The organism is Brevibacillus sp. FW301-21C12A (assembly GCF_058788915.1).
Genome location: NZ_JBYTBG010000005.1, coordinates 115,344 through 173,014, shown reverse-complemented (window position 1 = coordinate 173,014; position 57,671 = coordinate 115,344). Strand labels below are relative to the sequence as shown.

The 57,671-nt window shown below is 53.4% G+C and carries 59 protein-coding genes (1 of these 59 only partly in view); 1 reads left to right on the top strand and 58 read right to left on the bottom strand.

Going from position 1 to position 57,671, the window contains the following annotated elements; all coding sequences use genetic code 11:
• The 53 genes from AC3WQH_RS05720 to AC3WQH_RS05460 all read right to left on the bottom strand — a co-directional run.
• A protein-coding gene (locus AC3WQH_RS05720; protein WP_492331938.1) for an S-layer homology domain-containing protein crosses the window boundary here: on the bottom strand, positions 1–3,654 show its 5' portion. Its footprint begins 561 nt before the window's first position; the window shows 3,654 of its 4,215 coding nt (coding positions 1–3,654); its start codon is at positions 3,652–3,654; the stop codon falls past the left edge of the window.
• Positions 3,655–3,839: 185 nt separating this feature from the next.
• Positions 3,840–4,940, bottom strand: a complete 1,101-nt coding sequence (locus AC3WQH_RS05715; protein WP_290426050.1) for a glycosyltransferase family 4 protein — start codon at positions 4,938–4,940, stop codon at positions 3,840–3,842.
• Positions 4,941–4,967: 27 nt separating this feature from the next.
• On the bottom strand, positions 4,968–5,705 hold the full coding sequence (locus AC3WQH_RS05710) for a WecB/TagA/CpsF family glycosyltransferase (protein WP_174768820.1): 738 nt from the start codon (positions 5,703–5,705) through the stop codon (positions 4,968–4,970).
• 70 nt (positions 5,706–5,775) lie between these two features.
• Positions 5,776–6,234: a 3-hydroxyacyl-ACP dehydratase FabZ gene (gene fabZ / locus AC3WQH_RS05705; protein WP_005831818.1), complete on the bottom strand. Its 459-nt coding sequence runs from the start codon at positions 6,232–6,234 to the stop codon at positions 5,776–5,778.
• A 164-nt stretch (positions 6,235–6,398) separates the two neighbouring features.
• A complete protein-coding gene (locus AC3WQH_RS05700; RefSeq protein WP_005831816.1) occupies positions 6,399–6,920 on the bottom strand; it encodes a CDP-alcohol phosphatidyltransferase family protein in 522 nt (173 codons plus the stop codon).
• A gap of 148 nt (positions 6,921–7,068) precedes the next feature.
• Positions 7,069–7,323, bottom strand: a complete 255-nt coding sequence (locus AC3WQH_RS05695; RefSeq protein ID WP_005831814.1) for a DNA-directed RNA polymerase subunit beta — start codon at positions 7,321–7,323, stop codon at positions 7,069–7,071.
• A 33-nt stretch (positions 7,324–7,356) separates the two neighbouring features.
• Positions 7,357–8,190, bottom strand: coding sequence for a flagellar hook-basal body protein (locus AC3WQH_RS05690; RefSeq protein ID WP_007778467.1), 834 nt, complete (start codon positions 8,188–8,190; stop codon positions 7,357–7,359).
• Positions 8,191–8,205: 15 nt separating this feature from the next.
• A complete protein-coding gene (locus tag AC3WQH_RS05685) occupies positions 8,206–9,174 on the bottom strand; it encodes a flagellar hook-basal body protein (protein WP_005831810.1) in 969 nt (322 codons plus the stop codon).
• Positions 9,175–9,180: 6 nt separating this feature from the next.
• Positions 9,181–10,197: a rod shape-determining protein gene (locus AC3WQH_RS05680; RefSeq protein ID WP_005831808.1), complete on the bottom strand. Its 1,017-nt coding sequence runs from the start codon at positions 10,195–10,197 to the stop codon at positions 9,181–9,183.
• Between the two features lie 77 nt (positions 10,198–10,274).
• On the bottom strand, positions 10,275–10,562 hold the full coding sequence (gene spoIIID, locus AC3WQH_RS05675) for a sporulation transcriptional regulator SpoIIID (RefSeq protein WP_005831806.1): 288 nt from the start codon (positions 10,560–10,562) through the stop codon (positions 10,275–10,277).
• A 182-nt stretch (positions 10,563–10,744) separates the two neighbouring features.
• The gene (locus tag AC3WQH_RS05670) at positions 10,745–11,470 is read right to left on the bottom strand and encodes a M23 family metallopeptidase (protein WP_005831802.1); all 726 of its coding nucleotides are present in this window, start codon (positions 11,468–11,470) and stop codon (positions 10,745–10,747) included.
• A gap of 91 nt (positions 11,471–11,561) precedes the next feature.
• Positions 11,562–12,578, bottom strand: coding sequence for a stage II sporulation protein D (spoIID, locus tag AC3WQH_RS05665; protein WP_025843651.1), 1,017 nt, complete (start codon positions 12,576–12,578; stop codon positions 11,562–11,564).
• A gap of 152 nt (positions 12,579–12,730) precedes the next feature.
• Positions 12,731–14,056, bottom strand: a complete 1,326-nt coding sequence (gene murA, locus AC3WQH_RS05660; RefSeq protein ID WP_007778456.1) for a UDP-N-acetylglucosamine 1-carboxyvinyltransferase — start codon at positions 14,054–14,056, stop codon at positions 12,731–12,733.
• A gap of 18 nt (positions 14,057–14,074) precedes the next feature.
• Positions 14,075–14,821, bottom strand: a complete 747-nt coding sequence (locus AC3WQH_RS05655) for a YwmB family TATA-box binding protein (protein WP_026557558.1) — start codon at positions 14,819–14,821, stop codon at positions 14,075–14,077.
• 100 nt (positions 14,822–14,921) lie between these two features.
• Entirely contained in the window at positions 14,922–15,152 is a 231-nt protein-coding gene (locus tag AC3WQH_RS05650; protein WP_005831793.1) for a DUF1146 family protein, read from the bottom strand.
• 105 nt (positions 15,153–15,257) lie between these two features.
• Complete coding sequence (gene nuoN, locus AC3WQH_RS05645) at positions 15,258–16,784, bottom strand: NADH-quinone oxidoreductase subunit NuoN (protein WP_005831791.1); 1,527 nt, start codon at positions 16,782–16,784, stop codon at positions 15,258–15,260.
• 3 nt (positions 16,785–16,787) lie between these two features.
• Positions 16,788–18,329 carry a complex I subunit 4 family protein gene (locus AC3WQH_RS05640; protein WP_007778452.1) on the bottom strand — a complete coding sequence of 514 codons (1,542 nt, stop codon included), beginning with the start codon at positions 18,327–18,329 and terminating at the stop codon, positions 16,788–16,790.
• A complete protein-coding gene (nuoL, locus tag AC3WQH_RS05635) occupies positions 18,313–20,235 on the bottom strand; it encodes an NADH-quinone oxidoreductase subunit L (RefSeq protein WP_492331937.1) in 1,923 nt (640 codons plus the stop codon). The genes AC3WQH_RS05640 and nuoL overlap by 17 nt, the downstream gene beginning before the upstream one ends.
• Positions 20,236–20,261: 26 nt before the next feature.
• Positions 20,262–20,573 carry an NADH-quinone oxidoreductase subunit NuoK gene (gene nuoK, locus AC3WQH_RS05630; protein WP_005831784.1) on the bottom strand — a complete coding sequence of 104 codons (312 nt, stop codon included), beginning with the start codon at positions 20,571–20,573 and terminating at the stop codon, positions 20,262–20,264.
• Positions 20,570–21,079, bottom strand: a complete 510-nt coding sequence (locus AC3WQH_RS05625) for an NADH-quinone oxidoreductase subunit J (protein WP_005831782.1) — start codon at positions 21,077–21,079, stop codon at positions 20,570–20,572. Before AC3WQH_RS05625 ends, nuoK begins: the two co-directional genes overlap by 4 nt.
• Position 21,080: 1 nt before the next feature.
• Positions 21,081–21,494, bottom strand: coding sequence for an NADH-quinone oxidoreductase subunit NuoI (gene nuoI / locus AC3WQH_RS05620; RefSeq protein WP_005831780.1), 414 nt, complete (start codon positions 21,492–21,494; stop codon positions 21,081–21,083).
• Positions 21,495–21,604: 110 nt separating this feature from the next.
• Positions 21,605–22,615 (bottom strand): NADH-quinone oxidoreductase subunit NuoH, encoded by a 1,011-nt coding sequence (gene nuoH / locus AC3WQH_RS05615; RefSeq protein WP_174435197.1) that lies wholly within the window; start codon positions 22,613–22,615, stop codon positions 21,605–21,607.
• Positions 22,612–23,760 carry an NADH-quinone oxidoreductase subunit D gene (locus tag AC3WQH_RS05610; RefSeq protein WP_005831775.1) on the bottom strand — a complete coding sequence of 383 codons (1,149 nt, stop codon included), beginning with the start codon at positions 23,758–23,760 and terminating at the stop codon, positions 22,612–22,614. Before AC3WQH_RS05610 ends, nuoH begins: the two co-directional genes overlap by 4 nt.
• Before the next feature lie 3 nt (positions 23,761–23,763).
• Positions 23,764–24,963, bottom strand: a complete 1,200-nt coding sequence (locus tag AC3WQH_RS05605; protein WP_492331936.1) for an NADH-quinone oxidoreductase subunit C — start codon at positions 24,961–24,963, stop codon at positions 23,764–23,766.
• Positions 24,960–25,478: a NuoB/complex I 20 kDa subunit family protein gene (locus AC3WQH_RS05600; protein ID WP_005831771.1), complete on the bottom strand. Its 519-nt coding sequence runs from the start codon at positions 25,476–25,478 to the stop codon at positions 24,960–24,962. The genes AC3WQH_RS05605 and AC3WQH_RS05600 overlap by 4 nt, the downstream gene beginning before the upstream one ends.
• On the bottom strand, positions 25,469–25,840 hold the full coding sequence (locus AC3WQH_RS05595; RefSeq protein ID WP_005831769.1) for an NADH-quinone oxidoreductase subunit A: 372 nt from the start codon (positions 25,838–25,840) through the stop codon (positions 25,469–25,471). The genes AC3WQH_RS05600 and AC3WQH_RS05595 overlap by 10 nt, the downstream gene beginning before the upstream one ends.
• A 303-nt stretch (positions 25,841–26,143) precedes the next feature.
• Positions 26,144–26,884 carry a DUF6042 family protein gene (locus AC3WQH_RS05590; RefSeq protein WP_005831767.1) on the bottom strand — a complete coding sequence of 247 codons (741 nt, stop codon included), beginning with the start codon at positions 26,882–26,884 and terminating at the stop codon, positions 26,144–26,146.
• 216 nt (positions 26,885–27,100) lie between these two features.
• Positions 27,101–27,499 (bottom strand): F0F1 ATP synthase subunit epsilon, encoded by a 399-nt coding sequence (locus AC3WQH_RS05585; RefSeq protein ID WP_007786048.1) that lies wholly within the window; start codon positions 27,497–27,499, stop codon positions 27,101–27,103.
• A 27-nt stretch (positions 27,500–27,526) separates the two neighbouring features.
• Positions 27,527–28,936: a F0F1 ATP synthase subunit beta gene (gene atpD / locus AC3WQH_RS05580; protein WP_005831762.1), complete on the bottom strand. Its 1,410-nt coding sequence runs from the start codon at positions 28,934–28,936 to the stop codon at positions 27,527–27,529.
• Positions 28,937–28,985: 49 nt separating this feature from the next.
• Positions 28,986–29,849: an ATP synthase F1 subunit gamma gene (atpG, locus tag AC3WQH_RS05575; RefSeq protein ID WP_327953483.1), complete on the bottom strand. Its 864-nt coding sequence runs from the start codon at positions 29,847–29,849 to the stop codon at positions 28,986–28,988.
• A gap of 74 nt (positions 29,850–29,923) precedes the next feature.
• Positions 29,924–31,435, bottom strand: coding sequence for a F0F1 ATP synthase subunit alpha (gene atpA, locus AC3WQH_RS05570; protein ID WP_005831758.1), 1,512 nt, complete (start codon positions 31,433–31,435; stop codon positions 29,924–29,926).
• A gap of 41 nt (positions 31,436–31,476) precedes the next feature.
• Positions 31,477–32,004, bottom strand: coding sequence for a F0F1 ATP synthase subunit delta (locus AC3WQH_RS05565; protein ID WP_005831756.1), 528 nt, complete (start codon positions 32,002–32,004; stop codon positions 31,477–31,479).
• On the bottom strand, positions 32,001–32,504 hold the full coding sequence (gene atpF / locus AC3WQH_RS05560) for a F0F1 ATP synthase subunit B (RefSeq protein WP_005831754.1): 504 nt from the start codon (positions 32,502–32,504) through the stop codon (positions 32,001–32,003). Before atpF ends, AC3WQH_RS05565 begins: the two co-directional genes overlap by 4 nt.
• Positions 32,505–32,691: 187 nt before the next feature.
• Positions 32,692–32,913: a F0F1 ATP synthase subunit C gene (gene atpE, locus AC3WQH_RS05555; protein ID WP_005831752.1), complete on the bottom strand. Its 222-nt coding sequence runs from the start codon at positions 32,911–32,913 to the stop codon at positions 32,692–32,694.
• Between the two features lie 57 nt (positions 32,914–32,970).
• On the bottom strand, positions 32,971–33,786 hold the full coding sequence (gene atpB / locus AC3WQH_RS05550) for a F0F1 ATP synthase subunit A (RefSeq protein WP_007786053.1): 816 nt from the start codon (positions 33,784–33,786) through the stop codon (positions 32,971–32,973).
• A gap of 67 nt (positions 33,787–33,853) precedes the next feature.
• Positions 33,854–34,222, bottom strand: coding sequence for an ATP synthase subunit I (locus AC3WQH_RS05545; protein ID WP_007786055.1), 369 nt, complete (start codon positions 34,220–34,222; stop codon positions 33,854–33,856).
• Positions 34,223–34,233: 11 nt separating this feature from the next.
• Complete coding sequence (locus tag AC3WQH_RS05540; protein WP_005827760.1) at positions 34,234–34,443, bottom strand: AtpZ/AtpI family protein; 210 nt, start codon at positions 34,441–34,443, stop codon at positions 34,234–34,236.
• Between the two features lie 137 nt (positions 34,444–34,580).
• The gene (locus AC3WQH_RS05535; RefSeq protein WP_005827763.1) at positions 34,581–35,771 is read right to left on the bottom strand and encodes an acetyl-CoA C-acetyltransferase; all 1,191 of its coding nucleotides are present in this window, start codon (positions 35,769–35,771) and stop codon (positions 34,581–34,583) included.
• Positions 35,772–36,036: 265 nt separating this feature from the next.
• Entirely contained in the window at positions 36,037–36,861 is an 825-nt protein-coding gene (gene bioC / locus AC3WQH_RS05530; protein WP_005827765.1) for a malonyl-ACP O-methyltransferase BioC, read from the bottom strand.
• A complete protein-coding gene (locus AC3WQH_RS05525) occupies positions 36,827–37,567 on the bottom strand; it encodes an alpha/beta fold hydrolase (protein WP_005827767.1) in 741 nt (246 codons plus the stop codon). Before AC3WQH_RS05525 ends, bioC begins: the two co-directional genes overlap by 35 nt.
• Entirely contained in the window at positions 37,564–38,760 is a 1,197-nt protein-coding gene (gene bioF, locus AC3WQH_RS05520; protein ID WP_492331935.1) for an 8-amino-7-oxononanoate synthase, read from the bottom strand. Before bioF ends, AC3WQH_RS05525 begins: the two co-directional genes overlap by 4 nt.
• A 17-nt stretch (positions 38,761–38,777) precedes the next feature.
• Positions 38,778–39,773 carry a biotin synthase BioB gene (gene bioB / locus AC3WQH_RS05515; protein WP_290426047.1) on the bottom strand — a complete coding sequence of 332 codons (996 nt, stop codon included), beginning with the start codon at positions 39,771–39,773 and terminating at the stop codon, positions 38,778–38,780.
• Complete coding sequence (gene bioD / locus AC3WQH_RS05510; RefSeq protein WP_007786062.1) at positions 39,770–40,513, bottom strand: dethiobiotin synthase; 744 nt, start codon at positions 40,511–40,513, stop codon at positions 39,770–39,772. Before bioD ends, bioB begins: the two co-directional genes overlap by 4 nt.
• Complete coding sequence (gene bioA / locus AC3WQH_RS05505; protein WP_197187436.1) at positions 40,510–41,907, bottom strand: adenosylmethionine--8-amino-7-oxononanoate transaminase; 1,398 nt, start codon at positions 41,905–41,907, stop codon at positions 40,510–40,512. Before bioA ends, bioD begins: the two co-directional genes overlap by 4 nt.
• A 126-nt stretch (positions 41,908–42,033) precedes the next feature.
• The gene (locus tag AC3WQH_RS05500; protein ID WP_492331934.1) at positions 42,034–45,198 is read right to left on the bottom strand and encodes a phosphodiester glycosidase family protein; all 3,165 of its coding nucleotides are present in this window, start codon (positions 45,196–45,198) and stop codon (positions 42,034–42,036) included.
• A 219-nt stretch (positions 45,199–45,417) separates the two neighbouring features.
• A complete protein-coding gene (gene wecB, locus AC3WQH_RS05495; protein WP_005827778.1) occupies positions 45,418–46,566 on the bottom strand; it encodes a non-hydrolyzing UDP-N-acetylglucosamine 2-epimerase in 1,149 nt (382 codons plus the stop codon).
• Between the two features lie 18 nt (positions 46,567–46,584).
• Positions 46,585–47,214 carry a uracil phosphoribosyltransferase gene (gene upp, locus AC3WQH_RS05490; RefSeq protein ID WP_005827780.1) on the bottom strand — a complete coding sequence of 210 codons (630 nt, stop codon included), beginning with the start codon at positions 47,212–47,214 and terminating at the stop codon, positions 46,585–46,587.
• Between the two features lie 416 nt (positions 47,215–47,630).
• The gene (gene glyA / locus AC3WQH_RS05485; RefSeq protein ID WP_005827782.1) at positions 47,631–48,881 is read right to left on the bottom strand and encodes a serine hydroxymethyltransferase; all 1,251 of its coding nucleotides are present in this window, start codon (positions 48,879–48,881) and stop codon (positions 47,631–47,633) included.
• 43 nt (positions 48,882–48,924) lie between these two features.
• The gene (locus AC3WQH_RS05480; protein WP_007786072.1) at positions 48,925–49,494 is read right to left on the bottom strand and encodes a TIGR01440 family protein; all 570 of its coding nucleotides are present in this window, start codon (positions 49,492–49,494) and stop codon (positions 48,925–48,927) included.
• Complete coding sequence (gene rpiB, locus AC3WQH_RS05475; protein WP_005827786.1) at positions 49,495–49,950, bottom strand: ribose 5-phosphate isomerase B; 456 nt, start codon at positions 49,948–49,950, stop codon at positions 49,495–49,497.
• Positions 49,951–50,101: 151 nt separating this feature from the next.
• A complete protein-coding gene (locus AC3WQH_RS05470; RefSeq protein WP_327920814.1) occupies positions 50,102–50,560 on the bottom strand; it encodes a low molecular weight protein arginine phosphatase in 459 nt (152 codons plus the stop codon).
• Between the two features lie 33 nt (positions 50,561–50,593).
• Positions 50,594–51,154 carry a manganese efflux pump MntP gene (locus tag AC3WQH_RS05465; RefSeq protein WP_005827789.1) on the bottom strand — a complete coding sequence of 187 codons (561 nt, stop codon included), beginning with the start codon at positions 51,152–51,154 and terminating at the stop codon, positions 50,594–50,596.
• Between the two features lie 56 nt (positions 51,155–51,210).
• The gene (locus AC3WQH_RS05460) at positions 51,211–52,290 is read right to left on the bottom strand and encodes an L-threonylcarbamoyladenylate synthase (RefSeq protein WP_005827790.1); all 1,080 of its coding nucleotides are present in this window, start codon (positions 52,288–52,290) and stop codon (positions 51,211–51,213) included.
• A gap of 231 nt (positions 52,291–52,521) precedes the next feature.
• Here AC3WQH_RS05460 and AC3WQH_RS05455 point away from each other — a divergent pair, with 231 nt between their 5' ends.
• Positions 52,522–53,316: a DUF3298 and DUF4163 domain-containing protein gene (locus tag AC3WQH_RS05455; protein WP_005827791.1), complete on the top strand. Its 795-nt coding sequence runs from the start codon at positions 52,522–52,524 to the stop codon at positions 53,314–53,316.
• A gap of 75 nt (positions 53,317–53,391) precedes the next feature.
• Here AC3WQH_RS05455 and spoIIR read toward each other — a convergent pair whose 3' ends face one another.
• The 5 genes from spoIIR to AC3WQH_RS05430 form a co-directional block, all read right to left on the bottom strand.
• Positions 53,392–54,234, bottom strand: coding sequence for a stage II sporulation protein R (gene spoIIR / locus AC3WQH_RS05450; protein WP_310670046.1), 843 nt, complete (start codon positions 54,232–54,234; stop codon positions 53,392–53,394).
• A 144-nt stretch (positions 54,235–54,378) separates the two neighbouring features.
• Positions 54,379–55,269 carry a peptide chain release factor N(5)-glutamine methyltransferase gene (gene prmC / locus AC3WQH_RS05445; protein WP_310670047.1) on the bottom strand — a complete coding sequence of 297 codons (891 nt, stop codon included), beginning with the start codon at positions 55,267–55,269 and terminating at the stop codon, positions 54,379–54,381.
• Positions 55,253–56,329: a peptide chain release factor 1 gene (gene prfA, locus AC3WQH_RS05440; protein WP_025843659.1), complete on the bottom strand. Its 1,077-nt coding sequence runs from the start codon at positions 56,327–56,329 to the stop codon at positions 55,253–55,255. Before prfA ends, prmC begins: the two co-directional genes overlap by 17 nt.
• Positions 56,330–56,500: 171 nt before the next feature.
• Positions 56,501–56,998, bottom strand: a complete 498-nt coding sequence (locus AC3WQH_RS05435; RefSeq protein WP_007786092.1) for a hypothetical protein — start codon at positions 56,996–56,998, stop codon at positions 56,501–56,503.
• A 94-nt stretch (positions 56,999–57,092) separates the two neighbouring features.
• Positions 57,093–57,668, bottom strand: coding sequence for a thymidine kinase (locus AC3WQH_RS05430; RefSeq protein ID WP_005827801.1), 576 nt, complete (start codon positions 57,666–57,668; stop codon positions 57,093–57,095).
• Positions 57,669–57,671: the final 3 nt, after the last annotated feature.

Genomic DNA, 57,671 nt, shown 5'->3' with positions numbered 1-57,671 from the left:
CGGCATGATTCCTTTCGAGTAGAGTGTCTCCATGGCGTCACGGGCGAAATCGTGAGTGACTACATCCTCAAAAGATTCACGATTTTTCATTACCATGTAGTATCCAAAACCGCTAAATGGAACGGTGATTGATTTTTGCCCGGTGTTAACCACTCCGCCAATATTTCTCCACTCTTTACCATCATGATAGTACACAGTCAAAACATTGTTTGCTGCGTTGACGATGGAGGTATCGTACTGGATTGTTAATGTGCCCTGTTTGCTTGGAACCAGATTTTCCTGATAACGATCTTTGAACTCTTCGCCATCAGATTCGTCGTAATAAGGATCACGACCGCCCGGATTCTCGGTGTCACCTGCATCTATATAGTAGAGTGGGCTACCGTAATTGAAATTACTGTCTAGTCCAAGCCTTGATTTCAGGCTGTCGCCTTCAATGCTAACCTGTCCGGTCGTACGATCTGCAATCCCAAAGTACAAAGGAACATCGACAAAAATGTCTTTTGTCGGATTTTTCGTTTCCTCTCCTGCACGATTGCTCGAAGGAGCGAGCAATACTGTGCCAGATGGGAACTTGAGTTGCAGTGCTTTATCAAAAACGCTGAATGATACTTTTTTGCCAAGCACATCTCTGCTTTCCGCCCCGTCGACAGCAGAGTCAGCGTTGTAAATCTGAATCTGGTCATTATGGGTACTACTGCCAACAACTACTGAATATTTAATGGTGTTAAGCCCCTTCTTCAGAGGAACAGTAGCTGTAAAGACGTAATAAGTTTCCGGTATCGCTTTTGCCAAATCCTTGTCAAACACGAAATCAGGGTCTTTCGTATTTGTTACGGTGGCCTCGACTTTTCCAAACAGTACTTTGTCAGCTTTTTCTGCAAAAATCTTGATCGGAACACTATTGCTGTTCACCGTAATATACTTGTCTTCCGGTTTGGCTTTGCGAGGAGAAATAACCTCCCACGAATTCGTTTTTTGCGCAATGGTGATGTTGTATCTGACTACTGTGCCGTTTTCGTCTTCTGCAACAATCGTATATACGGTGTTGTTATTCTTCCGCAAATTAAGCGGGAACAACGACAACGTGGCTTCCTGCTCCTCACTCTTGGTCACTACATCTTGAACGTCCTTGAGGATTGAATTGTACTGTGTTGCACTCAGTTTAGCCTCAAAGGTTGTTTTGGTTTTATCACTAAAATTGGATGTATCAAACCTCGATTGCAAAGAGGTTGGAATTTCGCTTAAAGTATCCGTATATTCCTTGTTGCTCTTGTCTTGTGTCCATTTACTGGAGGCATATCGATAGTCAACGATACGTTTTCCGTTTTTCTCAATGTAAACATGCGTAGCGTCATTAACTGTAAATGAGAAGTTGCTTAAAAATGCAGCTCCTGTGTCATAATCAGTCCCACCTGTTTTTTGAGTTAGCTCTGTGTTGTCGCCATTATGAATGACGGACAACTTGACATCTCCAATGGAAGGTGCTTTTGACGTAACATACAGGATCTTGTAAGTATAAACTACCGGCGTTGCACCCATCAGAGTTACTTGTAGTGTGTTATCGCCTTTTTTCAACTTGTCTTTCCACTTCGTTTTGTCAATTCGGAATGCAGTATCTGATAATCCGGACAAAGTAATTGTACTGGTATTTAATTTCGCTTCAATATTGGTGCGGGCACTATTGATGGTAAAATTGTAGACCCGGCCATCCAGTGTTGGGATGTCACTCTCACTGTTAATCTCGAATCCATCATAAAAGCTTTTGACATTCCCCAAACTGTCCACATAAGTTAATTGCGCATAAGGAGCAATTTGCCACTTGATGTTGTACTCTACTGCAACAAATCGATCTGCTGGATCGGTTGGTAATGGTGGCTTTGACGGATCAGATGCTGTATCATAGACAAGCTTCAACACACCGTTTCCTACATCAGGATTAATGATTTTGAGAGTAAAGAGATTTGCATTTTTATTTTTATCATAGATAAAAGTATAGTCACTAGATTTCAATTCTTTGTTGTTCAAGTATATTTTGAGTCTAGATCCACTAACACTATTTGGATCAGATCCAGCAGGTAAATCCATTTTTTTCACAGTTATCTCAATGTCTTCTGGAACTTTACTAATCACGTTGGTCCCTGTTGTGCTTAATACTCCATTTGAATATGTCGCAGAGATAAACTGTGGCTTATTTCCATCCACAAAGTTAATCAAATACGTAAAACGGCCGACATTCACTGGATTGCTTACAATGGTACCATTTGAATCGGGAGCATCGTAATTATACCTCAACGTTAATTCATATTGATGCCCCACCGTCAGAGCAGGTATATCATCTACTTTAATGGAATATCGTGTAAAGCCGTTGTTTGTTTCATTTTTTGTTTTTTCTGCAGGAATAACGATCTCAGAAGCACTACTAAGCGGGTCCGTATCATTGAGTACAAATTCGAAGCTTTTTAGCTCTTTTTTTGCTACGGGATCATCCACAAATTGAACCAGCGCCTCTGCACTCAACTTCACTGTCGTCACAGTATCATCCAAATTGAATGGGACATCTGGATCTAACTCTTTTTCATTGATTTTTACTCCGTACAGCAGGTCAGCCTCATTTGGTGTAGTCGTGACCACCAATATCTTTCTTTCGAATATGCCAATCTTCTTATTTTGATTATAAGCACTGATCCGCAACAGATTTTCGCCGAATTTCGCCGGGAGATTGATTGCGAAAAATCCAGTAGAAGAACTTGCCGCAGCTTGGAGAGTTTCACCTGTCGCAGCATTTTGAACCTCAACTGTATCGGCATTTTTGGCTATCCCGTTCAAATCCAGAATAAGCTGATTTGCCCTGGGAACAGTCACAAGGGTAGTTCCTACCGGGGACAGATCAATGTCCTCAATTTTCAATTCTTCGAGAATTGGCGTATTGTTGTAGTTCACATAAAAATGGAGGTGTTCCTTCACCACGCTGCCAACTGTTTCATAAAACGTAATCTTGTTTAACCCTGGTTGCAACGCAACGTCATAAAAAGTAAAGGTGCTCCCGCTGATTGAAGGTGCGAGCTTTTCCAATCCAGATACGATCTGCCCATTTCCGAGAGTAATCTTCAGGCGAAGAGCATTCCCATTAACCCCTGCTCCAAATACCCCCTTCAGTGTAATTTTGGAGCTTCCAAATGGTTCTGCGTTAAACGGATCTGTTCCTTTTCCAGCATAGCCATCCAGTATGATCGGCATATCTGCTGGCATATATTTGTAATAAATGTAGACATCTTGGGATTCAGCAGTAGAGTACACACGTACCGTGTTCAGGCCAGGACTCAGATCCAAATCATTAATCTTATGAGGTCCTGCTGTGTTTACATTTGTTTGTTTCTGTACCATTTTCCCATTAAGGTAAACTTCAATATCCGTCGGACCAGTACCGTCATACTTTACATATAGATCGGTCACTCGTTTACCAGCGTCTTTTGGCGCTGACAAGGTTGCTCCATCAGTTATAGCGGTACCTTGCGAATCGGTAAATGTTAAAACAGTCGTTGCTGCCTTAGCTGTGTCTATCGATAACGCAGGTATCACACCCGTAATAACAAGCATCATCGTCAAGCACATGGCCAGCCAGCGACGGAATTGTTGAATTGGCTTACTCATTTCTTCACCTCTCCTTATTATTCTGAATCTAGTTTTCGTCCCATTCTCTGTTTAAGCTGAGATGGGACAGACCTTCCCCTTTCCTTTATCGGCTAATTTCTTTCCACAGTTAAGAGCTTCCCCCTAAAAATTGGCGAAAAAAAGCCACTGCATAAAACATGCAGTGGCTACATTTGGCTACGATCTTAATTCGTCCGCCGCTCTTGCTCGGCTTGCTTGATCTTCAACCGTCTGTACGCATTAATCAGCGGGCGGTGGCGGCGGCTGACGAGGCCGACGATTTCGGTGCCCAGGTGGATGGCGATCAGGAGTACGACCATGACGATGATGGTCGTCCACTTTGTCGTTTTGGTGAGCAGAATCGCCATCGTGCCGAAAAAGATGCTGATCGAATAGATCGTAAGCACAGTGGAACGATGGGACAGGCCCATGTTCAGCAGACAGTGGTGCAGGTGTCCCTTGTCCGGGCTGGAGATCGGCTTTTTGTTCACGATGCGGCGCACGATTGCGAAGAACGTGTCCCAAAGCGGAACGCCGAGCACGACGATCGGGATGATGAAGGAAACGAAGAGCGCTTCCTTGAAGCCCATGATCGACAGCGCAGCCAGGTTGAAGCCTAAGAAAAGCGAACCGGTGTCGCCCATGAACAGGCGGGCCGGGTGAAAGTTGAAGTACAGAAAGCCCAGGATCGCTCCTAAAAGCACGAAGCAGTAAGTCGCAACCTTGTAATCGCCCATCAGCAGGGCCATGACGCCCATCGTTCCTGCCGCGATAGCGGAGACGCCTGCGGACAAGCCATCCAGGCCGTCGATCAGATTGACGGCGTTGGTTACACCAACAATCCAGAACATCGTGATCGGAATAGCCAGCCAGAAAAGCCAGCCGCTGCTAAAGTCAATACTGCCCGAATACGGCAGATTGACGACGCCGATTTTCAGTCCGAACGGGATGACGACAATCGCTGTGGCGATCAGTTGGCCGAGCAGCTTCCATTTCGGCGAGAGCTGGTACTTGTCATCCAGCATGCCCACAGCCATCACGATGGTGCTGCCGATGAAAATTCCAAGCATTTCCGACATGCTGGCGTAAGGAACGAACAGGAAGAAAGCCACCAGATAGCCCAGGTAAATAGCAAGTCCGCCCATGCGGGGCATAATTCGCGTATGTACCTTGCGCTGGTTGGGAGCATCTACTGCCCCGACCTTTTCAGCCAGTTTTTTTACATATGGTGTCGCAATAAACGATACGATCAGCGAAGTCAGAAATCCGAGGATTAATGTAGACATCGACTGTTCTCCTCTCTACGGATGCATCTAGGAACGGCTACTCCATTTTTCTTTTAATACGGTCAAAACAAACCGGGGAATAGCCAGTTGACGCTTCCAGCGAGACGGCTGAGAAGCTAGTCGGTAAAACCATTCCAAATGCAATTTTTGCCAAATTTCTGGCGCTCGTTTTACTTTTCCGGAGATGACATCGAAGCTGCCGCCTACCCCCATCATCAAGGAGGCGTTAAGGCGATCGCGATACTTCACCATCCATTCGTCCTGTCTGGGCGCGCCCAGTGCGACGAACAGCAGCTCCGGCCTGGCTTCGGCAATCTCCTGCACGATGCCCTCCTCGTCTTCTGCCCGGAAAAATCCGTCCCGGTATCCGACGATGCGCGCATTCGGGTAGCGAGCAGCCAGCTTTTCCGCGGCCAAACGGATCACATCCGGCTTGGCACCGAGCAGGTAGACTCCCCACTGGTGCTTGTTTGCTTCCGCCATCAACGCTTCCAGCAGCTCCACGCCTGTAACGCGCTCACGGATCGGCTGATTCGTCCATTTGGCAGCGTAGACGATGCCGATTCCATCGGGAACGACATAGGCTTGTTCCACAATCGATTGAAAAGCGCGATCCGCCCTCGCCAGCATGACGATTTCCGGATTGGCTGTTACGACATGGGTCTTTTGGCCGTTTTTAATGCGTTCTGCTATATATGTGACTGTCTCGCGAAAGCCGCGAGTCGAAAATGGCACACCTAAGATGTTTGCGACCTGTTTGGTCAATGTTTTCACCTTCATTATATAAGTTGCCCACTAGCCATTTTACCCGAAAAGAAAAGCACATTCAAGGATATCATGAATGTGCTTTATTTCCTGCCGTCAAGGCAAACATCAGTCCGCCCTCTGCGACTACTTTCCCATTAACGATGGCCTTCCCGTGCCCTTTGCCGATCGAACCGCGCACGCGCGTCAGCTCAACTTCCAGCGTTAGCGTGTCGCCAGGCTTCACCTGATCCTTGAAGCGAAACTCGTCAATGCCTGCAAACAGCCCGATTTTTCCTTGGTGCTCCTCCATGCTGAGGATGGCGACTGCTCCGACTTGCGCCAACGCTTCCACAATCAGGACGCCAGGCATGACCGGATAGCCAGGAAAATGCCCCTGGAAAAACGGCTCGTTTACTGTCACGTTTTTGATCCCGACTGCGCGTTTTCCTTGCTCCAGCTCTTCAATTTTGTCCACCAGCAAAAACGGATAGCGGTGCGGAATGATTTCCTGGATTTGCATAATATCAAGCGGTGCTTTAAATTCCATGTCTGATCGCTCCATTTCCATACTTTATCTGGGCTTGTCCGTGCATGAAGACCAGTTGGCAAACTGAGAATAAACGTAACTCCCGCCTCCGACAAGTCGGCATAGCGGGGTTAAAATAGAAGGGGCACTTCCTCCCCAAACGGGAAGTGCTCTTTTTCCATCCCTTACGTGCGGTTCAACAGCCGAAACTTCCCTAAATAGATCGCGCTCGTAATGAACGAGAACGCGATCACCGTCCACAATATCGCTTCGCTGTAATGATATCTATACATGACAAGCGGTATGACCAAATACAAAAGAACTGTTGTCAACTTGCCATATGCATTTGCTGGTACCGTTTTTTTGCCCCGGAAGTGGTAAATAGCTCCTGTTATTATCATGGCCAGATCACGCATAAAGAAAAACAGGGCGGCCCACACGCTGATCCGCTCTGTCAAAAACAATGAGGCGATCACCGCCAACATCATTAACTTGTCTGCCAGAGGGTCCAACATCATTCCGATTGTGGTCACAAGCTTATGTTTCCGCGCGATGTACCCATCTGCGATGTCCGTGACTCCCGCCAAAATCAAAATGCCCAAAGCGATTTCGACGTGAAAAGGAATCCCGGAGAAAAAGACATACAGGTACAAAGGGATGAGCACGATGCGAAAGATCGTAAGCAAATTGGGAAGATTCACGGACATCCCTCCGTAGCAAGAATCGTCGCTTCCTTTTTCAACCACTCGATCTATTATACTCTGTGGACAATCTGCGCAACAAGTCCCTCTAAAAAACAGGCAGCCCCAACCATCCGGTTCGGGCTTGTCCAGCTTGCTCTTCTCTTTTCGTTGCTTACGTATCTGCAAAAAGCAAGTCCCACATATGCTTGTATGTCCCGAGATCAAATACTTCCGCTGTCGGCTTGTGTCCCACTACTCCGTAGCCAATTACCAAACCGATGACGAGAGAGAAAAACAACAGGAGTGGGACCAGCACAATCTTGGCGACCGTCACTCGCCAGTTTCTGCCGCTCCGTTCCCGCTCTTTTGGCTTTTTCCTAACCTCTTCGGTATCACGCGGGAACCTTCTACCCTTCCCTTGTTCCATGCTCCTCTCCTCCGTCGTCACTGATTGAGTGAATTATCTGCTGCGCAGCGAATTGGCAATTCCCATCATCTGATCGCTGATGCCGATCGCCCGCGAATTCAGTTGATAAGCGCGTTGAATGTTCACCAGTTGCGACATTTCCTCTGTCATCGTCACGTTGGAGCCTTCCAGTGCGCCCTGGCGCAGTGAAGCAATGCCTTCCTCAATGGCGTTGGCATACTTGGTCATCGGGTTTTCCCCGGAAGCAAGCTCGGCGTCGAACAAGTTTTGTCCCACCTGCTGCAATTGATCCGGATTGTCCACTTTCCAGACGCCGATCGTGCCATAGGAGACTCCATTGGCAGAAAGCTCGCCCTCTGGCGTAATTTGAATGTCTTGCACCGGCTCAGGCAAAACGATGTTCACACCGTTATTGTCCGTGAGAATGTGGCCGGATGTCGTGTGCAGCACATAGCCGCCCTCGTCATCATCGTATTGTACCTTGAAAGAGCCGTCGCGCGTAAGGCGACTTTCTTCCTGAATTACCGCTCCGGTTGCATCCTTGATTTTGTGCGTGACCAGAAAATAGCCCGGCCCTTCAATCAGCACATTCGTCGGCACATCCGTCAGCTTGACGCTGCCCTGACCGAGATCGAGCTTGGTCAAGCCGAGGCGGGCGCCACTGCCCACACGCAAGCCTGCAGGCGTATTGCGGTTTTGATTGTCCACTGCCGGCTGCTCGGTCATCGAATCGGCGAGAAGCTCGGAAAACGATGCCACTCTGCGCTTGTAGCCAATGGTATCAATATTCGCCAGGTTGTTGGCGGTATTGTCCAACGCCTGCTGAATGCCGCGCATGGCCGATGTCGAGATGTTAAGCGACTGCATCCTTCCTACCTCCTATTATCCATTTACCCGTCCGATTTCATTAGCGGCCTTGTCCAGCGTGCCATCAATCGTCGTAATCACCCGCTGATTCGCCTCATACGCGCGCAGCACGCTCATCATGCTTGTCATGGTTTGCGCCGGGTCTACGTTGGAGCGCTCTCTCCAGCCCTGCTGCGTGCCGTATCGCCCTGCAACAGCAGGCGTATCGTACTCTCCGGCTGCCAGTGCAGCCTGATCTTCTGCTTCCACGATGTCGATTGCTTGTACCTCTGCGTCTCCTTCATAGCGGAAGACGTTTGTTCCCTCGCGAACGAGCTTCTGCGGATCAGTCACGACGCTCAAGCCCAGTCGCGGATGGGCGGCAAGCGTCTGGTACTCCTCGCTCGCCGTATCACGGTAGAGCAGCTCGCCAGCCTGATTGATTTTCAGGTCCTGGCCGACATTGATGCCGGTGTCCGGATCGTTCAGCCGAATCGCCTGATTTTGATTGTCGAGCACATAGTATCCCTCCGGCGTCACCAGGTATCCATCCGCATTTACGCTCCAGTTGCCGTTCCTCGTGTAGCGGATATCCTCTTGCTGAGCCGGCTGCGTCAAGTCCTCAATTCGTGCCACGCTGTAAAACAGCCGGCGTTCATTGCCGTCCTGATCGGGCTGCAGGTTGTCCAACAGAGCGACATCGTACGGATTGCGCGTCTCCTCGATGTCCCCTTGTGTAAAATTCGGGATGGCTTCCGACATGTACACGCCGGAGTTCAACCGTCCGATTACCGCAGGCTGTCCCGGCATATTCGGAATGCCAGGAAATTCAGGCCCTTCGGAATCGCGCATGCGCGAGAGTAGCTGTTCCGGAAACGCTCGCATCACACCCACGTCCTGTTTGTAACCAGGCGTATTGATGTTAGCCAGATTATTCGCCAGCGATTCTTGCCTGTTTTGCAAGGCCAGCATGCCAGATGCAGACGTATACAAGCCTCTTATCACGTCATCTTACCCCCTGAATAATCGCCTATTCGAGTGAGCCGGTACTTTGTCCAAATAGTCCAGCATCATTCCGGTTCCTTTGGCTACACACATCATCGGCTCTTCCGCTACCAGCACAGGAACCTTCAGCTCCTCTGCCAAAATCTCGTCGATACCGTGCAAAAGTGCGCCGCCGCCGGTCAGGAAAACACCCTTATCAATTATATCGGCAGAAAGCTCCGGAGGTGTTCGTTCCAAAACAGATTTGGAGGCTTGTACAATCGCGCTCACCGACTCGGCCAGGGCTTCTTGGACTTCGCCCGATTGAATGGTAATTGTTTGCGGCAAGCCGCTTACCATGTCTCGACCACGAATGTCCATTTCGTCCTGGCGCCCGCCGGATACGGTTCCGATCTGAACCTTGATATCTTCAGCCGTACGCTCTCCAATCAGCAGTTTGTATTTATTTTTTATGTACCGCATAATGGCCACATCGAATGTGTCTCCAGCTATTTTGATGGAGGAAGACGTGACAATATCGCCCATAGACAGTACCGCAACATCGGTCGTACCCCCACCGATATCCACTACCATATTGCCCGACGGCTGAAAAATATCCATCCCTGCCCCTACTGCGGCAACTTTCGGTTCTTCTTCGATAAATACCTGTCTTGCGCCGCCACTGCGCTCTGCTGCTTCGCGAATCGCTTTTTGCTCGACAGACGTAATGTTCGTCGGGCAGCAGATCAGAATGCGTGGGCGCGCAAACATGCTTTTCCCGCCGATTTTGTTCAAAAAGTGCTTCAGCATCGCTTCCGTAATCTCGAAATCCGCAATGACCCCTTCGCGCAAAGGTCGGATCGCTACGATATTACCTGGGGTGCGGCCCACCATGCGATGCGCTTCGTGCCCCACGGCCAATACTTTTCTTGTATTATTATCTATTGCCACGACAGATGGTTCGTCTAGGACTATCCCCTTGCCTTTTACATACACCAAGACATTGGCCGTCCCCAAGTCGATCCCGATATCTTTGCCAAACATGAAAGGTCCTCCCTGTTACCAGTTACATTTCTACCTAATATCATAGGCTCTTCTACGTGAGAGGACAAGGAAATTCTTTATTGGACACTTTCCTCCTGTTCCACGCGGACTTTTTTACTGCGCCGCTTGTACTTGATCTTGGTCGCTTCGCCTCCCCGAAGATGTCTGATGGCTTTGTGATATTCCAAAATTTCCTTAACCTGGTTAGCCAGCTCCGGATTTATTTCAGGCAGCCTTTCCGTCAAGTCCTTGTGCACTGTGCTTTTGGAAACACCGAACTCTTTGGCGATCATCCGAACCGTATTTCGCGTCTCTACTATATATCGGCCAATCTTGATGGTCCGCTCTTTGATGTAGTCGTGCACATTACTCGCCTCCTTGTATCTACATTGTCTGATACAATATATGGGTGCGTAGGGACACATATTCTACGTTTCCAAGCCTGACAAGCCAGCACGGCCGCATCTTTTTTCCACAGTTTGTACCAACAGCAAAAAAACACCCGCAAGACGCTTGATTTTGCAGGTGTTTTCCATGATTTCGCCTGTTATTGATTTTTTGCTTCCGCCTGCAGCAAATATTGCTGAGGGTTGACCGGCTTGCCGTCCACATGTACTTCAAAGTGGAGGTGGACGCCGAAGTCTTTTTCATACTCGTTGCGGCCGGCCGATCCGATGACCTGGCCCTGTGTCACTTCATCGCCCGGTTTGACTGTGATGTTTTCCAGGCTTTGATAAACGGTGACCATTTTGTCAGCGTGCTCTACCTCAACGGTTTTGCCGACGAGCGGATCATTCTCCACCTTGGTCACTTTTCCGGCGAGCGCAGCGACAACATCAAAGCTCTTGCCGTCGGTTGCCTTCAAATCAATACCCGTGTGCGGGTAGAAGGAATTGCCGTACTTGACGAGCGCTTTTTGCTGCTCGTCTTTGGACGCCTGCTCATCGTAGTAGCCCATTCCCAGCTCATACTGAACGTTTTTGCCTACAGGCCATGCCAACGGTTGAACGCCACTTGTTACAGGGACCGCTTCTTCGCTTTGCTCTGGTGTCTCAGGAGCCGCTGGAGTTGTCACTGCCACGTTATCCCCGACATTCGTCATTTTGGAGACCGTGTCCATGACGCTGCCCTGATACCACATCACAAAAGCGAGAATGATTGCTGCGGTTCCGATGTAGATTGCGGGGAACGCCCACTTCTTGCCCAAAACTTTTTTCCAAGAGCTTGCCTTCTTGAATGGAATCGGTTGATTTTGATTTTTTTGATCTTCCATTTTATTCATCACCTCATCCCTCAGTATCGCCAGAATTTTGGCGTATAAACCTGAGGGAGTAGGGAAAAGTAAAAATTTGCGTTCTTTTTTGCTAGGCGCGCAAAATTTGCGAGTATTCCTGCAAGCTGATTCCTTGATAGAAGTGCTTCACGATCTGCTCGGCGGTTTTTCCGCTCTTGGCCATGCCGTTTGCTCCCCACTGGCTCATGCCGACACCGTGGCCGTATCCTTTGGTCGTAATAAACACCTGATTCCCCCTGAGTTCCAACGAAAAGGACGACGAATTTAAATTCAGCTTTTCGCGAAATTCCCGCCCGCTGAACTCCTTGCCGCCAATGCTGATCTTGCCAACCCGATTGCCTGTCGTTCGCGACTCGATTCGATACCAGGCCCCACTTGAAGACGCCTCCTGCGCAAGCTTCACGCCCAGCTCTTTTTCCAGCTCTGCCGTCGACTTGACCACCGTTTCTTCATAACGGGGAGACTCGATATCCCACGGGCTGGCAACGCTTTTCAAATAAGGGATCGGCCTTTCCCAGTACTCATCCGAGTTTTCGGTGAAACCGTTGCTGGTGGAAAAAAACGTCGCATCAATCGGCTCTCCCTGGTACGTCAGCACGACACCCGCAGTTGCCTGAACGGCTTGCTCGATGCGCTTGCTTTTCCATTCGTATTGGTCCCCCCAGCGCTCGCGGCGCTGCGCTTCATCCATATAGACCTGATGCTGGACGGTATCCAGCACCTGTCCGCCTGCCGGCACGTCGTCGAACTTCCCTTGCTTCAACCTGCGCACGATATACGTTCGCGCAGCCATCGCCTGGGCTTTCAGCGCCTCCAGTTCAAATTCGGCAGGCATCTCGGCGGCTACCACTCCGGCAATGTACGTCTCCAGCGGCAGTGTCTCCACAACCTTTTTTTCTGTCCGGTAGACCTTGATGGAAAGCGACGGGGCAGTTCCGGCCATTGCGGGTTTGTCCTGCCCTTGGACGGCTGCGGCTGGCTGGGCGGCCGAATCGTGCGAGGGAGCAAACAGATAGACCAGCGCGGCCGGCATCAGGACGAGCAAGATCGGCAAAGTGATAAACCCTATGAGCAAGTAGCGTTTCATCAAGTGATCCTCCCCGTTAAGTGCTAGACACTTTCAGTCTATGTACTGCCGCAGACCGATAGAACGAGAGAGTAAGAGAGTCGCGAGAAAAGAAAAAAGACCCCCTGCTTTCGCAGAGAATCTTCGTTTTTGTCATATAGCTGACACATTGGTTACGCAAAATTAGGAGAGAAGCTTACCTTGATCGTATCCGGTACTACCGCTTCGCGCTTTTTCTCCTCTGGGCCTACGCGCTCTACATCTGCCCCAAGCGCCAGCAGTTTTTCCGTAAAGTTCACGTACCCACGGTCGATATGATGGAGAGCCGTAACCTCTGTCTCCCCCTCTGACACCAAGCCAGCCAGCACCAATGCGGCACCTGCGCGCAAATCAGTCGCTGCTACCTTGCTTCCGGTCAGCTTGGAGCCGCCTTCCACAATCGCACTGCGTCCTTCGATTTTGATATTGGCATTCATGCGGCGGAACTCTTCCACGTGCATGAAACGATTTTCAAAAACGGTTTCAGTCACGATGCTCGTTCCTTCTGAAACAAGCAAAAGCGCCATCATTTGCGACTGCATGTCAGTCGGGAAGCCTGGATACGGCAGCGTCTTGAGATCGACAGCCTTGAGCGGACCAGTCCGGCGAACGCGAATGCCGTTCTCCTGCTCGTCTACCTCTACGCCCATTTCCCGCAGCTTGGCAGTGACGGATTTCAGGTGATCGCAAATCGCGCCTTCCACAAAGACATCGCCACCCGTAATCGCTGCGGCTACCATGAACGTTCCCGCCTCGATCCGGTCAGGGATGACGCAATGCGTGCAGCCCTTCAGCTTTTCCACGCCTTCAATGCGAATAGAGCCAGTTCCCGCACCGCGGATTTTTGCGCCCATTCTGTTCAGGAAGTTGGCCAGGTCGACAATCTCCGGCTCCTCTGCCGCGTTTTCAATCACGGTCGTGCCTTCGGCCAAAGCAGCCGCCATCATGATATTTTCCGTTGCGCCGACGCTTGCGATATCGAGGTAGATTTTTGCCCCTTTCAATCGCCCGTCTGCTTTCGCTTCAATAAACCCTTGTCCGATCTCGATTTTGGCTCCCATAGCCTCAAACCCTTTCAGGTGTTGGTCGATCGGGCGGGTACCAATGGCACAACCACCTGGAAGAGCGACACGAGCCTGTCCTTTTCTTGCCAAAAGCGGCCCCATCACCAGGAAGGATGCACGCATTTTGCGGACCAGTTCATAGGATGCTTCCACGCTGGTGAGCTCGGAAGCATGGATTGTCAGCACTTCATGATCATATGTAAGGGAGATTCCCATCGATTTCAAGAGGTCGCATATCGTCCTGACATCGTCGAGAGCAGGTACATCCGAGATCACGCATGTTCCTTCTTCTGCCAGGATAGATGCTGCAATAATAGGGAGTACGGCATTTTTGGCGCCAGATACTTTCACATTACCGGCCAATGCCTTACCACCACGGACAATAATTTTATCCAATGTGTACCCCTCCGCGTGCTAATATTCCACTGTGATGATTGGCGTACCTACAGTGACCCATGTGCCAGCATTGCCACTGTCACGGTGTGTCGCCACTTGCAGATTCATCTTTTGCCCGTTTAACGCGATGAATGGCTCCCACAAAGGGGTATGTCCGGAAATACTGACAACCGTCTCATCTTGTAAACGTTCCAATTCTGTTGCCTGGAGGGTAGCAAAAATCGACATAATTTTACCCCCCTGTTGGTCAACACTCATCTTAACATTGTACAATCCGCGAATACAAGTGCTAATTTGCGGAATAAAGTCGGCATTTTTCAGGGCTTTCGCGAAGGTTTCTTGTATCTGCTCAATATATAGTAGGGATTCACGGCTTCCGGATAATTGCAGCACTAGATATGTGTCAAACGAACCATTTTTAGGAACGCCTGTCACCTCGTAGCGCACCGAAACGCCGTTTTGCGTGTATGTAGTCCGATACATAAGAACGTTGCTGTTCTGCGATTCCCCGTCAAGGGAAAGAGGGATCTCCAGCTTTTTTGCCCATGTCCGTGCCAACTCTTTGACTTCTTCCGGACGCAGCACTTCTCCCATTGCCACACGCGCGCGTACCTGGATGGATACGCCCGTTGCTCCTGAATCTTCGAGCGTTTGCATTATCTTGCTCGCAACAGGTTTTGCTTCCGACGCCTGCGCAGGCATCCAGTACACAACACAAACTGCCAGCAATAGAGCAAGTACAAGCAGGCCAGACCATTTCCCCATTTAAATCCTCTCCCCATGTTTCATGGCTATCTCTTTGTACTTCTCATTTTGCACATGAAACTGGGTAGATATACCAGCAAACGCAATGAAGTTTGGTCAATCAGGAAAACAGGTTGCCGAAAGTCATGGACCAGCCCAAATAATCCAGGAAAAAGCGCGATACTTCGTAGCCGATCACGATCGACAAAAGAATTTGCAGCAGCTTGGCTTGCGCCCCCTGCGGATGCTTGACGATCTTTTCAAAGCGAAATGATTGCAGAGCCCACCAGGCGAGTGCAATGAATACAATCGACATGACGATGCTCAATACGCCGTACACTTCTTGCGGCATGGTTGTTCCTCCTCTTGCAAATCAGTAACCAAAAAAAGAAAAAGGGACAGCCCGAAAGCGAGCTATCCCTTCTATTGTACATGATGTAGCGTTCCGTTACGAGTATCACTGAAAGTTGGGAGGAAGCATGTTCCCAAAGTCAAACGACGGATTGAAATGAATCTGTACGTAATCGGTAACCAGACCCGGGAAGGCCCCGAAAAACACCGTCAAAAGAGCCAGGACGAAAACGAGAGTCCAGATGCCTTTTGGCACGGCGAGCGGCGCTTCGCTCGTCCCCGGACGCATGTACATCTGTCTGATAATCCCGAAGTAATAATAATAGGAAATGACGCTTGTGACGATCATGATCGCTGCCAGCCAGTAGTTTTCCTGGGCCAGAGCGCCCATGAACAGATAGAATTTCCCGAAGAATCCTGCGGTGACAGGAATGCCCGCCAGCGACAGCAGGAAAATGCTCATCGCAATCGCCATAATCGGCGAGCGGTGATACAAGCCTGCGAAGCCTTTGATCTCCTCTGTCCCTTGCTCGCGGGTGACAACCATGATGACCGCGAAGGCCCCGAAGCTGACGAGCAAATAGCCGAACAGGTAGAAAATCACTTCGCCGAAAAACAGCGTCGTCGGTGGCACGAACGGCACCAGCAAGTAACCCGCTTGCGCGATACCCGAGTAAGCCATCATGCGCTTGACGTTTGTTTGCCGCAGCGCCATCGTGTTACCGATAATCATCGAGGCTGCCGCCATCAGGCCGAGGTACAGGCTCCCTTCCTGGAAAAAGAAGCGGTTTGCCCCGTCGTTGACGTTAAAGAACGAGATCAGCAGGACGCGGAACAACAGCGAGAAGCCTGCCGCTTTTGATACGACCGCCAAAAACGCCGTGACTGGAGTCGGAGCGCCCTGGTACACATCCGGCGCCCACATGTGGTTGGGAGCCGCGGATATTTTAAAGGCAAGACCGACCGCCAAAAAGGCAAAGGCCATGTACACGAGGAACTGATAGCCGGCCATTCCGGCCTCTGCCAAGCGGAACGAGATTTCGTAAATATGCGTCGTTCCCGTCAGTCCGTACACGTACGACATCCCGAACAAGGTAACCGCTGTGGCGATTCCGCCCGAGACGACGTATTTGAAAGCCGACTCGTTCGACTGCAGCGACTTTTTCCGCAGGCCGACGAGCACATAGGACGACAGGGACAAAAGCTCAAGACCTACGAACAGCGTAATCAGATCGGCAGAGGACGCCATGACCATGGCCCCCAAAAGACCTGTCAGCATCAAATAATAGTACTCTCCCGTATGGGTAACCTCTCCCTTTTTCAAATACGAGAGAGAGATCAGGATCGCAAATGCCGTCCCGCCCAGGAAAAGCAGCTTGAACGCGTTGCCGTAGTCGTCAATGCGGATCATGTCCGCCATGTAGCTGTAGGGCTTGTCGAGCACATTGACGTTGACGAAGACAAAGACTGTCGCCAGCACTACCCCCACCAGGGACAGCCAGCCGATCACCTGCCTGCCAAGGCGCTTGCCCGCAAACAGGTCCAGGAGCGACAGAATCGTCGCAAATCCGAGAATGATAAATTCGGGCAGAAGGTAGCTCCAGTCATATGAGAAAATATCTTTTACGTCCATGGATTACCCTCCTATTCCCGTTACGATCGGTACGATCGTTTTCAGGGCCTGCTGCATCGGATTGCCCAAAATAGCCGGGTACACCCCGATGAGTATAATGAAGCCGAGCAGCACGACCATCGGAATCACTTCCATTGGCTGTGCGTCCGCAAGACCCGTAAAACGGCTTGGCGTAGGGCCAAATGTCGTCCGCAGGATCGCCCGTAGCAAATAGACGGCTGTGAGCACGATTCCGAGCGCCCCGACCGCGGCCAACACCGGCATCCGGCCGAACAGCCCGAGGAAAGCGAAAAACTCACTGATAAACCCGGACATGCCTGGCAGTCCCAGCGACGCCATCCCGCCAGCCAGGAAAATCCCGCTGACAAACGGCATGGATTTGGCCAAGCCGCCGAGCTCGTCGATCATCGAAGTCTGCGTCCGGTCCCAAATGACGCCGATCAGGAAGAACAGCAGCGCCGAAATAAAGCCGTGGGAAACGACCTGGAACATCGCTCCCTGAAAGCCGATCGAGTTCATCGCCGCAAAGCCAAGCAGTACGATCCCCATGTGGCTGATACTGGAATAGGCCAGAACCATCTTCAAATCTTTTTGCACAAAAGCGAGAACTGCTCCGTACAAAACGTTGATGATTCCCAAAACCGCCAGCCACGTCGAGAACTGATAGGCTTGCTCCGGGAAAAATCCGATGCCCATCCGCAAAAGTCCATAAGCCCCCATCTTCAGCAAAATGCCGGAGTGGATCATGACGATGGAAGGCGGAGCCTGTACGTGCACCTTCAGCATCCACGTATGGAACGGGAATACCGGCAGCTTGATGGCAAAGGCTACAAACAGCGCCAGGAACAGCCCGAACCGGATCGCTGGCGTCAGCGCGGCAGTGACCGGATGCTCCGGTGTCGTCAGGATCGCGGAAATCTGATCGATATTCAGCGTCCGCATCACGACGAAAATCATGATGAAAGCCAGGAGCATGATGCCAGAGCCGATTCCGTTGTACAAAAGGAACTTGTTCGCCGCATGCTCCCGCTCGCCATAGCCCCAGATGCCGACGAGGAAGTACATCGGCACCAGCGTCAGCTCGAAGAAGATGAAGAACAAAAACAGGTTATCGGCGGCAAACACACCCAGCATCCCGATCAGCAGCAGGTGGAACAGGATGAAAAATTCCTTCAGCCGCTTTTTGATCTGCCAGGAAGCGACCGCTGCCATCGTGCCGATAATCGCTGTCAGCAAAATCAGCGGCATCGAGATGCCATCCACGCCCAGCTCGTAGTTGATTTCAAACGCAAAAACCGTCCCCGTCTGCGCAAGTCCGATCGGGATGGAAATCCAGTCGTGGCGCTCGACAAACTGAAGATTGGACGTATCGTAATTGAAAGCTCCAAACATCCAGAAGGCCAAAATCAGCGGCAGCAAGGTTCCCAGTACCCCCACCTGCTTGATTGCCCCGAATCGGCGGCTCGGGATGAAGGCGATGATAAGAATCGCCAGGAGCGGCGAAAACACCAGCGACGACAAAAGGATATTAGCGCCCGAATCCAAAGAGTCCACCTCCCTCGACCGTCAAACTGATGGCGATAATCAACAGCAGCAGACCGAACAGGACCATCGCCCCGTAAGACTGGATCTGACCGCTTTGCACTCGCGCATGCAGGGAGCCGATCCCTTGTGCAATCTTGGCTGTCAGCCCAACCAGGCCATCCACCACGTACTTGTCAAACCCGTTCAGGAAAATGCCCAGCCAGCCGAGCGGCCGCACAACGACATAGTGATACAACTCATCCACATAGTATTTTCGGTAAGAGAGTCGATAGAGCCACGGCAGCGTTTCGGGAATGCTGTCCGGGGAAATCGACTTTTTGCCGTACATGAAGTAGGCCAAAATGACTCCGAGCACCGAGATGAGCAGCGCCACGATTTGCAGCCAGGACGCCGCATGCTCTGTTCCCTCTCCAAAAATGCCTGTGATCGCCGTTCCCGTGCCAGTAGACAAAAGCCAGTCAGACAGCAGCGGAGCGTATGGCGTGTTCACAAAACCAGCCACAACCGCAAGCAGCGCCAAAATTAGCAGCGGACCAGTCATGACGCCTGGAGACTCGTGCGCTTCGTGCTTGCCTCTGGCCTTTCCGGCGAACGTGAGGAAAAACAATCGGAACATATAGAATGCGGTAAAGAAAGCTGCAACGAGCGCAATGACCAAAAGATCGTAGCGATGCGCCCCATACACAGCGCCCAATATCGCTTCCTTCGACCAGAATCCGGCGAACGGAAAAATCCCCGCGATTGCCAGACATCCGATCAAAAAGGTCAACGCCGTAACCGGCATTTTTTTCCACAAACCACCCATCTCGAAAACGTCCTGCGTATGTACAGCGTGGATTACGCTGCCCGCTCCGAGAAAGAGCAACGCTTTGAAAAAGGCGTGTGTCATCAGGTGGAACGATCCAGCCACATAACCGGCAGCTCCGGCGACGCCGAGCGCCATCATCATGTAGCCCAACTGGCTGACTGTCGAATACGCCAGCACGCGCTTGATGTCCCGCTGTGTCAAACCGATGGAAGCGGCAAAAATCGCCGTGATGCCGCCCACATAAGCCACCACCGTCAGCGCTGTTTCTGAGGCGATAAACAGTGGATAAGTAGCCGCCACCAGATACACGCCGGCAGCAACCATCGTCGCCGCGTGAATCAGGGCAGACACTGGCGTAGGACCTTCCATCGCGTCAGGCAGCCACGTATGCAGCGGGAACTGGCCTGATTTGCCCATCGCCCCGATAAAAATCAGAATCGCGGCAACGGTAATCATCCACGGCTCCAGCCGTCCGAGCGCCACACTCTCAAAAATCGCCCCGTACTCAAAGCTTCCTGTCCACCAGAACAACAGACAGATCCCGATGAACAGTCCCAGGTCGCCGATCCGCGTGACAATAAACGCTTTTTTGGCCGCAGCCTTCGCTTCCGGCTTGAAGTAGTAGTAGCCGACGAGCAGGAAGGAGCAGACACCGACCAGCTCCCAGAAAATGTACACTTGCAGCAGGTTCGGCGAAATCACCAGACCAAGCATGGAAAACGTGAACAGCGCCAGGTACTGGTAAAACACCGGAAAACGCTCGTCGCCGTGCATGTAGCCTTTGGAATAAATCTGAACCAGCAGGCTGACCAAGGTCACGATGACCAGCATCATTGCATTGAGCGGCGTTACCTCGAAGCCCATGTTGATGACAATGTCACCGACGTGCAGCCACTCTACCACGTAGTTGTAGTCTGCTCCCCCATCCCGGAATCTCTGCCAGAAGGCGAGCACTGCGATCCCGAAAGAAACAGCCGTCAGCCCGATGCCGACGATGGCCGCTCCTTCTTTCAACTGGCGACCAAATGAAACGATCACGATGAAAGCAAGAAGCGGAAACAGAGGGATCAGCCAGGCGTAGTGCAAAAAAGTATCCATCTTTGTCCTCCTTATCAGGTCTCCATCTATCGTTTCATTTGGTCCATTTCATCCACGTTGACCGTTTCTCTGTTGCGGTAGAGCGCGATCAGGATCGCCAGACCCACTGCGACCTCGGCTGCCGCCACCGTCATGGTGAACAGCGTGAAAATTTGTCCGGCTACAGCGGGATACAAGCCGTATTTGGAGAAGGCGATCAGGTTGATATTGACCGCATTCAGCATCAGCTCGATCGAGAGCAGCACGACAACCGCGTTGCGCTTTGTCAGCGCTCCGTACAATCCGACGCAAAACAGAATCAGCGCGACCATTAAATAGGAGGTGATGCTTACCGTCATTCGTTATCCCCCTCCTTTTTCGCCATGATGATCGCACCGACCAATGCGACCAGCAGCAGTACGGACAACAGCTCGAACGGAATGACGTACTTGGTGAATACTTCAAGCCCGATTTCTTTGGCGTTGCTCACAGGCGATGCGGTTGGCGTCGGCGGTGCCGGCCACGGCGTGTTTTGCACACCCCAGAACAACAGACCGAACAAGCCGACGACAAAGAGCAGGATAAAGCGATTTTTCCACGTCCGTCCGGTTCCTTCATCCTGGGCATCGTGCTTAGTCAGCATGATACCGAACAGCATCAGGATGGAAATAGCTCCAGAGTAGACCAGCACCTGTGCTACCCCTACGAACTCCGCACCGAGCAAAACGAACAGTCCGGCGATGCTGATAAACGTAATCCCGAGCGAGATCACCATGTGTACGACACGCGTAAAACTAATCATGAAAACTGCGCCGCCAATCGTCAGGAGAGACAGGATAAAAAAGGCCACAAATTCGCCAGTCATGCTAGTTCTCCTCCCTGACGTTCGTATTGTTGTCATCCAGCCATTTCAGGTTTTTGTACAATTCGTCTCTGCTGTAGGCAGCCAGCTCGAAGTTGTTGGTCATCACAATCGCCTCGGTCGGGCACACCTCTGTACAGAGGTCGCACAGGATGCACAATTCGAAATTGATATCGTACGTATCAATAATTTTCCCCTTTTTCTCCGGGTCCGGATGGGGCTTCCCTGTCAGTTGGATGCACTCTGTCGGACAAATGCGCGCGCACTGGTTGCACACGATACATTTTTCCGGGGAAAAGTGCTGGACGCCGCGAAAACGTGGCGGCATGGGAAAGGGCACATCCGGGTAAAAATGGGTTATTTTTTTCTCCGTAAGCTTCTTAAATGTATATCCCAGGCCTTTGGCCAGTCCAAGCATGTATGTCACCCCTCAGATATTGAGAACTTGGCTTTCGCCTTGCCGATGGCGAAGCCTGCGCGTATAAACGTGGGACACCTAGCAGTTGCCTCGTTGCCGCGTAGAGCAGATTAGAACATGCCGTTCTGGTAGGAAACGACTACAGCCGTGAGCAAAATATTGAACAAGGCCACGGGCAGCAGAACTTTCCAGGCAAACGACATCAACTGATCGACCCGCAAGCGCGGCATTGTGGCCCGAAGCCAGAACTGAAGGAAGATATACAGCGAGAACTTGACGACAAACCAGACGATGCCCGGTATAAAGTCCAAAGCCGGAACAATGGGCAGCCAGCCGCCCAAAAACAAAATCGTAATCAACGTACCCATCCCGAACATGTAGACGTATTCCGCCAGCATGAACATGGCAAAGCGGAAGCCGGAATATTCGACGTGGTACCCTGCCACCAGCTCCGACTCGGCCTCCGGCAAGTCAAACGGCGTGCGGTTCAGCTCGGCCTGGGCCGCCACGATAAAGACGGCGAAGCCGATAAACTGCGGAACGATATTCCAGACATCCCGCTGCGCCTCGACAATTTCCCTGAGATTCATGCTGCCCGTCAACAGAACGACACCCACCACGGACATGACTAGCGGCACTTCATAGCTAATCATCTGCGCAGCAGAGCGGAGACCCCCGATCAGCGAGTACTTGTTGTTCGAAGCCCAGCCAGCCGTAATCACGCCCAGCACGGTAATTCCCGACAGGGCGATATAGTACAGAAGGCCGATTCCCAAGTCGGCAAACTGGATGCTTTCCGTAAACGGCATGACGGCCAAAACCGCGAAGGCAGGCGCATAGGCGAGAATGGGCGCCAGTGTAAACAGCGCTTTGTCCGCATGCTTCGGACGCGTATCTTCTTTCAGGAGAAGCTTGGTCACGTCAGCGACGGTTTGCAAAAGCCCGAGCGGACCTACACGATTGGGTCCGATGCGCAGTTGCATCCAGCCGATGACTTTGCGCTCGAAGTAAATGGCGTACGTTACGAAACCAAGCAGGACAGCCAGCAGGAGCACCGCCGCCACGATAAACCAGAGCGTGTTTCCCCATGAGGGGGCTTGCTGCAGAAGCGCATTCATCAACAGTCAACCTCCCCGAGCACGATGTCGATGCTGCCCAGGATCGCGATCATGTTGGCAAGGCTTTCTCCCTGCAACAGTTTGGGCAGAATTTGCAGATTGGTAAAGGACGGACGGCGGAATTTCAATCTCCATGGCTTATCCTTGCCCTGGCTGGCAATGTAGCAGCCGATCTCTCCCCGCGGGGATTCGATGCGCACATAAGTCTCGCCTGCTGGCGGCCGGATGACGCGCGGCACTTTGCCGATCACTTCGCCCTCGCTCGGGAATTGCTCCAGAGCCTGCTCCAAAATGCGCAGCGACTGTTCGATTTCCGCCATCCGCACCTGGTAGCGAGCCATGCAATCTCCTTCTGTTGCGGTCGGGATATCGAAATCGAAGCGGTCGTAGATGCAGTAAGGCTCATCCTTGCGCAAGTCCCACTTGACTCCGGTGGCGCGGAGCATGACTCCGGACAACGAGTAGTCGAGCGCCGTCTTGGTGTCGAATGTGCCGATGCCTTTGATCCTGCTGATAAAAATTTCATTTCCCGACACCAGTTGATGGTAGTTGTTTAGTTCTTTCTTCATGTATTGGACGAATTCCTTCGCCTTGTCGATCCAGCCTGGAGGCGCATCCCATTTGACGCCGCCAATCCGCATGTAGTTGAAGGTCATCCGCGCCCCGCACAGCTCGTTGAACAGGTCGAGAATCATTTCGCGATCGCGGAACGCATACAGAAACGGGCCCATCGCGCCGATGTCAAGCAGGTATGTTCCCCACCAGACCAGGTGGCTGGCAACCCGGTTCAGCTCCATGGCAATCAGCCGCAAAAACTGGGCACGCTCTGGTATTTCCAGTCCCATCATCGTTTCCACTGCGTGACAAAGGACGTAGTTGTTGGTCATGGCGGACACGTAGTCCATCCGGTCTGTGTAAGGGATGATTTGCGTGTAGTTCAGGTTTTCCGCCAGCTTTTCTGTGCCTCGGTGGAGGTAGCCCATCACCGGAATCGCTTCCTTGATGGTTTCCCCGTCGATTTTGACGACCAGACGGAAAACGCCGTGTGTACTCGGATGCTGTGGCCCGACGTTCAAGAGCATCTCTTCCGTGCGAATGCCCGTTTCAGAAGAGGTATCGACATTTGTTGTGAGGATGTTTTGGTTCATCTGTTAAACCTCCTCGTCGTATTGCACATAGTCTTTTCGCAGCGGATAGCCTACCCAATCATCCGGCAGCAAAATTCGACGCAAATCGTTATGTCCCGGGAAATGAATCCCCAACAAGTCAAAGGTCTCTCTCTCGTTCCAATTTGCGCCATGCCATATATCCATGACAGACGGGACAGATGGCTGTTCCCGGTTTGTTTTGACTTTTACAGCCAAACTTTGTCGGTTTTTGTAGGAGTAGAAGTGGTAGTAAACCTCCATCCGGTCCTCATAGTCGACACCGTGCAAATCAGATAAGTAATCGAATGCCAGCGGCTCGTCTTCCTTCAGAAACCGGGCGATTTCATGCCAGCGCTCTACCGGGATCACCAGCGTCGGGACTTCCTTGCCCAGCTCGTTAATGTAGGCGGCCTCCAGTACTTCCTTGCCAAACACTTCTGTAATACGCTGCACGTACTTGTCGAGATACGGCTGATTTTTGGAAGGAGCTTTTGGCGCTTCCTCCGCAGCCGGAGCATCTCCCTGCGCAGCTTTCGCCTTCGCTGCTGCTGCGGCTGCGGCCTTGGCTTTTGCAGCGGCTGCTGCTTTTGCCTTGGCGTCGTCATCCCCGCCTTCTGCTGCTTGCCCGCCTGCTTCCCTGGCGGCCTTCGCCTTCGCTGCTGCCGCGGCTGCGGCCTTGGCTTTTGCGGCAGCAGCCGCTTTTGCTTTCGCATCCGCGTCGGCACCGTCTGCTGTCGGAGCAGCATCACCTTGCTGGGCAGCCTCTTTGGCTTCTTTCGCAGCTTTTGCCTTCGCCAAAGCTTCAGCAGCGGCAGCTTTTTTCGCAGCGGCTTTTTCCTCTGGCGTCATTTCCGAGACGGGCTTTGCGGCTGGTGCTGGCTCGGCTTCTGCCTGCGGCGCTGTCGGTTCTGTTCGGGCTTCTTTGGCTTCTTTCGCGGCTTTGGCCTTTGCGATTGCCTCAGCAGCGGCTGCCTTTTTCGCAGCGGCTTTTTCCTCTGGCGTCATTTCCGAGACGGGCTTTGCGGCCTCTGCTTGCGATTCTGCTGCTTGGGCTTGCGCGGGAGCTTCCTCGGCTTCCGGTTCCGGCTGTGGAGCCTGCCCTTCCTGTTCTCTTAATTTTCGCAAAGCTTCAGCCTTGGCACGGGCTTCAGCGGCGGCCTTCGCTTTTTCCTCCGGCGTTGGCTTGCGTTTTTCGTCGCTCATTGACTGGTCACCCGCTTCCCAGTCTTCGCTTCGTAGCGAATTTTTTCCTGGAGCTTGTTGATTCCGTAAATCAGGGCCGCTGGGTTAGGCGGACAGCCCGGAATATATACGTCGACAGGAACGATCTGATCGACACCTTTGACCACGCTGTACGAGCGTACGTAAGGGCCTCCCGCCGTCGCACAGGACCCCATGGCGATCACCCATTTCGGCTCAGGCATCTGATCGTACAAACGGCGCAGCAGCGGAGCCATTTTTTTCGTGACGGTTCCAGCGACGATCATGACATCGGATTGTCTTGGCGATGCCCGGAAGATCACGCCGAACCGGTCCAGGTCGTAACGCGCTCCACCTGTTCCCATCATTTCGATGGCGCAACAGGCCAGACCAAAAGTCAGCGGCCAGAGCGAGTTGCTGCGGACCCAGCCTTTTACCGTTTCCAATGTCGTAAACATGACGTTGCGATCGAGTTCTTCTTGCAATTCAGGCGCAATGCTTGTCAGATCTAGTTCCATTCCAGCACCTTCTTTCTCCACGCGTAAATCAACCCTACTACCAGCAAGGATATAAAGATGACCATCTCGACCAGGGCGAACAGCCCCAGCTCTTTGTAAGCGACGGCCCACGGGTACAGAAAGAGCGTTTCTACATCAAAAATGACAAACATGAGGGCGAAAATGTAATACTTCACGTTGAAGCGTACCCAACTGTCACCAACAGGAATGTTACCGCTTTCATATGTGGTTTGCTTCTCCCGTGTCGGTTTCTTTGGACGCAGTAGTGGACCAACGAAACTGACCGTAGCAACGGGCAACAACACACCCAGAATCAAAAAGATCGCGACAATAACATAATTGTTGGTATAGATCTCATTCACCCACGTTCCCTCCGCTCGTAAGAAAGATTTGAATCTGTCTTGCGCTGCCCTCCGGAAGAAGTAATCACTTCATCAAAGGGGTACTGCTCGCAGCATCGCAGATGAAGGTATGAACGTTGTCGCAGCCCGATACTGCTAGAAAAAAATACCTTTATCATTATATCAAATTGCCAATTAGGTGTCTAACGAAAGCCTTCCTGTAGTGCCATATAAAGGGAAAAACTCAGAGAAATCTCCCTAAGTTTTTCCAGCATCATATAATAGCCAAACGAATATGCCCGTCTGGCTCTCTTATTCCGTTGATTATTGAACGTTGCTTGAAAACTGCTGACCGAGGAAGTCCTCGTAAATGCGCTCCCATACGATAGTGAAGTTCAGCTTCTCATCGTCTGGCAGCTCCAGCATGTTCTCAATCGCTTCTTCCATGTACGGAGTCAGCTTAATCAATACTTCAGCAAGCATTTGATCGTTTGTGTTCAGCATTTCTTTCATTTCTGCCTTGGAGATGCTGAACGTGTTTTCTTCGCGTTCATGCAGCATCATGACCAGGCGGCTGAAAATAGGGTGCACCAGCGCTTCCAGCTTCACATGCGCCAAAGCCAGCGATTCCACCTCGCTCAGCTTGAACAGTTGGGATGCATCTGGGAACGGATGGATCGGTATATCCCACGCATCCTCGTTGTCTATGACCAGACCCCATTTGACGAAAAGCTGGATCGCTTCCGCACGGGATGTCGGATAATCGTAGTCGGAGCGTTTCAGGAACGATTTGAAGCGGTTCAGCAAGTTGACATAGCCCTCGTAGTCCGCTTCTGATTTAAAAGCTTCCTTCACAGGCTCGGAAAACGTGCCTTTCAATGCTTCGATTTCATCGAGTCCTTTTTCCATCTCCGCTTTTGTTTCGTACTCTGTGACGACAAAACACAGGGACTGGAACAGGACATTCATTTCATGAGACAGCACGCTCGACCAGCCGTTGGCCGTAAAGCCGCTAGGAATCACTACGCCATCCTGATTGTGGCGAATATCGCGAATGGTTTGCATCAGTTACACTCTCCTTTAATTCCAAAAGCCAGTGCCGCACCTTATGCTGTCGCAACAAAACCACGTCCGGCGGCAGGGCATTAGGTCTATTATACACAGAAACGATAGGCAATTACCAACTGGAAATATCATGCCCCGCAAGCATGTATAACCATACATGCCGTGCAACCGAAAAATCCCCGCAGCCACATGGGCGCGGGGATATCAAGCTTACGCTTACTTCTTTACGTCGAGACGTGCCATCGCACGCTGTAGCGCACGCTCTGCGCGCTGGACGTCGAGTTCGGCATATTTCTCAGCCAAACGCTTTTCGGCACGAGCTTTCGCTGCCTTCGCGCGTTCAACATCGATGTCTCCCGGCAATTCAGCCGTTTCAGCAAGGATGGTTACTTTATCGCCGCGCACTTCCATGAAGCCGCCGCTTACAGCCATCTTTACTTCGTTATCGCCTTCTGTCTTGATCCGAACCGGCGCTATTTTCAGCGGGCTTACCAGCGGCATGTGGTTCGGCAAAATACCGAGATCCCCTTGAACGCCGCGAGCAATGACCATTTCAGCCTGACCGCTGTAGACAACCCGTTCAGGAGTTACGACTTCAACTGTCATCTTACTCACTTACTCGTCTCCCCTTTCCAGGGTGTCTTACGCCATTTTCTTCGCTTTTTCTACCGCTTCTTCAATGGTTCCTACATACAGGAACGCGCCCTCTGGCAGATGGTCGTGCTTGCCTTCGAGGATTTCCTTGAAGCTGCGAACGGTTTCTTTCAATGGTACGTATTGGCCTGGGTTACCAGTAAATTGCTCGGCAACGTGGAAGGACTGGGACAGGAAGCGTTGAATGCGGCGTGCGCGGCCAACGACTTGCTTGTCTTCGTCGCTCAGCTCGTCCATACCAAGGATCGCGATGATATCTTGCAGTTCTTTGTAGCGTTGCAGAATTTTTTGCACGCCACGAGCCACATCGTAGTGTTCTTGACCAACTACTTCAGGAGTCAGAGCACGGGAAGTGGATGCGAGTGGGTCAACCGCAGGGAAGATACCCAACTCAGCGATGGAACGCTCCAGGTTAGTAGTCGCGTCCAAGTGAGCAAACGTAGTCGCAGGAGCCGGGTCAGTATAGTCATCCGCTGGTACGTAGATCGCTTGAATGGACGTTACAGAACCTTTTTTGGTGGAGGTAATGCGCTCTTGCAACTGACCCATTTCGGTAGCCAGTGTTGGCTGGTAACCTACCGCAGATGGCATACGGCCCAAGAGAGCGGAAACCTCGGAACCCGCTTGAGTAAAGCGGAAGATGTTGTCGATAAACAGAAGAACGTCGCGGCCTTCTTCATCACGGAAGTACTCCGCCATTGTCAGACCAGTCAACGCTACGCGCAGACGCGCACCAGGCGGTTCGTTCATCTGACCGAATACCATCGCGGTTTTCGGCAGAACGCCTGCGTCTTTCATCTCGTGGTACAGGTCGTTACCTTCACGGGTACGCTCCCCTACACCAGCGAATACGGAAATACCACCGTGCTCTTGCGCGATGTTGTTAATCAGCTCTTGAATGGTAACGGTTTTACCTACACCCGCACCACCAAACAGACCGATCTTACCACCCTTGATGTACGGAGCCAAGAGGTCAATTACTTTGATCCCTGTTTCCAGGATTTCAACAGTAGTTGCTTGGTCTACGAACTCAGGAGCTTTGCGGTGAATTGGGTCGCGACGATCTACTTGGCCGAGGTCTTGCAGGTCAATCGGCTCTCCCAATACGTTGAATACGCGTCCAAGGGTTACCGCACCCACTGGAACGGAGATAGGCGCACCTGTGTCAACGGCTTCCATACCGCGAACCAAACCGTCGGTAGAAGACATCGCAACAGTACGAACCAGGTTGTCACCCAGGTGAGTCGCAACCTCAACTGTCAAGTCGATGTCGCGCTCGCCAGCGCTTTGTGCTTTATGTTGAATCTTGATCGCATTGTAAATGGCAGGCAGGTGTCCACGGTCGAACTCGACGTCAACAACTGGACCCATTACCTGAACCACGCGTCCATTCGCCATCTTACTTCTTCCCTCCTGTAAAGCTAAATTGGGAGCTATTCGCTGCCACTTACGCTTGTGCGTTTGCACCTGCAACGATCTCGGAAATCTCTTGCGTAATCGCTGCCTGACGGGCACGGTTGTAGATCAACGTGTAACGGTTAATCATATCTGTTGCGTTGTCTGTCGCGTTGCCCATTGCAGTCATACGGGAACCTTCTTCGGAAGCCTTCGCTTCCAGAAGCGCACTGTACACCAGTGTTTCCGCGTATTTTGGCAACAGATCAGCCAGAACTTCTTCCGAGGACGGCTCATACTCGTAATTGATTGTGCGCACATCGTTGCTCTCGGGAGCTTCCAGTGGCAGCAATTGTTTTACGGTAGGTATTTGCGAAATTGCACTTTGGAACTTGTTGTAGCACAGGTACAGCTCGTCGATTTGCTCGTTCGCGAACATCTGGACGGCCGCACCGGCAATTTTCTTGATATCAGCAAAGGCCGGGCTGGCTGGCAGACCCGTTACTTCTTCCAAAAGCGGATAGTTCCGTTTGCTGAAGAAGTCGCGCCCTTTGCGTCCGATTACAAAAATGCCGTACTCGTCCTTGGACTTGTGTTTTTCGCTGATGGTGGTAACCACTTTGCGAAGCATGTTGGCGTTGTATCCGCCAGCAAGTCCACGGTCCGAAGTGATGACAATGTAACCAGTCTTTTTCACCGGACGTTTTTGCAGCATCGGATGCTTGGAACCAGATGTTCCGCTCGCAATGCCCGCAATCACTTCCTGGATCTTGTCAGCGTAAGGACGTGCTGCCTCAGCCTTCTCCTGGTTGCGGCGGAGCTTCGCAGCCGCCACCATTTTCATCGCTTTCGTGATTTGGCGCGTATTTTTGGTACTTTTAATACTGCGTCGAATCTCACGTATTCCTTTTGCCACTCGTTTTCACCACCTTGAGAACGCATGCCCGGGCTATTGGCCCGGCATGCATCTGATGTCTATCAGGTTAACGATTAGCGAGTTACCGAAAAGCCTTTTTTGAACTCTTCGATCGCTGCGTTCAGTTCTTTTTCATCTGGGAGGTCTTTCGTAGTGCGGATGTGCTCCAACAGATGTGGTTTGTTGGAATCCAGGAAAGACAGCAGCTCTTTCTCAAAGCGGCGTACATCTGCTACTGGAATGTCATCCAGGTAGCCGCGAGTCGCGCTGTAGATGGAAGCAACTTGCTTCTCAACTGGCATTGGATCGAACTGGCCTTGCTTCATGATTTCCATCAAGCGCTCACCGCGGGTCAGACGAGCCTGGGTAGCTTTGTCCAGATCGGAACCGAACTGAGCAAACGCTGCAAGCTCACGGTATTGAGCCAACTCAAGCTTGAGCGGACCTGCTACCTTTTTCATCGCCTTGATTTGCGCGGAACCACCTACACGGGATACGGAAAGACCAGTGTTAACCGCTGGACGTTGACCTGCGTTGAACAAGTCTGTCTCCAGGAAGATCTGACCGTCCGTGATGGAGATCACGTTGGTTGGAATGTACGCGGAAATGTCACCCGCTTGGGTTTCGATGAACGGCAGAGCAGTAATGGAACCTGCGCCCAGGTCATCAGACAGTTTCGCAGCGCGCTCCAGCAAGCGGGAGTGCAAGTAGAATACGTCACCAGGATACGCTTCGCGGCCTGGAGGACGACGGAGCAACAGGGACATTTCGCGGTATGCAGCAGCCTGTTTGGACAGGTCATCGTATACGCACAGAACGTGTCCGCCTTTGTACATGAAGTACTCAGCCATAGTAACACCAGCATAAGGAGCCAGATACAGCATTGGCGCTGGGTCGGAAGCTGTAGCGGAAACGACGATGGTGTAATCCAGAGCGCCTGCTTTACGCAGGGTTTCTACGATGTTCGCAACGGTCGATTGCTTTTGACCGATCGCTACGTAGATACAAATCATGTCTTTGCCTTTTTGGTTGATGATCGTGTCGAGCGCCACTGCTGTTTTACCAGTTTGGCGGTCACCAATAATCAACTCACGCTGTCCGCGGCCAATCGGGATCATCGCGTCAATCGCTTTGATACCTGTTTGCAGCGGCTCGTGTACGGATTTACGCGCCATTACGCCAGGAGCTGGGCTCTCGATCGGGCGGTAGCCGTCGTTTGCGATAGGGCCTTGACCATCGATTGGTTGACCCAGCGGGTTTACTACGCGGCCGAGCAGCGCTTCCCCTACTGGAACTTCCATAACGCGGCCGGTACGTTTTACGGTATCGCCTTCCTTAATGTCGCGGAAAGGTCCCATAATAACGACACCCACGTTGTCTTCTTCCAAGTTGAGTACCATACCCATTACGCCATTTTGGAACTCGAGGAGCTCCCCTTGCATGGCCTTTTCCAAACCGTGAACGCGGGCAATACCGTCACCTACCTGGATGACTGTGCCTACATCTACAACTTCGATTTCAGATTTAAAATTAGCGATCCGCTCTTTGATGAGGGAGCTAATTTCCTCTGGTCTGATTGCACTCACTTAATTCACCCCATTCATCCAACTTCTTAAAAGACCGAGCTTTACGCTTTTTGCGCAAAGGTTTCCAGCTTCGTTTTCAGGCTGCCATCGTACAGACGGTCGCCGATTTTGATAATAATGCCGCCGAGAATCGAAGGGTCTACGACCGTTGTCATCCGCAGCTTTTTATTTACCGTTTGTCCGAACTTGTCAGCGAGCTCCGCCTGTTCTTGTTCAGAAAGCGGCTTTGCGCTTGTGACGACAGCATCTGCATAGCCACGCGCTTCGTTTGCCAATTGTACAAAGGAGCTGTAGATGTCCGACAGTTGAACTTCCCGTCCGTTGTCAATCAGGACGTTCAGGAAGTTGAAGCTCTCTTCCCCTACATGGCTTTTGAACAACTCTTCAACCAGTTTGCCCTTTGCATCTGCCGCGATGTGCGGGTGCTGTATGATCTTTTTCAGATCTTCGTTGCCTTCCACAGCCTGCACGATCGCACCAAGGTCAGCTTCCACCTGATCGATCTTGCCACGCTCGCTCGCTACTTCAAAGAGAGCGCGAGCATAACGTTTTCCTACTGCGCTACTCATAGGCGATCTCCTACTTGAGCGAGGAATTTGTCAACAGTAGACTTTTGCGCTGCTTCGTCCAGTTCTTTTTCGATAATCTTGGAAGCCAAGAGAACGGAAAGACCTGTCATTTGCTCGCGCAGTTCGAGTTTTGCTTTTTCTACTTCACGTGCCAGCTCAGCGCTTGCGTCCGCTTTCATACGCTCGGATGCAGCTTGAGCTTCTGCCACGATTTTGCTTGCTTCATCAGACGCTTGCTTGGTAGCGCGGTCGATGATGGCTTTGGATTCAGCGCGAGCTTCGTCCAGTACGCGGCGTTGCTCTGCCAAGAGAGCCTCTGCCTCCGCACGGTTGCGCTCAGCCGATGAAATTTGATTTTCGATATGCTGACGACGTTTTTCCATGATGCCAACGATCGGGCCCATGGCAAGTTTACGAACCAGCAAGAGCAACAACAAGAACACAATTGCTTGGGTTAAAAGCGTTCCCCACTCCAGGGACACCGCTCCAAAGTCGAGCATTCGTTTCACTCCTTCCTGCGAAAAGAAAGATGTATCATCACGGTATGAACCGCTCTTTGCCAAAAAACTGGCTTCACGTTTGCGGCGAAGCTTCAAACTTCTTGTCGAATGAAAGCATAGGCCTCCACTCGCTCAAAAATAGAGGCGGGTATCAAGCGCCCGCCTATTGTTACCAATTGCTCGCTGACTACATACGACCGAAGAGAATGAAACCGATCGCTACAGCGATGATCGGAACCGCCTCTACCAGACCGAGACCCAGGAACATGAGACCCATGAGGTTACCACGTGCTTCTGGTTGACGAGCTACACCTTCAATTGTACGGGAGATTACCAGGGAGTTACCGATTGCTGCGCCAAGAGCAGCGAGACCAAATACGATACCAATTGCAAGAGCCAAACCTTCCATTGTTTAAAAACCTCCTTAGTGTTGTGAAAAGCGAATATAAAATCGGGGAAATGCTGATTAGTGATCTTCATTCACTTGCTGAGACAGGTAAACCATCGCCAGCGTAGTGAAAATGAATGCCTGTACGGAGCCGACAAACACGGAGTAGCCCAGCCACAGGAACAGCGGAATGCTTCCGAAGATCCCTACACCCAAGAGGAAGGCGATCAAAACCTCACCCGCAAAGATGTTACCGAATAGACGCAAAGGCAGCGTCAGCGGCTTGATGATGAACTCCTCCAGAATGTGAATCGGATTCAGGAATGTATGTTTCAACCATCCACCGAAGCTCTTCTTGATGCCCAAGTAGTGAGCGTACAGCAACACGATGAACGCGAGAGCGAAAGTTACGCTCGGAGTTGCGGTTGGCGATTTCCACCAGCCGATGACAACACCGTGTGAATGCGGATCGGTTGAGTTCAGCTCTTCCTCAAGCTTAGCCAACTTTTGCTGCTTCGCCTCTTCGCTCGTAGAAGCCGTCAACATGTCTTTAACCTTTTCGCTTACTTGATGGTCAGGACTGTTGTGGTGAGCTGTATTTACGTTAAATACGAGACCCAGTTGGTTTCCCAGGAAGATGTAGAGGAACAAAGTCAGCGCCAGCGAGACAAAACCCGCAGCCTTTTTCGGTGAGATATAGCTTTTTGTAATACCGGTTACGAAGTCTACAATCCATTCCATCACGTTTTGCGCGCCGCTTGGAGTAGCGGAGGTCAGGTTGCGAGTCATCCCGATACAGAGCAAAAGCACCACCAGAGAGGTTACCAAAATCATGAGAATAGTGGAGATGTCAAATACCATGCCCAACCATTCAAATCGCAGAGAATAATGCATGTATTTCACCCCTTTCTTCCGCGCGAGTATATTGCTTAGCGTGCATGTGTAAAAAGAATTCTACTATCTATTTAAAGGAGCGATACACAAAAAGGAAGCTGAGAATCTGAAAGAGGAACAAGCCGATCAACACTCCGGCCAGTCCGAACAAATGAGGGAAGCGCATAGTTAAAAAGACAGCAAAGCCTGCCACGACCAATCGTTGCAGCATACCTGTCCCTTTGGGCCGCACGCCTGGATCAACAGCCATCTGGCCAATTCGCCAAGTTTTGCTGAAGAGGACCGTGCCATTCACTAGACTGCCAGCCATCCCGAGCAGGAGGCTTTGCAAAAAGAAACGATAGGATGGCAACAGCGCCCAGAGTATCGCGGCGATTGCCATACAGAAAAAGGCATAGCGAAACGTGTATCGCATTGCCGAAGAAAACGTTTGCATGTCCCATCTCCCTAGAGGTAACCGCGAATGATGCGGTAGACGCTGTACACGCCTATTCCTAATCCCGCGAGCAGTCCAACCATCAAAAACAACGGATTGGTAGCGAAAAGGCCATCCAGGTATTTTCCCAGAAAGACTCCCGCAACCACGCAAACGGCCATATCGACACCAATCAGAGTGACCAACGTGATGGCTCGCCAAGGATTATCAATTTTCGACACGGAACAACATTCTCCTTTCATACATAAGGAGAGGGCTGGTGTCAAGTGCCCCTTTGCCCTCATCCATATTAACGAAGAATTATTCCCTTTGTCAACGTTCGTCTTGTTCTGTACACAAAGCGTTCACAATTGAAAATCTACATTTTTTCAACAATCGTCGAAACCCCTTGTCCGCCGCCGATACACAAGGTTGCTAAACCATATTTTGCCCCTTCGCGCTTTTGCAATTCGTGAACAAGTGTCACTAAAATTCTCGCCCCGCTTGCGCCAATTGGATGACCTAGCGCGATCGCTCCCCCGTTAACGTTCAGCTTTTCGCGGTCGATGCCGAGCGCTTTGCCCACAGACAGCGACTGGACGGCAAAAGCTTCGTTCGCTTCGATCAGATCCATGTCGGACAATGACAGTCCTGCCTTCTCCAAAACGCGCTTGGTCGCGGGAACAGGCCCGTAGCCCATGATGCTCGGATCGACCCCTGCGCTGGCGTTGGCCACGATGCGCGCGAGCGGCTTGACGCCCAGTTCTTCCGCTTTTTCCCTGGTCATAATCAACAGGGCCGCCGCGCCGTCATTAATGCCGGATGCGTTGCCCGCTGTCACGGTTCCGTCCTTTTTAAAGGCTGGCTTCAGCTTGGCGAGCATCTCTGCTGTCACGCCGGCACGCGGAAACTCGTCGACGGAAAACAGCACCGGATCGCCTTTGCGCTGCGGAATCGGAACGGGCACGATCTCGTCCTGAAAACGGCCGCTTTCCAGAGCCTTCTGGGCTTTTTGCTGGCTCCACGCCGCAAACTCGTCCTGTTCTTCCCGTCCGATCTCGTATTTGGCGCACAGATTTTCAGCCGTGATTCCCATGTGGTAGTCGTTGAATGCGCACCAAAGACCATCGCGGATCATCGTGTCGACCACCTTCTGGTCACCCATGCGGTACCCGGAGCGCGCTCCCTCCAGCAAGTAAGGGGCCTGACTCATGTTTTCCATGCCTCCTGCCAGCACGACCTCGGCGTCTTCGCTCAAAATCGCCTGCACAGCCAAATGAACGGCTTTCAGTCCTGAGCCGCATACTTTGTTAATCGTCAAGGATGGCACCTCGTGCGCCAAGCCTGCTTGAATGGCAGCCTGACGAGCAGGGTTTTGTCCCAGACCTGCGGACAGCACGTTCCCCATAATCACTTCATCGACTGCATCCTTGGACACACCTGCGCGCTCCAAAGCTGCTTCGAGGACGATTCCGCCCAGCTTTGTCGCGCTGATTCCAGCAAGCGTGCCCTGAAAGCTGCCGATAGCCGTGCGCACTGCGCTTGCGATAACGATTTCCTTTTGACCCATCTTCCATACACTCCTCGAATGAACAGGATAGCCAACCTTCTTAAAATTCCATATTTTTGTACGGATTCCTGCTAAGAAATCGTTTTCACGGCAGAAAAAGCGTCTTGCCTCCGGAAACGCTGCAAAAAGCGGAAGACGTTTTTTCTATACGCGTACGGGCGTGCTCGTGATCGTGCTACTCAAGCGCACGATCACGCTTTGGCAATCTGGGCGGCTACCCGTTTGGTGGCGATTGGACTGCCTTGGCAGTGCCGATGCGGCCCGCTTACGGACGCGGCTGGCGAACCCCGCTGATGTAGAGCAGATCGTAGGTAACCCGCACGCCATGCTCTCCGCCGTACGTCCTCTCGTAATAGTCCATCATCGCCAGCAGCAGCCTCCTTCGGCCCAGTCCCGCACTCTTGTCCTCGCTCGCATTGGCGCCTACTGCCTTGACCGCGTGCAAAAAGTCCGAAACGCCCGGATAGGCCAGCACCACCTTTTGCGTCGTTGCCCGCAGGGAACTCATTCCCGCCGCCTCCAGCATGGACAGCCACTGCTCCGCCGATAGAAACGACAGACCGTGCCGTACCCCTTTTTCGCCCAGACTGGCGTGGGCATGGGCAAACGAATCGTGCAGTTCGCAAAAGGTGTCCGGCCCGAAGGTGGAAAAATAGAGCGGAGCGTTTGGCGCAAGCAAGCGGCACAAGCCACGGATGGTCTGCTCGGGACGAAAAAACCACTGGAAGCAGGCTCCTGATACAATCAAGTCTTTGCACGCCGCCGGCTGCGTCCAGACCCATTCCTCAGCATCGGCCTGGTAAAAGCTTCCTGTCAGGCCGAGACGGGCAAGACTGGCCTGTGCCTGCGCGATCATCCCTGCTGCGAGGTCAATCGCCTCGTAATCGGCATGGGGGTACTGGCTCCGAATCAGACGGGTCAGCCCCCCTGTGCCGCAGCCAACCTCGAGGATGCTGGCGACCGCGTCCCGGGGAATAGCCGTCTGAACCATTGCGCTCAGTCGATTCGCCATCTCCTTTTGCACGATGGCGTACTGCTCATAGGAGGCTGCCTTGTTACTGAACCGATGCTTGACCGTGTTTCTGTGCAATCTGCTTCACCATCCTCGTTACCGCTGTCCCGACCACGTCCGGGTAAAAAATGTGGGGCGCGTGGCCGCAGTCTTGCAGCCGCACAAACTCAGCAGCCGGCAGCGCGCCTGCCAGCTCCTCGCCCGCTGCCAGCGGACAGATGAGGTCATCTGTTCCGTGAATGACGACGGCAGGACAGGAGAGTGACGCCGCTTTATGCCGACAGTCCTCGCTTGCCAGGTAGTCGAGACCCGCGAGCAGCGCTTGCTGGCTCCACTGCGCCCCGGCTGTTCCCGTATCCACCCGGTTTTGCCCGCGTTCTTTTGCCGTCAGCATCTGCTCCGCGAACTGGGCCATGATCCGCTCGCGGTCTTTTGGCAAAAGGCGTTTCATCCGTTGCAGCACGGCTGCGCCCCAGCCACGGTCACGCTCTGCCGACTCGCGGACAAAGCGCATTGTCGCACCGACGAGAACCAGTCCTGCTACGGGCCGCGAAGCAGCCAGCCTGAGCGCCAGCAGCCCGCCCATGGACCATCCGACGACAACCAGCTCTTTTCCGGCGACAGAGCGAGCTGTCTGTTCTACTGCCTCGTAAAACTCTTCCGGACGGGACACGCGCGAAAAGTCCGGTGCCAGGTGCAACGCACAAGGAAGCTGTCGACGGACTTGCTCCCAGCACGAATCCGGCATCCCCCAGCCCGTCAGCCAAAGTATCGCAGGTGTCACAGCGCCTCCCTCCCGTCCAGCTCATCACGAATGGCAGCCAGCTCCTGGACGGCCCACGCTAGCTCATCCGGCGTATGCGTCGCCATCACGGTAAAGCGGATGCGCGCCGTCCCGTCCGGAACGGTGGGCGGACGGATGGCGACAGCGGCAATCCCGCGCTCCAGAAGCTTCTGGCTGAATTGCAGCGCCCGCTCGTTTTCTCCTATCGCCAGCGGGATAATTTGCGTGTCCTCATCTGCTACGGCAAAGCCGCTCGCGCGCAGTTTCTGGCGGAACCAACTCGCGTTTTGCCGGAGAGCTTGCCTTCTCCACGTGTCCGTTTCGATCTGCGTCAAAGCTGCAAGCGTCGAGCCGATGACGGCAGGCGGCAGAGCGGTGGAGTAAATGAGCGAGCGGGCCTTCGAGCGCAGAAGGCGAATCACGGGCTGATCGGCACAGACGTAGGCGCCGTACACCCCAAAAGCTTTGCTGAACGTGCCCATGAGCACATCTACCTGATCGGCCATCCCCAGCTCGTGGCACAAGCCCTGGCCCTGTTCCCCGCGCACTCCCCCTGCATGCGCCTCGTCGACCATGAGCAGGGCGCCGTAGCGCTCGCGCAGCTCGGCCAAAGCAAGCAGCGGAGCCTTGTCGCCATCCATGGAAAACACGCTGTCCGTCACGATCCATTTTCGTCTCGCTCCCTGATGCTTTTGCAGCAAAAACTCCAGATGCTCCAGATCGTTGTGCCGATACCGGACGTGCTCGGCACGGCTCAGGATGATGCCGTCGACGATGCTGGCGTGGTTCAGCCGATCGCTAAAAACGACATCGCCCCGGCCTGCCAGTGCCGCGATCACTCCCGTATTCGCCTGATAGCCGTTGGCAAACACGAGCGCTCCTTCGCGCTGCTTCCACTCGGCCAGGCGCCGCTCCAGTTCGTCGTACAGCGGGTAGTTGCCGAGCACGAGGCGGGAAGCAGTGCCGCCTGCGCCCCATTTTCTCGCAGCCTTTTCGCCCGCTTCCACGATTCGCTCTTCATGAGCAAGCCCCAGATAGTTGTTGGCGGACAAATTCAGCAGCTTTTTCCCGCAAACCCGAATCCATGCGCCGCCTGCTTCGGCTATCGGTTCAACCGTCTGCCACGTTCTGTCCAGCGACTGCTCCCGCATCCGGCTCCACTCCGCCTCCAGCCATTCGTACTTGCGTTTCATGTGCCACACCTCTTTACCTACAGCGCACATAGCTCGATCTCGAAGCCAAGGTCTTCGATCATTTTGTGATCGCTGGAAATCTCCTGGCCCGGCGTCGTCAAATAGTCGCCGACAAACAGCGAATTGGCCGCGTAGAGCGACAGCGGCTGCAAGCTGCGCAGATTCACCTCGCGTCCGCCTGCCACGCGAATTTCCTTGTCAGGGCAGACGAAGCGGAACAGCGCCAACACCTTCAGCGCCTTTTGCGCAGGCGTGCGGCCCTGGTTTTGCAGCGGAGTCCCCGGAATCGCATTCAAAAAGTTGACCGGGATCGAATCCGCATCCAGACTGCGCAAGGCAAATGCCATCTCGACGATCTCCTCGTCGCTCTCCCCCATGCCGACGATGACGCCAGAGCACGGTGACATCCCGGCTTTTTTCACCGTATCGACGGTTTCCACCCGCTGATCGTATGTATGGGTCGTCGTGATCGCCGAGTAATGGTTGCGGCTTGTGTTCAGGTTGTGGTTGTAGCGATGCACGCCCGCTTCCTTCAGCCGCTGTGCCTGCTCGTCGCTCAGGATGCCGAGACAAGCGCATATTTTCAGCGGCATTGTCTCGCGAATTTCTTTGACTGCTTCGATCACCTGGCCCAGCTCCTTTTCGGTCGGACCACGGCCGGAAGCGACGATACAGTACGTCCCTGCCTTCCGGTTCAGCGCTTCCCGCGCTCCTGCCAGCAGCGTGTCTTTGTCGAGCATGGTGTACTTGGCTACAGGAGCCGTGGAGACGATCGACTGCGAGCAGTACCCGCAATCTTCCGGGCACAGGCCGCTTTTGGCGTTCAGGATCATGTTCAGCTTGACCTTTTTCCCGAAAAAGTGCTTCCTGACCTGAAAAGCGGCGTGCAATAGCGGCAGCAGCTCATCGTCTGGCGCTTGCAAGATGCGCAACGCCTCCTCCTGCGTCAGCGCTTCCTTTTGCACAGCCTTCTCTGCATACTCGTTCCAGTTCACGGCAACCGTCTTGTTCATCCTTGTATCTCCCCTTTAATAGTTTGCTTTTTCAGCACACTCTCGACAGGCGACACGTTCACATGCGCCCTCACCGATTCAGCCAATTGCTGTTGGGTAAACGCTCCGCCCATGTACGGCAGCACTCCCCAGACAGACACATTTCCGTAACGCTCGATCATCGCGGCATTCGTGGCGATACTCTGGTCGGTCGCCGTTGCGGGGGCTGCTTCATTTAAAATCACGCCGGCCACCTCAAGCCCCCTGGAGCGCGCATACCAGACCGACAAGAGCGTGTGGTTAATCGTGCCAAGCCCTGCGCGGGCGACCAGCAACAGCGGCAGGTTCAGCCTGACGGCGAGGTCAATCATCATCTCCGTTTGCGTCAGAGGCACTGCCAGCCCGCCGGCCCCCTCTACCAGCAGCCAGTCGTGCTTCGCCATCAAGGAATGCCCGCCCGCAACCACTTCGTCGAGCGCGAGCGTCCTGCCCTCGGCTTGTGCTGCCAGCCAGGGCGTCAGCGGCGCGGAAAAAGCCAGAGGCGCAATTTCCTCGCACAAGTCCTCTACACCGCTCCAGGCCCGCAAGCGAAAAGCATCGCTCGTCTGCTCATGCGCCAACGCCCCGGATTGAACGGGCTTCCACACGCCGAGATCGCAGCCTCTCTCGCGCAACGCCGCCGCGATTCCAGCGGTGACGACAGTTTTGCCCACATCCGTATCCGTCCCGGCAACGAACAATCCTGCAAATGGCTTGGTCATCGCACTTCCTGCTCCTTTTGTTCCAGCGTGACCTCGCGGATGGATTCGGCCAAAATTTGCACCATTTCCGCAATCTCGCCCATTCTGGAGGCAAGCGGCGGGATGAAGACGATCACATTGCCCAGCGGTCTGGTCAGCAGCCCTTTTTCTCTCGCCCGCTGGCAGACGCGGACGCCGATGCGCTCGTTCCAGTGGTACGGCTCCTTCGTTTGCTTGTCCCGGACCAGCTCGATTCCTGCCATCAAGCCTTTTTGCCGGATATCGCCGACGTGCGGCTCTGCCTTTAGCGGCTGCAAAAGCTGCTTTAGACCGACCGCTTTTTCTGCCACCTGCTCGACCAGTCTTCGCTCCTCCATCAGCCGCAAGTTTTCCAGCGCTACGGCACAGCCGAGCGGATTCCCGGTAAACGAGTGGCCGTGGAAAAACGTCTTCTGTTCCTCGTAGTCCGCGTAAAAAGCGTCGTAGATGTTTTCGGTAACAAGCGTGGCGGCTACAGGCAAATAGCCTCCGGTCAGCCCTTTGGCAACGGCCATGATGTCTGGCACTACGCCGTCGTGCTCACAGGCGAACATTTTTCCCGTCCGTCCAAAGCCTGTCGCCACCTCATCCGCAATCAGCAACACGTCATGCGCGCGCAAAAGCTCGGCAATCCGTTTCAAACAGCCGTCCGGCATGACGATCATTCCGCTGGCTCCCTGGACGACAGGCTCGACAATCATGGCGGCAATCTCGCCTGCTTTTTGCTGCAGCAAGCTCTCCAACTGGCTCAAGGTTGCTTCCATGGCCGCCTGTTCGCCTCCATCCCGGTACGGATACGGGTAAGGGATGACGTGCGGAGAAAACAACAGTGGCTTGTAAACCTGATGGTACAGCGGGATTGCGCCCACGCTGGTCGCTCCGATCGTGTCGCCATGGTAGGCGTTGTTCATCGTGATAAACGAATGCTTGCCCGTCTGCCCGCGGTTTTGCCAATACTGGAACGCCATTTTCAGGGAGATTTCTACCGCAGTCGCGCCGTTGTCCGAGTAAAACACTTTGCTGAGTCCAGGCGGAGCGATTCGCACAAGCTGCTCGGCCAGCAGGATGGACGGCACGTTTGCCATTCCCAGCAGAGTCGAGTGCGCGATTTGCGATAGCTGCTCCATGATCGCCTGGTTCAGCTCGGGGACATTGTGGCCGTGAACGTTCAGCCATACGGAAGAAAAGCCGTCGTAATACGCCTTGCCATTGACGTCGATCAGCTTGACCCCTTCGCCTCTGGCAATAATCAAAGGCTCCTGCGCGTTGTAGTCTTTCATCTGCGTAAATGGATGCCACAAAAATTGCTTGTTCTTTTGCGCCAGCTCGTCATAGTCATAAGTATGTAACAACCAAATCACATCCTTGGTTAACATATATTTGTTAACTAAAATGTTAATTCTGTTTACCATTTTTGACAACGATTTTTTCTTTGGAGCGGGAAACAAAAAAAGACCACGCTCCCCCGTGATTGGAGAAGCATAGTCTTTGCTTTGTGCGCTTTATTTGGTTTGCTGCAAAATGCGATAGAGCGCCACGACACATACCGCGCGGGTCGTCGGCTTGTTCGGCTGGTATTTTCCGCTGACCGGATCAATCAGGCCGAGCCCAACCATGTTGGTGATGGACGAGGCAGCCCAGGACGGCCATGTTCCTTTGTCGGAAACCGTTTTGGCCGCTCCCTTTTTGTTTACCAGACGGTCCAGGATGACAGCCGCTTCTGCCCTCGTCACAGGTTGGTCCGGACGGAACGTCTTGTCCTCGTAGCCTTTTACCAGGCCTTTGGCAACGGCCACCTGGACCGCTCCCTGCGCATAGGCAGGCACCTTGTCCTTGAAGCTGAGCTTCGGCGAGTCGGGCAGCTCCCAGTGGAACGTACGTGCCAGCAAGGTGACGAATTGCGCTCTGGTAAGCGAAGTTTCCGGTCCGAACCTCGTTTCCGTCAATCCTTTGACGTAGCCGTTCTCGGCCATAAACATGATTTCCTTCTTGGCCGGGTGGTTGGCGATATCGGTGAACGCCGGGCTTCCCAGTCCTGCATTGTCCATGTAGTACGGAACGTATTTGCCGTAGCTGTTCACTTCATATACCCACTGCCCTTGCGCGTTCATGCTGCCCAGGAGCGGGTCGAGCGTCTGATTGACTTCGTTGACGTACAGAAGTCCGACTCCTTTTCCGGCAATCCACTTCTTCGGCACAAGCGTCAGCTTGATCGGGGAAGTCGAGATCGCATCGTCCGTGCCTGCCTTACGCTCTCCCGGCTTGATCGTGAACGAGTAGTCCGCAGGGACATACCCGGGCAGTTGCTGGTTGACGATCGAGTCGATTTCCACCAAAGCGCTGTCCAAAAACGGAGCGGTTTTCTCAAACGAGTAGGCAAGGTCAAGCTCCGCGCCCAGCGACGTGCTGCCCGGCAGCTCAGGCACGACAACCGCATTGCCCGGCTGGCCTGTCTGGTTTGGCAAAAGGAGCGAGAACTCGTCGAAGTACAGCGTTCCTTTGTCATGCGTAATGCCGTCGTTCGGCTGGTCGACTACGTAGATGCTCTTCAGCTTCAACGGATAGGCGGCGTTGCTCGGGAAGTAGCCTTTTACCTGCTTCCAGCCTGTCCAGTCGATTTCTTTGGCCAGATCGACGTAGACAGTTTTGCCGTTGGCATCGAGCACTTCTGCGCGCAGCCAATGTCTGCTGTTGTCCCCGTTTACCCACAAGCCGATTCCGAGCGGCTTGCCCGGGATGGCGACAGGCTGGGCGCCCAGCACGCCGTAAGAGATGCGCATGTTGTTCGCTGGCGCTCCGGAGAAGTTGTAGACGAGCTTCGCCGCTTTTTTCGTGCGGAACACCTGGTCCTGAACGAGCGCAAACGAGCCTGCCGAGCTGATGCTGCTCGGGTTGGCCGCGTGGTACATGCCGACCTGGTTGTCAAATGTCAGCCATGGCTGTTCGAATTGACCGACCGCAAACGGAACGGTTGTCGACACACCGTCATACGCAATCGTCAGGTGTCCATTTCCCGGTTCGCTTCCTGCTATCAACTGCAGCTTGTCGTTGACGGTAGCGACTGCGGAGTCTACGCTCGCTTTGACGCTGAGCGGCGTCGCCTGAATCGTCGCTCCTTTTTTCGTCTTGATTTTCACATCAAGCGTCACGGCTTGTCCCGGTGCGATCGTGACCGGATTCGGGGAGACGACGATTTGTTGGACTTCGCTGCCCGCAATGACGTGCACCTCTTTGTTTTGCGCCACGTTACCCAGGCGACCCGTCAGTGTAATCTGGCCGGAGCGGGCTGGCGTAAAGCGTTGTCCCTCTACTGTTCCTGCATCGGCTTGCGGGATTTCCCACGTGACGTTCGCCGGATTGATCGCGTATGGCTGGTAATGCGTGTCGTACCCTTTGGAGGCATTGAGCGTCACGGTTTGGCCGATGAGGATGTCCGCTGGCACGTCAATTTGGAATCCTCGCAATTCTCCTGGCGGAGCGGTGTTGTACACAGCAAGTCCGGTCGGCACGCGGCGTTCGGCACCGCCGCTCGGCTTGTTGGCGAGGTTGGCATGCGTCTCGCCCAGCATGCGCGCAGCCAATGTCGTAGAGCCGCCACCGTCAAAATTCACGGCACGGTAGGAGCCGAGCTCTGCCATGATTTTTGCCAGCTCGTCCAGGTAAACGCCTTTGCTGGCATCAATGGTGACCATGTACAGCGTCTTGCCATCCTGGGACACGCCCACTGCCGTGCGTGCATTGACAGAAGTGATCGACTTGTCCGCCTGGAACGACGTCAAAGCTTTGCCCTGATCCACGAGCAGCACGTTGCCCCCGACGGCTTGCTTCAGGTCGAGTGTTTGCGGAGTTGTTTGGTACTCGATGGTCGCTTTGGCGCCCACCGGGAAATTTTGTTTGAGGAAGGCCGCTGCCGCGCCGTGTCCCCACAAGACGTATCCGTTGTAAGGTATGTAGACTCCCGGTTGGTTGACGCGCACTTCCTTGGCGACGTTGTCCACGAACAAAATCTCGACGACGTCCTTGTAGCCCGGAATTGCGCCGAGACTGGTTTTGCCAAAGGAAGGCGTGTAGACGTTCAGTTGGTTCTGGTGGCTTTTGCGGCCGTCGCTCGGATTGTACTCTTCTTTGTTGACGCCTTGAATCGAGTAGACAGCCCCGTTCGGCGCGGTGACTTTTCCGCCAAACCCGAACTTGTCGATGATCGCGACCTTGTCCCCGGTCAGCCCCAGGCTATACCAGTACGAGATCAGCCCCATCGAGGAAATCAACTGCTCGTCCTTTATTACGATGCCAAACGGCGCGCCCCGCTTGGACATGTTGAAAAAGTCGGCGTTGATCGCCGCAACCGCGCCTGTTTCGCGCGCCATCTGGGTGACGGTCTGTCTTTCCGTCAGCTTGCCGGCGGTCCCGTAGACGGGCTTGACCTCCACGTACGGGTTGTTCAGGTCGACCTTGGTAACCATGATGGTCACGACCTGATTCGCAAACGATTTCGTATATTTGAGCAAAGTGGTCCCCTCGCCAATCGGGGTTTGCCACACCATATTCAATGCACTGGTTTCCGCCCTGGCGTGCGCGACATTCGTCGCAAGGGGCACAAACGGAACAAAAGCTCCCCAGGCCATCGTCGTAGCCGTGAGCAGCGTCACTATCCTTTGCGCTCTCATGTTGGTGACTCCTCTCCATTTTCCAAACTCTGTCTGTTCCCTATGTAAGTCGGTAACTATTCGTTAGACGCACCGAAGTAGTGGATAGTTTCGCCAATTTTGCAGATTCTCTTTTGGCAAAACAAACCAAATCGTCAGTCTGCCAAAACAGCAGAAAAACCCGTCCGGATGATAGCAGTCGATACCGGACGGGTCACTCTTGGCTGTATGGGCAAATGATTACTGCCCCGGCTTGAACGGCTCAGGACGCTCGGAACGCAATCCAAAATGATGCAGGATCGCTTCTACGATACGGCGGGAAGCCTCTCCGTCCCCATACGGATTCGCAGCGTGCGCCATTGCATCGTAGGCTGCCTGGTTGGTCAGCAGCTCGTGTGCCATCGCGTAAACTTGTTCTTCGTCTGTACCCGCCAGCTTGAGCGTACCGGCTTCGATCCCTTCTGGGCGCTCGGTTGTATCTCTGAGCACCAGAACAGGCACGCCAAGGGACGGCGCTTCTTCCTGGACTCCGCCGGAATCGGTCAGGATCAGGTGAGCACGGCGGGCGAAGTTGTGGAAATCGAGCGCATCAAGCGGTTCGATCAGTATAATGCGCTCGTGATCGCCCAAAATTTCCTGCGCTACTTCCTGCACAGCCGGGTTGAGATGGACCGGGTACACGACGGCAATCTCGGGATGCTCGTCCACCAGTCTTCTGACCGCACGGAAAATGCGGCGCATCGGCTCGCCCAGGTTTTCGCGGCGGTGGGCCGTCATCAGCACCAGTTTGTAGTCGCCTACACGGTCGAGCACCGGGTGTGTGTAATCTTCGCGCACTGTCGTTTTCAGCGCATCAATCGCGGTGTTTCCGGTTACGTAAATGCTTTCCTCCGGCTTCGCTTCCCGTCTGAGGTTGTCAGCAGACCCGTTTGTCGGGGAGAAGTGCAGGTCGGCCATCACGCCTGTCAGTTGGCGGTTCATCTCTTCCGGGAACGGCGAATACTTGTCCCATGTGCGCAGGCCCGCTTCCACATGGCCGATCGCTACCTGGTTGTAAAAAGCGGCCAGGCTCGCAACGAATGTAGTCGTCGTATCGCCATGCACCAAAACGATATCCGGCTTTACTTCCTTGATCGCCGCATCGAGACTTTGCAGGGCGCGCGTGGTCACATCAACGAGCGTCTGGCGGTCTTTCATAATGTTCAAGTCAATGTCCGGCGAAATATCGAAAATCCCCAACACCTGGTCGAGCATTTGGCGATGTTGGGCGGTCACGCAGACGACCGATTCGATTTGCCCGTTGTACTTTTTCAGCTCATGCACAAGGGGGGCCATCTTGATCGCTTCCGGACGCGTCCCGAATACCGTCATTACTTTTACTGTTTTCATCTGGAATACCCTCTCCGCCTACTTTGTGCCGTACAAGCGGTCGCCCGCATCGCCGAGGCCAGGCACAATGTATCCATGGTCATTTAAATATTCGTCAATGGCAGCTACGTAAATATCTACGTCCGGATGCTCGTCCTGCACCATTTTGATGCCTTCCGGAGCAGCAATCAGGCACATGAGCTTGAGATTTCTCGCTCCGCGTTTTTTCAACGCAGCAATCGCCGCGACAGCAGAACCGCCAGTCGCAAGCATCGGGTCAATCACGATCAGTTCGCGCTCGGCTACATCGGAAGGCAGCTTGACGTAGTACTCTACTGGCTGCAAGGTTTCCGGGTCACGATACAGTCCCACGTGGCCGACTTTTGCGGCCGGGATCAGCTTGAGCAGTCCGTCGACCATGCCAAGTCCTGCACGGAGGATCGGTACGAGTCCAACTTTTTTGCCGGCAATCACGTTAGACTTACAGGTGGCTACCGGGGTGTCGATGGTGGTTTCCTCAAGCGGCATGTCGCGGGTGATTTCGTAGCCCATCAAGGTTGCTACTTCGTCTACGAGTTCGCGAAATTCTTTGGTTCCTGTATTCTTGTCACGAATAAACGTCACTTTATGCTGAATCAGCGGATGGTCAAACACATATACACGGCTCATGTACGTTCCTCCGTTTCCCTATCAATGCATCTTTTCCATCATAGCGAAGGAGAGAGTCGCCGTCAATTTGTCTAATCTTCGTACTTTTTCTTTCTTTGTCTGGGAGGGGCTGTAGTGGGGAGAAGACGGTTTCCAGGCTAGGCTTCATTCTACGTCCCGCTGTGGGATTGACTGTCCGCTACGCGACGAAGCGCGGGGGAACGTAAAAGTGGTAGCCGCTTCGCAGTTTATTTAGGGTTACGTTCCTTTTTCCCGCGCTTCGTCGCTCCGCTGGGTCGGACTTCGCAAGTCGCGGCGCCTGGAAACCGTCTTCTCCGCGTGGCTGTTTGTCAGGAAAAAGACAGAAAGAAAGCCAAAAAACAGACCCGCGCGAGGTTGCTCACGGGGTCTGTCTGCTTGAGAAATTTTCTTGAAAATTAAATCGTCAAGCCTTCGTACATCGGGAAGCGTTGGCACAGCGCGGCTACGCGTTGGCGGGCTTCGTCGTGTTTGGCTGCGTCTTCCGGGTTTTTCAAGGTCAGCGCGATGATGGCTGCTACTTCTTTCATCGCTTCTTCGTCAAAGCCGCGGCTGGTGACGGCTGGGGTACCCATGCGGATACCGCTTGTGACGAATGGGCTTTGCGTATCGTAAGGGATGGTGTTTTTGTTGGTGGTGATGCTCACTTCGTCCAGGAGGTGCTCGGCTACTTTACCAGTCAGGCCGATTTTGCTTACGTCAACCAGTACGAGGTGGTTGTCGGTTCCGCCGGAGACGAGTGTCAGGCCTTCTGCTTGCAGCGCTTCCGCAAAGACGCGGGCGTTGTTCACGATGCGTTTTGCGTAGTCTTTGAAGTCAGGTTGCAGCGCTTCGCCAAAGGAAACGGCTTTTGCCGCGATCACGTGCATCAACGGACCGCCTTGCACGCCTGGGAACACGGATTTGTCGATCGCTTTTGCAAACTCTTCTTTGCAGAGGATCAGACCGCCGCGAGGGCCGCGCAATGTTTTGTGCGTAGTGGAGGTGACGAAGTGCGCGTGCGGAACCGGGTTTGGATGCAGGCCAGCCGCAACCAGACCAGCGATGTGCGCCATGTCTACCATGAAGTACGCGCCCACTTCGTCCGCGATTTCACGGAATTTGGCAAAATCAATCGTGCGCGGATAAGCACTTGCTCCCGCTACGATCAGCTTAGGCTTGTGCTCCAGAGCTTTTGCGCGCACATCCTCGTAGTTAATCAAGTGGGAGTCTTGATCTACGCCATACTCTACGAAGTTGTACAGCGTACCGGAGAAGTTCACAGGGCTTCCGTGCGTCAGGTGGCCGCCGTGGGACAGGTTCATCCCGAGTACAGTGTCGCCTGGCTGCAAAATGGTGAAGTAAACCGCCATGTTAGCTTGCGCGCCAGAGTGTGGCTGTACGTTCGCATGCTCGGCACCGAAGATTTCTTTTACGCGATCGCGCGCAATGTTTTCCACGATGTCGACGTATTCGCAACCGCCGTAGTAGCGACGGCCCGGATAGCCTTCTGCGTATTTGTTGGTCAGTACCGTTCCCATCGCTTCCATAACCGCACGGCTAACGAAGTTTTCGGATGCAATCAGCTCGATTTTGTCACGCTGTCTTCCCAGCTCCAGTTGAATGCCTTCCAATACTTGCGGGTCCTGTTTACGCAAAAATTCTAGCATGATTTATTCTCCTCCTTGAAAATGGGCTTGTCCCACATTCTTTTTAGGTACAGCTTTCATTTTGGGGTACAACTTCATAGACAGCTCGCGCGCCGCCGATCAGCTTGGGGCGAGTCCGCGCGGCTGTGACGTGCGCTTCTCCCACAGTCCGCTGCGAGGGGCGCACAGGCACGGCCACTTGCTTCAGGTGCATGCCAATCAACGTGTCGCCGATATCAATGCCAGCATGGGCGCGAATCTGCTCCACCACAACCGCATCGGCAAGCTGCGTAAAAGCGTGCGCAGCCATGGAGCCGCCAGCAGTCGGCACCGGAACGACCGAAACCTCTTCCAGCCCGTAGCGTTCCATAACTTCGCGCTCCAGCACCAGCGCTCTGTTCAAATGTTCGCAACATTGAAAGGCCACAGCAAAGCCGCGCTGCTCCTGCACAGTGCGGATGCCGCGATAAATGGCGGCGGCCACGTCCCGGCTGCCGGCTTTTCCAATGTGCTTGCCCAGCACTTCACTTGTACTGCACCCGATCACCATGACCTGTCCGGCCCGAAGCTCGGCCAGCCCGGCCACTTCCTCCACCAACTGACGAACCTCTTGTTCGATAGCGGATAGGTCCACTTACTTCACTCCCGCGTGCTTCGCTTCGATTTGCGTGATCTTTTCCACACGGCGCTCGTGGCGGCCGCCCTGGAACTCCGTCTCCAGCCAAATTTTCACGATATCCAACGCCAGGCCAGGGCCAATCACCCGCTCACCCATAGCCAAAACGTTCGTGTTGTTATGCTCGCGGGTAGCACGTGCAGAAAAGGTATCGTGCACCAGCGCACAGCGAATGCCAGGAACCTTGTTGGCTGCGATCGACATGCCGATGCCGGTTCCGCAAACCAGGATGCCCCGGTCGAACTCGCCTGCTGCCACTTTTTCCGCTACGGGCAAGGCGTAATCAGGGTAATCTACCGAATCCTCGCAAGAGCAACCGAAGTCTTCCGTCTGGATGTTCATGGAGGCGAGCAGAGTCTTGATTTCCTCTTTCAGCTTGTATCCACCGTGATCTGCAGCAATCGCCACTTTCATTCTGCCATCCCTCGCTTGTTTCATGATCTCACTCATTATACATCAAAAAGCCGTAAGTAAAAAGTGAACATTTAGGTTGATTGATTAAAAAATGTTCGTACTCTCACAAGAAACAAGGTCCTGGCTACCAACCAGCACCTCCTATGTCCCGTTATTTACGAAAACGAACTTCCATCAACCGCTCCAAAAGCCTGTCCAGCGACTCCTCGATTTCCTCGGCGCACCGGCGGTAATCCTCCAGCGCTCCGCCGAAAGGATCTGCAATATCCTGCAAGCCCTCCACTCCGGCAAACTCCTGCAGCGTATGCACCTTGTCTGCCGCCGCCGGAAAAAAAGTCAGGATGGCGTGCTTGTGATTGTTCGTCATCGTCAAAATGAGGTCTGACCACTCGATCAGCGCCTCATCCAGTTGGCTTGACTCGTGCGCATGCGAGATGCCCCGCTCCGCAAGCACCGCCTGGGCGTGTGCAGAAGCAGGCTGGCCTGCGTAGGCCGCCACTCCGGCCGAGCGTACTTCAAATTCTTGTCCGGCTGTCTTGGCGCGAAACATCGCCTCCGCCATCGGACTGCGGCAAGTATTTCCCGTGCAGACGAATAAGATTCGTTTCAATGATCGCCCCTCCTTTCTGTCAGCATCCGTCTCCTAGATGACAAACTTCAACCCGAAGCAAAACAAAATAAGCCCTCCTACTAATTCGCTGTAATCGCCCAACCATCCTCCCACGCTTCTGCCGAGCAAAAGCCCAAAATAGGACATGGCCGCCCCCATGATGCCGAACAGGGAGATCGCGAGAATTTTGTTTACTTCGATCAGACCAAATGAAAAACCGACCGTCAACGCGTCGAGACTGACGCTAAATGCAAACAGCAGCAGCCCGATTCCTCTTGTCTTCAAGACGCTTTTTTGATCGCCGTGAATCAGTCCGTTCCACAGCATATGCAAGCCGATCAGCATCAGGACTCCTCCGCCGATGAAAACGGCGATATCCCCAACCAAATCGGACAAATAAGCGCCGACAGCAATCCCGACGACAGGCATCATAATATGAAAAAGCCCAATAGTAATGCTCACTTTTACAATTTCCCGCAAGCGTATTCCAACCATGCCTACGCCGATCCCAAGCGAAAAGGCATCCATGCTCAAAGCAAAGGCAATAATGAGCAACGTCAAAAATTGCCCCCACTGAAACAACACCTGGTCCAAGCCGCCTCCCCCCCCGTCTCTTCACCTTATGCGGACAAGGAGGAGTTTAGACTGTTTTAGACGGACAGGATACGTCCGCCCGCCGCTTTCTCCAGACGGTTCATCACGGCCATGCCCAAGCCTTCGCGTGAAAAAGTTTCCCCGACAATGAACTGAACGCGCTGATGGTCAAACTCGCGCAACACTGCGTAAAGCTGCTGGGCGACTTTCTCCAGATCGTGCCGGGAGCCTACGGACAAGACGACGTCCACCGCCGCCTGTTCCTGCCAGTAAGCAGCCGACTCTTCTGTCGCCAGCACCCCGGTTTTTTGCCCATGCCGTTTTGCTTCGGCGAGCAACTCCGCCATTTTCGCGCGAACCTGTGCTTCGTCGCCTGTCACCAGCCACATTTCCCCCTCAGGGGCGTAATGCGTATATTTCATCCCTGGCGCACGCGGCGTCTCTACCGCGCCCACCTGAAAAGAAGGATCGAGCTCGACTGGGCCAATCACGCGTTCCATCTGCTCGCGGGTAATGCCTCCAGGCCGCAGGATGACAGGCGGGTCGACCGTCACGTCAACTACCGTCGACTCGACACCGACTCCGGTAGCTCCGCCATCCACAATCCCCGCTACCCGTCCGTCCAGATCGGCAAACACGTGTGCAGCCGTGGTCGGACTCGGACGACCGGAGCGATTCGCACTGGGAGCTGCGATCGGCACGCCCGCTTCCTTGATAAGTGCGAGAGCGATCGGATGGTCCGGCATGCGCACCCCGACTGAATCCAGCCCTGCCGTCACCAGCGATGCGACCTGATCGTTTTTCGGCAGGATGATCGTCAACGGCCCCGGCCAAAATGCGTCCATCAGCTTCTGGCCTTTTTCCGGGACGGTGCCTGCGACTGTGGACAACTGCTCCCGTTCTCCGATATGCACAATCAGCGGATTATCGCTCGGTCTGCCTTTCGCTGCAAATATTTTCTCCACTGCTGCATCAGACAATGCATTCGCGCCCAGGCCGTACACCGTCTCTGTTGGAAAAGCGACCGCTTCCCCGGCGCGCAGCAAACGGGCTGCATCCACAATCTGTGTACAACTAGGGATGTTTTCCACATCGTTATCCACAGACCACACCTTTGTCACTAAATTGATTTCCATCGTAAAAAAATCCTTTCTCTAGCTCGTTTCTTTTGTAATAAGTGCCTTTAGTATAGATGTGCATCCAGAAGTTTTCAACAGGCTGTGGGTAACTTGTGAATAACTTTTGGAAAAGTGTTGGGAAAAGTCTTTGTTACCAATTCTTAACATCATCCGTCAAAACGATGTAGTAGAATAAGTCCATACAAGCGAGGAACATTTTCCCTTAGATCGAAAGGATCGTGAATGAATATGACATTGTTGAAATCCTTTACTTCCAGCCTGCTCGGCACAGCCGTATTGCTGACCGCCGCTACTGCACCCGTCCTGGCAGCTTCTCCTGCCGCGACAGCCAAGCCTGTGCCTGCCGTACAAGCGCAAAAGCCGAAAGCAGCCGGAGTGGTGTTCACCCCGAAAACTTTGACCGTCAAATCAAAAGAGTTCGAGGGCAAGGTGACGATCCCGGTCATTAGCGGGTTGAAGGATAAAGCTTTTGAAGCCAAATTGAACGCCGACCTGCTCAAGCAAGCACAGACAGGTCTTGCCGAAGGCCAAAAAGCAGGCAAGCAAGATGCGGCAGAAGCGAAAAAATACGGCTGGGAGCCGCGGCCGCACGCACTCGATATTTCCTATGAAGTACACCAGGCTGGCAAGCTCGTGTCTTTCTCCATCCAGTCGTACATCTATACTGGCGGAGCGCACGGCATGACCGACGTCACCTACTACACGATCGACAACCAGGCCAAAGCGAAAACGCTCAAGCTCGCCGACCTGTTCCAGTCCGGCTACGACTACCGCAGCATTATCAACCAGCTCATCAGCCAGCAGATCAAAGCACAAACAGCAGCGGACGGCTACAATCCGTACAGCTTTGAGAGCATTACAGACGACCAGAGCTTCTCGTTTGAAAACGGCAATCTCGTCATTCATTTCGGACAGTACGAAATTGCCCCATACGCAGCAGGAATGCCTGCCTTCACCATCCCTGCCCATCGCTTCCACAGCTTGCTGAAGCCGGAAATTCTCGCTGCCCTGACTCAGAAGTAAGCCGTTTTTCAATCCAAAACGACACCTGCGCCATGACAGCGGGGTGTCGTTTTTTTACGGAAAGACTTTAAAGGCTCAGGAGAACCAGCTTTCGAGCTTTTCCCACAGGTAGAAGCGCACCTCTACTTGCGGCGCAGGGGCTGCCGGCTCGCTCATCCCTTGCCCCTCGATCTGCTCGTTTCCTTCCTCTTTTGTTTCATCGTCTACGGCCACTGCATGTTCCGCCCGGGAAACGCTCGCAGCCTGATCGTTACGGTCCGCAGCGTCTTCTCTTTCCAGACGCTCTTGCCGCCATTCTTGCCATTCCTTGCGCTCTGCGACTTCCTGGTCGAGCTTCAATACGGAAGCTGCGGAAGTCGGCTCCGGATTCATCACTGGCCGAAGCTGCTCTGTCCCGGTCTCCGCTGTTGGTTCTGCCGCCTGTACGGCATCTCCGTTTGCCATGTCGATAAAGCAGAGCGGAGGAAACAGTACGCACCACCAGTTTTGCCCTTTCGCCTCGCCGATTTGCACCCGCAGCGCCTCGTAGTTGCCAGCCGGATACACATAAGAGCCGTACAGCTTTGTCGGAAAAGGCACTTGCCCGAAATCGACGACTGCTTTATAGGAAAAGCCGCGTTCGCGGATCGTTTTATCCACAACCTCTTGCAAAACAGGCAACTGGGACTCGACCATTTGCTCTGCTTCCTCAAACGACTTGATGTCTTCCGCCCACGTGTTCATCTGGGCGATCAGCGCATCGCGCACTTCACGCTTCAGCCACTGGTCCTGAACAGAGTCGCTGTTGGCGATAATGCGCAGACGAATTGATTCCTGAGGGATCGGCCCATTATCGAGTACATTGGCCGAAGTAAGCTGTCCCTCCCAGCACATCATAAGCATAAACAAACTGAACGCGATCAACAGCATCCGTTTCATATCAAACCGTCTCCCTCTCTACTGAGTCTTTCGAGCCTTTTCTCTTCTCTCTATAGCCTCAGTATGGACAAGGAGCCGAAAATCCAAACCTCAAAGCACAAACATTCATACAATTTTAGCAAAAAAGGCGAGACGCCCGGGCCATTACCGCCTTTCGCCGATAACGACCCGCTCGATTCCCGCCAAATCCGGCACGATCTGCACCTGCTCGATTACGCCAGATGCCTGCAGCAACGTCGCCACATCCTGCGCCTGATGGATGCCTACCTCGAAAGCGACGACTGCTTTGTCCTTGAGCAGAGCTGGCAGCGCCTCGCACAAGCGGCGATAGCAATCCAGCCCGTCGTCGCCTCCGTCCAGCGCCAGACGCGGTTCATGCAGGCGAACCTCTTCGTCCAGCTCGTCCACATCCCGGCTCGGAATATACGGGGGATTGGAGACGAGAATATCTACCTTCTCCCCGGCTGCAAGCAACGGCTGCACCAGGTCGCCTTGCAAAAAGCGCACGGAGGCACCCAGACGCTCTGCGTTTTCCCGCGCGACCGCTGTCGCATCCGGCGATAAATCGACGGTCGTCACCTGCCAGTGCGGCTTCTCCAGAGCAAGCGTGATGCAGATGGCCCCGCTGCCTGTCCCGATATCCGCCACGGCGAGCGCTTCGCTTTCCGGCCAAATAGCCGCTGCCGCAGCCAGCACCTGCTCGACGAGTATTTCTGTCTCCGGCCGAGGGATCAGGACTCCGGGCCGCACCGTGAAGGCGCGTCCGAAAAACTCCTGCTCGCCAAACATGTACTGCAGCGGCTCGTGCCTGCTGCGGCGCTGGCACAGCTCGTCCAGCTTCGCCAGTGTCTCTGCGGCGATCGGCTCTGCCATCGAGATCAAATAGCGCGTGCGGTCCCAGCCCAGGCAGTGGCGAATCATCAGCTCCGCTTCGAACAGCGGGTCCTTTGCCCCTTTTTCCCGCAAAAAGGAAGAAGCCCGTACCTGGGCTTCTCGAATCGTCGTGACATCAGACCAATCAAGCTGAGTGTGCATGGCTTTTCAGAAGCTCCGTCTGTTCATGCAAAATCAGGTTGTCGATCACTTCATCCAGTTCGCCTTCCAGCACCGATTCCAGACGGTGCAAGGTCAGACCGATGCGGTGGTCGGTCACGCGGCTTTGCGGATAGTTGTACGTGCGGATGCGCTCGCTGCGGTCGCCGGTACCCACCAGGCTTTTGCGCGTAGCATCTGCTTCCGCGTTTTGTTGTTGCATGTAGTAGTCGTACAGACGCGCGCGGAGTACGCGCAACGCCTTGTCTTTGTTGGAGTGCTGGGATTTCTCATCCTGACAGGACACCATGATCCCTGTCGGAATGTGCGTTACGCGAACGGCAGACTTGGTCGTATTGACGCTCTGTCCGCCAGCGCCGCTGGAGCAGAACGTATCAATGCGAATGTCTTTTTCGTGAACTTCCACTTCCACATCTTCTGCCTCTGGCAGTACCAGTACGGTAGCCGTAGACGTGTGGATGCGTCCGCCGGATTCTGTCGCCGGAATGCGTTGTACGCGGTGCGCACCGCTCTCGAACTTCATTTTGCTGTAGGCGCCGCGGCCGGACAGCGAGAAGACGATTTCCTTGTAGCCGCCGATGTCTGTCGGGCTTGCTTCCAGCACTTCGATTTTAAAGCCGTGACGCTCGGCAAAACGGGTGTACATGCGGAACAAAACAGCCGCAAACAGAGCCGCTTCATCGCCGCCTGCTGCACCGCGCACCTCCACGATCACGTTTTTCTCGTCGTTTGGATCTTTTGGCAGCAGAAGAATTTTCAGGCGTTCTTCCAACTGCTCCTTGCGCCCAGTCAATTCGCTGATTTCAAGCTTGACCATTTCACGCATTTCATCGTCCAGCTTTTCTTCCAGCATGGCTTTGGCATCATCCATTTGACTCACAACTGATTTATATTCACGGTAGGTCGTCACTGTTTCTTCCAACGAAGCCTGTTCCTTGGACAGCTCACGCAAGCGTTTTGTATCGCTGATGACGTCGGGGTCACATAGGAGATTCGTTACTTCTTCAAAACGCTCTTCAACTGCGGATAAGCGTGCAAACATTGTACTTCACCCCATCGCAAAGAATACTAAGAAACGATTATAACAGATAAATTATAGGAGGAAAGCGAAAATAAGTCAAAGCGCATTATTTCAATGGAAATTTGTTCTTTTTTCGATGCGAAACAGGCCCGGCAATGCCGAGCCTTGTCATACCAGTTCTTGCGTCGCCTGTCAACGGTGAAAGCCTTCATTGGAGGTGACGTGGAAGTCATAGCGCGGAATTTTTTGCTGGAGAAGCGCAATTACCTCCTGCTCCACCGCTCGCGCCTGACTCGCCGTAATGTTATGCACAAGGTCAAGAGTAACATATGCATTGCCGCCATTCAGTGTGATGCGGGCGTCCTCGACGCCTTTTACGGACTTGGCCATCATCTCCATGTTGTTCATGTCGATTTGCGTATTGCGCACATTGGATTGGCCGATGATGACGTTTGGATTTTGATTGCGCCCCATCAGCGAATCACGATCGGCCGCAGGCGGAGCAGGACGATGGAGAATATCCCCGCTGCGCTCGCCTCTGATCGCCGCCGGATACTGCCCATCCATCGCCTGTGTATTGGTCCCTTTCTCCTGAGTCGCGTTCCGGCCACACCCGACAGTCAAGGCAGAGGAAAGCACGAGGATGCCCAGCACTGTCAGCGCGCTTTTTCCCAAAGGCTTCATTCGCACGAAAAAGCCACCTCCTGTTTTGCTTAGTCTGCGCAGTGCCTTTCAGGCTCATGCACACCTGCAGCCAGGGGTGGCTTTTTCCTGCTGATTTTCGTCAGCGATTTGCCGGGGGATGGTAGTAATGCTTGCGACAGACGCTGCTGTACGTGTCGTTGCCAGCAATTTCAATCGTCTCTCCGGTGTAGACAGGTTGTCCGTTTTTGAATTTGAGAATATGCGTCGCTTTTTTGTTGCAGTACACGCACACTGTTTTGATCTCTTCGACTTTGTCCGCTTCACAGAGCAAGGCGGCGCTGCCGGGGAAAAGCTCGTTCTTGAAGTTTTTCAGCAAGCCGTAGACGATGACGGGAATGCCCAACTGATCGACAATCGCCACGAGCTGATCCACGTGATGGCGGCTGATGAACTGCGCCTCGTCGACCAGCACACAGTGCGGCTTTACCGTCTCGGCTGCGACTATTTCGTACAAATTCGTCTCTTCGCTGATCGGAATTGCCTCTCTGCTGATGCCTACCCGCGAAGCCACTTTTCCCACCCCATACCGATCATCGACGGCTGGCGTGAACACCACTACTTTTTTGCCGGATTGCTCGTAGTTGTGAGCGACTGTCAGCAACTGAATAGATTTGGAGGCATTCATTGCCCCGTAACGAAAATATAATTGTGCCACGTC

Bases quoted from the DNA above. Each gene is read 5' to 3' on its own strand.
- AC3WQH_RS05455 (WP_005827791.1), top strand. From the start codon at position 52,522: ATGACATTGTTGAAATCCTTTACTTCCAGCCTGCTCGGCACAGCCGTA.
- nuoN (WP_005831791.1), bottom strand. From the start codon at position 16,784: ATGGACGTAAAAGATATTTTCTCATATGACTGGAGCTACCTTCTGCCC.
- glyA (WP_005827782.1), bottom strand. From the start codon at position 48,881: ATGCTAGAATTTTTGCGTAAACAGGACCCGCAAGTATTGGAAGGCATT.
- AC3WQH_RS05690 (WP_007778467.1), bottom strand. From the start codon at position 8,190: ATGCAGTCGCTTAACATCTCGACATCGGCCATGCGCGGCATTCAGCAG.
- bioF (WP_492331935.1), bottom strand. From the start codon at position 38,760: ATGAAACGCAAGTACGAATGGCTGGAGGCGGAGTGGAGCCGGATGCGG.
- prfA (WP_025843659.1), bottom strand. From the start codon at position 56,329: ATGTTTGCACGCTTATCCGCAGTTGAAGAGCGTTTTGAAGAAGTAACG.
- nuoI (WP_005831780.1), bottom strand. From the start codon at position 21,494: ATGCTTGGACTGGCCAAAGGCCTGGGATATACATTTAAGAAGCTTACG.
- AC3WQH_RS05605 (WP_492331936.1), bottom strand. From the start codon at position 24,963: ATGAGCGACGAAAAACGCAAGCCAACGCCGGAGGAAAAAGCGAAGGCC.
- AC3WQH_RS05600 (WP_005831771.1), bottom strand. From the start codon at position 25,478: ATGGAACTAGATCTGACAAGCATTGCGCCTGAATTGCAAGAAGAACTC.
- AC3WQH_RS05715 (WP_290426050.1), bottom strand. From the start codon at position 4,940: ATGTCTACATTAATCCTCGGATTTCTGACTTCGCTGATCGTATCGTTT.
- AC3WQH_RS05650 (WP_005831793.1), bottom strand. From the start codon at position 15,152: ATGCCGCAAGAAGTGTACGGCGTATTGAGCATCGTCATGTCGATTGTA.
- AC3WQH_RS05680 (WP_005831808.1), bottom strand. From the start codon at position 10,197: ATGTTTGGCAAAGATATCGGGATCGACTTGGGGACGGCCAATGTCTTG.
- AC3WQH_RS05695 (WP_005831814.1), bottom strand. From the start codon at position 7,323: ATGGAACAAGGGAAGGGTAGAAGGTTCCCGCGTGATACCGAAGAGGTT.
- AC3WQH_RS05700 (WP_005831816.1), bottom strand. From the start codon at position 6,920: ATGTCCGTGAATCTTCCCAATTTGCTTACGATCTTTCGCATCGTGCTC.
- AC3WQH_RS05500 (WP_492331934.1), bottom strand. From the start codon at position 45,198: ATGAGAGCGCAAAGGATAGTGACGCTGCTCACGGCTACGACGATGGCC.
- AC3WQH_RS05590 (WP_005831767.1), bottom strand. From the start codon at position 26,884: ATGCAAACCATTCGCGATATTCGCCACAATCAGGATGGCGTAGTGATT.
- atpF (WP_005831754.1), bottom strand. From the start codon at position 32,504: ATGCTCGACTTTGGAGCGGTGTCCCTGGAGTGGGGAACGCTTTTAACC.
- AC3WQH_RS05545 (WP_007786055.1), bottom strand. From the start codon at position 34,222: ATGCAAACGTTTTCTTCGGCAATGCGATACACGTTTCGCTATGCCTTT.
- atpD (WP_005831762.1), bottom strand. From the start codon at position 28,936: ATGGCGAATGGACGCGTGGTTCAGGTAATGGGTCCAGTTGTTGACGTC.
- bioD (WP_007786062.1), bottom strand. From the start codon at position 40,513: ATGACCAAGCCATTTGCAGGATTGTTCGTTGCCGGGACGGATACGGAT.
- fabZ (WP_005831818.1), bottom strand. From the start codon at position 6,234: ATGGAATTTAAAGCACCGCTTGATATTATGCAAATCCAGGAAATCATT.
- spoIIR (WP_310670046.1), bottom strand. From the start codon at position 54,234: ATGAAACGGATGCTGTTGATCGCGTTCAGTTTGTTTATGCTTATGATG.
- spoIID (WP_025843651.1), bottom strand. From the start codon at position 12,578: ATGAAACGCTACTTGCTCATAGGGTTTATCACTTTGCCGATCTTGCTC.
- prmC (WP_310670047.1), bottom strand. From the start codon at position 55,269: ATGCACACTCAGCTTGATTGGTCTGATGTCACGACGATTCGAGAAGCC.
- nuoK (WP_005831784.1), bottom strand. From the start codon at position 20,573: ATGACGGTAAGCATCACCTCCTATTTAATGGTCGCGCTGATTCTGTTT.
- AC3WQH_RS05565 (WP_005831756.1), bottom strand. From the start codon at position 32,004: ATGAGTAGCGCAGTAGGAAAACGTTATGCTCGCGCTCTCTTTGAAGTA.
- atpB (WP_007786053.1), bottom strand. From the start codon at position 33,786: ATGCATTATTCTCTGCGATTTGAATGGTTGGGCATGGTATTTGACATC.
- AC3WQH_RS05460 (WP_005827790.1), bottom strand. From the start codon at position 52,290: ATGGAAATCAATTTAGTGACAAAGGTGTGGTCTGTGGATAACGATGTG.
- bioB (WP_290426047.1), bottom strand. From the start codon at position 39,773: ATGAACAAGACGGTTGCCGTGAACTGGAACGAGTATGCAGAGAAGGCT.
- AC3WQH_RS05670 (WP_005831802.1), bottom strand. From the start codon at position 11,470: ATGGAAGATCAAAAAAATCAAAATCAACCGATTCCATTCAAGAAGGCA.
- upp (WP_005827780.1), bottom strand. From the start codon at position 47,214: ATGAGCCGTGTATATGTGTTTGACCATCCGCTGATTCAGCATAAAGTG.
- AC3WQH_RS05655 (WP_026557558.1), bottom strand. From the start codon at position 14,821: ATGGGGAAATGGTCTGGCCTGCTTGTACTTGCTCTATTGCTGGCAGTT.
- rpiB (WP_005827786.1), bottom strand. From the start codon at position 49,950: ATGAAAGTGGCGATTGCTGCAGATCACGGTGGATACAAGCTGAAAGAG.
- wecB (WP_005827778.1), bottom strand. From the start codon at position 46,566: ATGAAAACAGTAAAAGTAATGACGGTATTCGGGACGCGTCCGGAAGCG.
- AC3WQH_RS05625 (WP_005831782.1), bottom strand. From the start codon at position 21,079: ATGACTGGCGAATTTGTGGCCTTTTTTATCCTGTCTCTCCTGACGATT.
- bioA (WP_197187436.1), bottom strand. From the start codon at position 41,907: ATGTTAACCAAGGATGTGATTTGGTTGTTACATACTTATGACTATGAC.
- atpE (WP_005831752.1), bottom strand. From the start codon at position 32,913: ATGGAAGGTTTGGCTCTTGCAATTGGTATCGTATTTGGTCTCGCTGCT.
- nuoL (WP_492331937.1), bottom strand. From the start codon at position 20,235: ATGGATACTTTTTTGCACTACGCCTGGCTGATCCCTCTGTTTCCGCTT.
- AC3WQH_RS05535 (WP_005827763.1), bottom strand. From the start codon at position 35,771: ATGGGTCAAAAGGAAATCGTTATCGCAAGCGCAGTGCGCACGGCTATC.
- AC3WQH_RS05610 (WP_005831775.1), bottom strand. From the start codon at position 23,760: ATGAACCAAAACATCCTCACAACAAATGTCGATACCTCTTCTGAAACG.